The following is a 56410-nucleotide window of genomic DNA, read 5'->3' as shown; positions in this document are numbered from 1 at the left end:
CTCGGCGACTCCTCCTGCCTCACGGTGGCGACGTCGCCGAGGCGGACCGCCTTGCCCTTGCCGGGGGTGGCCGAGGGGATCCGCAGGTCCTCGATCTGCCGCAGGGAGGTGAAGCCGCCGCCGACCTGGATCGTGCGGCTCTTGCCGGCCTCGGAGAAGGAGCCGGCCGGCATGGTGGCGCCGCCGGAGCGGAGCGCCTCGGCGAGCTTCATCGAGTTCAGTCCGGCGGCGGCGAGCTTCCGCTCGTCCGGGACGACGGAGATCTGGAGGTCCTGGACGCCGCTGACGGAGACCTGGCCGACGCCCTCGATGCCTTCGAGGGCGGGCACGACGGTCCGCTCCAGGAGGTCGGCGAGCGCCTGCGGGTCCTTGTCGGACGCGGCCGCGAGGACGACGGTCGGCATGTCGTCCGTCGAGCCGGCCACGACCTGCGGGTCGACGGAGTCGGGCAGCTGGGCGCGGGCCCGGTTCACGGCCTGCTGGACGTCGGCGACGAGCTGCTTCGTCGACTCGTCGCCGTAGTCGAAGGAGGCCATGACGACGGCCATGCCCTCGGAGGCGGTGGAGGTGACGCCCTTCAGGCCGTCGACGGCCTTGAGGTTGTTCTCCAGCGGTTCGACGACCTGCTTCTCGACCACATCGGGAGAGGCGCCCTGGTACGGGGCGAGGATCGAGACCATGGGGAGCTCGATCGAGGGGAACAACTGCTGCTTCAGCTGCGGTATCGCGATCGCCCCGAACACGATCGCGACGATGGACATCAGCCCGATCAGGGCCCGTTGCGCGAGGCTGAATCTCGACAGCCAGGACATGGGGTCTCTCTTCTGTGGCGTACTCGTCGGCAGGCGGGAGCAGCCAAGACCCCGGCCTCGATCCGCCGGAGGTGCCCCCCGGCTACACGATCCGCCATCGGGGGCCGGAAATCCTCGCCCCTCGGGTGCACATCCTTATCCCGCGCATACCGCGCCTGGAGTACGCCGGAGCCTCCGGTCACTCCACCCTTGGACGTACCAGGCCCGATTCGTACGCGGTGACCACCAGCTGGGCCCGGTCGCGGGCGCCGAGCTTGGCCATGGTCCGGTTGACATGCGTCTTCACGGTGAGCGGGCTGACGTCGAGCCGCTCGGCGATCTCGTCGTTGGAGAGGCCGCCGCCGACGAGGACGAGGACCTCGCGCTCGCGGGCGGTGAGCGCGGCGAGCCGCTCGGAGTAGGGCCGGTCGCCGGCCGTGAGGGGTTCGAGCCCGCCGCCCTGGGCGAGGAAGGTGGCGATCAGGCCCTTGGTGGCCGCCGGGGAGAGCAGTGCCTCGCCGGCGTGGGCGATGCGGATCGCGCCGAGCAGCTCCTCCGGTTCGGCGCCCTTGCCGAGGAAGCCGGAGGCGCCGGCGCGCAGCGACTGCACGACGTACTCGTCGACCTCGAAGGTGGTGAGCATGACGATGCGTACGGCGGACAGCTCGGGGTCGGCGGTGATCGCGCGGGTCGCCGCGAGGCCGTCGGTGCCCGGCATCCGGATGTCCATGAGGACGACGTCCGGCCGCTCGGTGCGGGCCAGGGCGACGGCCTGGGCGCCGTCGGCGGCCTCGCCGACCACCTCCATGTCCGCCTCGGAGTCGACGAGGACCTTGAAGGCGCTGCGGAGCAGGGCCTGGTCGTCGGCGAGCAGTACCCGGATCGTCATGCGTCCTCCCCCGTGCGGGTCGTCACGGGCAGTATCGCCTGCACCCGGAAGCCGCCACCGTAGCGGGGCGCGGTGGTCAGGCTGCCGCCGAGCGCGCTGACCCGCTCGCGCATGCCGAGGAGGCCGTGGCCGCCGGAGTCGGCGGGGGCACCCGTCTGCGGGGCGCCATTGTCGAGGACGGTGATCTCGACCGTACGGCCGACCCTGACGACGCTCACCTCCGCCTCGGCGTCCGGTCCCGCGTGCTTGCGCACGTTGGTGAGGGCTTCCTGGACGATCCGGTACGCGGCCAGGTCGACGGTCGCCGGCAGGGGCAGGTCTCCGTCGGTGCGGGCCAGGGCGACGGGGAGGCCGGCCTTGCGGAAGCTGTCGAGGAGTCCGTCGAGGACGGCGAGGCCGGGTGCGGGCTCGGTGGGTGCCTCGGGGTCGCCGGACTGGCGCAGGAGCCCGACGGTGGCGCGGAGCTCGTCGAGTGCGGAGCGGCTGGCCTCGCGGACGTGCGCGAGGGCCTCCTTGGCCTGGTCGGGGCGCTTGTCCATGACGTGGGCCGCGACGCCGGCCTGGACGTTGACCAGGGCGATGTGGTGGGCGACGACGTCGTGGAGGTCGCGGGCGATCCGCAGCCGCTCCTCGGCGACCCGGCGCCCGGCCTCCTCCTCGCGGGTCCGCTCGGCCCGCTCGGCGCGCTCGCGGATGGCGTCGACGAAGGCCCGGCGGCTGCGGACGGCGTCCCCGGCGGCGGCCGCCATGCCGGTCCAGGCGAAGACGCCGAGGTTCTCCTGCGCGTACCAGTTGGTCGGGCCGAAGATCATCGCGGCGGCGGTGAGCATCGCCATCGTGGCGAGTCCGACGCGCCAGGTCGTGGGGCGGTCGGTGCGGGAGGCGACCGTGTAGAGCGCGACGACGGCGCTCATGGCGATCGGGGCGGGCCGGTTGTCGTTGACGAGCTCGACGAGGCAGATCGTGACCGTGAAGCAGAGCACCGCGAAGGGCCTGCGGCGGCGCAGCACGAGCGCGGCGGCCCCGAGGACCATGATCAGCACGCTCCACACGTCGGGCGTGCGGTCGCCGAAGGTCGGCCCGCTCGGGCTGCCGTGCGGGTCGGTGAACGACCCGGCGACCATGCAGACCAGCGTGCCGCACGCGATCGTCGCGTCGAACGCCAGCGGACGGGCGCGGAACCAGTCGCGGAGGCGGGCGTAGAGGGTGCCGGTGGCGGGGCCGGTGGGGGTCACGTCGCAGAACGGTACGGGGAAAGCGGCGCGAGGGGGAAAGCGCGGTGTCCCCGTCCCGCCTCGGCGGCGGGCGAGAGCGCTGGGTTCCGGGCCGGGCGGGGAGGCGGGAGTGCTGGGTCCCGGGTTGGGCGGAGAGGCGGGAGTGCTGGGTCCCGGGTTGGGCCGGGAGTCGGGAGCGCTGTGCCCCGACCCGGGCCGGGAGTCGGGAGGCGGGAGGCGGGAGCGCTGGGTTCCGACCCAGGCCGGGAGTCGGGAGCCCGGTGCCCCAACCCGGGCCTGGAGGCGAGAGCGCTGCGCCCCGCCCCGGCCCGGGAGGCGAGAGGACGGCCTCCCCCGACCCCGGCGCCGGGTGGAAAGCACCGTGTCCCCCGGCCCCGGCAGGGGGCGAGGGGACACGGGTGGTCCTGTGCGGGCCTCAGCCCGGGATCAGGCCGTCGTCCGAGAGCATCTCGCGGACTTCGTCCAGGCTCGCGTCCGGAGCCGGGAGGATCAGCTCCGAGGGCTCCAGGGCCTCGTCCGCGAGCGGCTCGCCGAGCCGGCGGACGGCTTCGAGCAAGGCGCCCAGCGTGCGGCGGAAGCCCTCGGTGTCCCCCGACTCCATCTCGTCGAGCAGCTCGTCGTCGAGTCTGTTCAGCTCGACGAAGTGGCTGTCGGCCAGCTCCCACTGGCCCTCCCCCATGATCCGTACGATCATGACGCGTCCTGTCTGTCCGCCGCTCGCGCGGCTACTTCTCGAACCGCGGGTGGGACTGCTGCTGCTGGGTACGGTCCTGCGGCGCGGCCTCGCCGCCGCCCTCGATCGCCTGCTGCTGCGCCGACGGGCCTCCGGCCAGCTCGGCCTTCATCCGCTGGAGCTCCAGCTCGACGTCCGTACCGCCCGAGAGCCGGTCCAGCTCCGCCTGGATGTCGTCCTTGGCGAGCCCGGACTGGTCGTCGAGGGCGCCCGAGGCGAGCAGCTCGTCGATCGCGCCGGCGCGGGCCTGGAGCTGGGCGGTCTTGTCCTCGGCCCGCTGGATCGCGAGACCGACGTCGCTCATCTCCTCCGAGATGCCGGAGAACGACTCGGCGATCCGGGTCTGGGCCTGGGCGGCCGTGTAGGTGGCCTTGATCGTCTCCTTCTTCGTGCGGAAGGCGTCGACCTTGGCCTGGAGGCGCTGCGCGGCGAGCGTCAGCTTCTCCTCCTCGCCCTGCAGCGTCTGGTGCTGCACCTCCAGGTCGCTGACCTGCTGCTGGAGCGCGGCGCGCCGGGACAGCGCCTCGCGCGCCAGGTCCTCGCGGCCGAGCGCCAGCGCCTTGCGGCCCTGGTCCTCCAGCTTGGCGGACTGGCCCTGCAACTGGTTCAGCTGGAGTTCGAGCCGCTTGCGGGAGGTGGCGACGTCGGCCACGCCGCGCCGCACCTTCTGCAGCAGCTCCAGCTGCTTCTGGTAGGAGTAATCGAGCGTCTCGCGCGGATCCTCGGCCCGGTCAAGGGCCTTGTTCGCCTTCGCGCGGAAGATCATCCCCATACGCTTCATGACACCGCTCATGGGCTTCGCGCGCCCCCTTCTGACGGACTTCGGCTCCAGCTCTCCAACAGGTCCACAGTACGGGCCCTGTCTCCATTACCGCACTGTTCGGAGCGCGATGCGCTCCTCCCCAAGGACGACTGCGCGCGGGCTTCCTCCCGCCCAGGGTGTAGATGGATCTAGGGGAAACCCCGCGCGTCCTCCGTACGTACCGCCGTAGACGCAGTCCGTTAGCGGATCGTTCCCGCCCGGGCTGGGGTCCATGCCCACCACCCCGTACCCTTGGGTTTTGTGTTCCGTAGCCGTTCGAAGGACGAGAAGGCCCCCACCGACAAGGTGACGGCGGACCCTTCCACCACTCAGCCCCGCGACCCCGAGGCCCCGAAGGGCCGCCCGACACCGAAGCGGAGCGAAGCGCAGACCCAGCGTCGGCGCGCCGCGACGGTGCCGACCGACCGCAAGGAGGCCGCCAAGCGTCAGCGCGAGGCGCGTCGCTCGGACCTGGCCCGGCAGCGCGAGGCGCTGGCGAGCGGCGACGAGCGCTATCTGCCGGCCCGCGACAAGGGCCCGGTGCGCAAGTTCGTGCGCGATTTCGTCGACTCGCGCTTCGCGATCGCCGAGTTCTTCCTGCCGATGGCCGTGGTGATCCTCGTGCTGTCGCTCTTCGGGAACGCCAACCGGTCGCTGCAGAACATCTCGCTGCTGCTCTGGCTCGGCGTGATCATCCTGATCGTGATCGACTCGATCGGCATCTGGCTCCGACTGAAGAAGCAGCTGAACGAGCGCTTCCCGAACGAGCCGAAGCGCGGCGCCGTGGCCTACGGCCTCATGCGTACGCTCCAGATGCGCCGACTGCGGCTCCCGAAGCCGCAGGTCAAGCGCGGAGAGCGGCCCTGAGCGCCGACAGCTCGGGCCTCGACGGGCACGCTCAGCCCGCTGATCGTGCCTTCGGCATGGACGCGTCGGCGACGGGCGGCGCCGTGCTGCCCGCCGTCGTGCACTGGCCCGCCGGGTACGGCGGGCTGCGCGACACCATCCGGCAGGAGGTCATCGCCCGCCAGCTCGACGAGCAGATATCCGGCCGCTACCCCGTGGGGCAGCGGCTGCGGATCCTCGACGCGGGCATGGGTCAGGGCACGCAGGCGCTGCGCCTGGCCCGTGCCGGACACACCGTGACCGGCCTGGAGGCCGACCCGGAGCTGCTGAAGTCGGCGCGCGAGTCGCTGGCGACGGAGCCCGCCGGAATCCGCGAGCGGGTCCGGATGATCGAGGGCGACGGCCGCGAGACCGGCGTCCACTTCCTGCCCGGCAGTTTCGACGTGGTCCTCTGCCACGGCGTGCTCATGTACGCGGACGAGCCGGACGCCCTGCTCGCGGGTCTGGCCCGGATGCTGGCGCCCGGTGGTCTGCTCTCCCTCGTCGTGCGGAACGGCGAGGCGCTCGCCATGCGCCCGGGGCTCGCGGGCGACTGGTCCGGGGCCCTCGCGGGCTTCGACAGCGATGTCTACACCGACGACAACGGCGTGAAGGTGCGGGCCGACCGGCTCGACGCGCTGACGGCGACGCTCGCGGGCATCGCGGCGCCGCTGCACGCCTGGTACGGGGTGCGGGTCTTCACCGACGGCATCCCGCCCGAGACGGGCCTGCCGGCCGCGGAGGAGCTGGACCGGCTACTCGCCGCCGAGGACCGAGCGGGCCGCACGGAGCCGTACCGGCGGATCGCGGCGCTGCTGCACCTGTGCGGCGTACGGGGCTGAGCCCCCGGGGGCGTGTCAGGCGAAGCACGGCCCGGCTCCCGGGTGAGCGCCCGTACCTGATCGGATGCGCTCACCGGGCCCGGCCGCGGGGGCGAGCCGATACTCCGGACATGGATGTCTCGCGTGCCCGACGCCTCCTCCCCCTGGCCGCCGGGGTCTGTGCCGTCGCGCTCGTCGGCGGCTGCTCGGCCGCGGGCGACGCGCCCGCGCCCGAGCGCTCCACCCAGGCGGCCGCTCCCCTGGCCGCCAACGAACTCGAGGACGACTACCGGGCCGTCATCAAGGACGTCCTGCCGTCGGTCGTCCAGATCGACGCGGCGAGCAGCCTCGGCTCCGGGGTCGTCTACGACGACAAGGGGCACATCGTCACCAACGCGCACGTGGTCGGCCAGGAGAAGACCTTCGAGGTCACGGCCGCCACGGGCGGGCGGCCGGTGACGGCCCGTCTCGTCTCCTCGTATCCGGAGCAGGACCTCGCGGTGATCAGGATGGACACCGTGCCGCAGGGGCTGAAGGCGGCGAGGTTCGGCGACTCGGCAGCCGTCGACATGGGGCGGATCGTCCTCGCGATGGGCTCCCCGCTGGGGCTGTCCGGCAGCGTCACCCAGGGCATCGTCTCGGCGACCGGTCGCACGGTCAGCGAGGGCCGGACCGGTGGCGGGACGGGCGCGACCATCGGGAACATGGTCCAGACGTCGGCCGCGATCAATCCCGGCAACAGCGGGGGCGCCCTGGTGAACCTGGACGGCGAGGTCATCGGCATCCCGACGCTCGCGGCGGCCGACCCGGAGCTGGGCGGCGGCGCGGCGGCCGGCATCGGCTTCGCGATCCCGGCGTCGATGGTGCGGATCGTCGCGGACCAGATCATCAAGGACGGCAAGGTCACGGACTCGGGCCGGGCGGCCCTCGACATCACCGGCCGTACGGTCCTGAGCGACGACTACGAGCCGGCGGGCGTGGCGGTGGTCGAGGCCCCGGCGGACGGGGCGGCCGGAAAAGCGGGGCTCAAGCCGGGCGACGTGATCACGCGGCTCGACGACACCGACATCACGACGATCACCTCGCTGTCGGAGGCGCTGGCCTCGCACCGGCCGGGTGACAAGGTGACGACGACCTACGTCCGGGGCACCGAGACGCGCAAGGCGGACGTCACGCTCGGCGAGCTGTAGGGCGGACGGGGAAGGGGTGCGGGGGCCTGGCCCCCGCACCCCTTCCCGTCGCCGCGCTTTAGCCCTCCGCGTCCAGGGGCATCGGGCCGTAGATCTTGGCGCCGTCCTCCGAGAGCGTCACCTGGTCCGCGCCGCCGCCCAGGAGGTCACGCCAGTGCTCTCCGATCCAGCTCTCGGCGTCGCCCTGGGTGGTGAACTCCTCGGGAGTCACCACCGGCTCGACCTCCGTGCCGTCGGACTTCTCGAACCGCCACGTCCATGCCATGTCCGCCTCCAGGCGCTCACCGGATGATCGGTTTCCTGCCCGCAGCGTAGCCGGGCGCGCACGCCTCGCGGTGGCGCGGGAGGATCTGAGGGTGGAACTGACTCTGCTCGGCACCGGCGCCCCCCTCGGGCTCCCCCGCCCCGACTGCCCCTGCGCCGTCTGCGCGCTCTCCCGCGGCACCCGCGCCCGGGCCGCGACCGCGCTGCTCGTGGACGGGGCCCTGCTGCTCGATCTCACCCCGGGGGCCGCGCTCGCGGCGGCCCGTTCGGGCCATTCGCTCGTGGGCGTGCGGCAGGTGCTGCTCACGCATCCGCACGACGGGCCGGCCGTGGAGGTGCCGGCCGGGCTGCCGACGGCCGGAAGGGTGCCGGACGGCCGGGAGTTGACGCTGATCAGCGGACACCGGGTGCGGGCGGTGCCGATGGACTCCCCCGGTACCGGTTACGAGGTGACCTCCGCGGAGGGCGAGCGGCTGCTCTACCTGCCGCCGGGCGGGGCTCCCGCGGGGCTTCCGGAGGACGGGGGCGTGCCGTACGACATGGTCGTCGCCGATGTGACGGGCCGCCCGGACGCGCTGGCGCGGCTGCGGGCGACCGGGGCGGTCGGTCCGGCCACCGAGGTGATCGCGGTCCATCTGGACCACGACATGCCGACGGGGGCCGCGCTGGACCGGCGGCTCGCGGCGGCGGGCGCGCGGGCGGTGCCGGACGGGACGACGCTGTACGTGGGCGAGTACCACGAGGTGCCGGACGTGCCCCGGCGGACGCTGGTGACCGGCGGGGCCCGGTCGGGGAAGTCCGTGGAGGCCGAGCGGCGTCTGGAGACCTTCCCCGAGGTCCTGTACGTGGCGACGAGCGGGACCCGGGAGGGCGACCCGGACTGGGCGGAGCGGGTGGGGCTGCACCGGGAGCGGCGGCCGGGTGCGTGGCGTACCGCCGAGACCTGTGACCTCGTACCGCTGCTCGCCGAGGACGGGCCGGCGCTCCTCATCGACTGTCTGTCGCTGTGGCTGACGGACGCCATGGACCGGGTGAGCGCCTGGGACGACGAGCGGTGGGCGGACGGTGGGCAGTCGGCGCTGCGGGAGCGGACGGCGGAGCTGGTCGCGGCGGTGCGGGCGACGCGCCGCACGGTCGTCGCGGTGACGAACGAGGTCGGCTCGGGCGTGGTGCCGGCGACGGCGGCGGGGCGCCGCTTCCGTGACGAGCTGGGCCGGCTGAACGCGGCCTTCGCCGACGAGTGCGAGGAGGTCCTCCTCGTGGTCGCCGGTCAGGCGCTGGTGCTGCGCGGGTAGGGTGCCAACACCGATGGCCCTCGCTGATTGTCACAAGGCGGAACGCGTGAACCTGGACGACTTCTCCGATCTGATCGAGCGCCCCGACGGGGGGATCCGGCGTGACGCCGAGGAGCGCCGTGAGCGGCTGACCGTGCCGCCGGGGGCGCTCGGGCGGCTCGACGAGCTCGGCGAGTGGCTGTCGGCCGCGCAGGCCACGGTCAAGGTGCGGGCGATCGACCAGCCGAAGGTGGTGCTCTTCGCCGGCGACCACGGGGTGGCCTCGCTCGACGTGTCGGGCCGCGCGCCGGGCACCGCGCACGAGCTGGTGCGCGCGGTCCTGGACGGGGCGAGCCCGATCGCGGTGCTCGCCCGCTCGATGAGCGTGCCGGTGCGGGTCGTGGACGCCGGTCTGGACTGCGAGCCTGAGCTGCTGCCGGCCGATGTGGTGCGGCACCGGGTGCGGCGCGGCAGCGGCCGGATCGACGTGGAGAACGCGCTGACGGTCGAGGAGACCGAGGCGGCGGTCCGGCTCGGCATCGCGATCGCCGACGAGGAGGCCGACTCGGGCACCGATCTGGTGGTGCTCGGGGATCTGAGCGTGGGCGGGACGACCCCGGCGTCGACGCTGATCGCGGCGCTGTGCGGGACGGACGCCTCCGTGGTGACGGGCCGGGGCGGTGCCGGGATCGACGACCTGGCGTGGATGCGCAAGTGCGCGGCGGTCCGGGACTCGCTGCGGCGGGCGCGGCCGGTGCTCGGCGACCAGTTGGAGCTGCTCGCGGCGGTCGGCGGCGCGGACCTCGCGGCGATGACGGGCTTCCTGCTCCAGGCCTCGGTGCGGCGGATGCCGGTGATCCTGGACGGGGTGGTCGGGGCGGCCTGCGCGCTGGTGGCGCAGCGGGCGGCGTTCCGCGCGCCGGACTGGTGGCTCGCGGGTCAGGTGAGCGGGGAGCCGGCGCAGGCGAAGGCGCTGGACCGGATGGCGCTCAACCCTCTCCTCGATCACGGCGTCCATGTGGGTGAGGGAACCGGGGCACTGCTCGCGCTTCCCCTCGTCCGGGCCGCGGCGGCGTTCGCCGCGGAGCTGCCCGAGCGACCGGATCCGACCACTCCGGACGCCGAGGTGGCTCCCGAGCTCTGACGGGGAGAAGCGGGAAGACGGGATCGTCGACTCCGGGGCGGTCACGCGCGACGCGCGCGTGACCGCCTCCGGCGTCTCCGCACGACAAGTGATGCCCCATATGATCGCTTTTCATGGGAGAAGTCCGCTTGTCTGCCGAAGCAACACCCCGAGGCTCCACCGTGCGTTCGCGGCGGAGCGCCGCGTTCGCCGTCTGGTACCTGCGCGCCGTCACGTTCATCAACTTCCTGAGCGCTGTCTGGGTCTCGTTCGGCCAGGACCTGCGCCGCCACAACGAGGACAACTACTTCACCCCGTACATGCTCACCGCGGGCTTCGCCTCGGGCGTCTTCACGCTCTTCCTGGCGATCACCATGCGGCGCCGCAAGCGGGCAGCGTGGATCCTCAACCTGGTGCTCGGCGGGCTGTTCCTGCTGCTCTTCGCGGTCGTCATGGTCTTCCCCGAGATCCGGCAGCACGCCCAGAACTGGATCTCGCTCGCCCTGACCGCCGCCTTCGTCCTGGCGCTGCTGCTCGGCCGCAGGGAGTTCTACGCGAAGGGCGACCGCTCCAACCCGTGGCTCGCCGCGGTCGTCGCGGTCGGCGGACTGCTCGTCACCTCGCTGCTCGCCGCGGTCCTGGTCACCGTCACCAACACCTCCACCGCCCACTCCACCTTCCTGGAGCGCTGGCGGTACGGCGTGATGCGGCTGATCACCCTGGCCTCGGACGACTCGCGGTTCGCCGGGATCACCACCCCGGGCTGGGTCGACGTCACCATCAACGTCCTCTCCACGCTGCTGCTCTTCGCGGTGCTCTTCGCCGCCTTCCGCTCCCGCCGGGCCACCGACCCGCTGACCGAGGAGGACGAGGAGCGGCTGCGGATCCTGCTCGACAAGCAGGGGGACCGCGACTCGCTCGGCTACTTCGCGCTGCGCCGCGAGAAGAGCGTCGTGTGGTCGCCGAGCGAGAAGGCCGCCATCGCCTACCGGGTGGTGGGCGGGGTCTCGCTCGCCTCCGGCGACCCGATCGGCGACCCCGAGGCCTGGCCCGGCGCGATCGAGCCCTGGCTGGCGGAGGCCCGCGAGCACGGCTGGATCCCGGCCGTGATGGGCGCGAGCGAGGAGGCCGGGGTCATCTACGCCCGGCACGGCCTGGACGCCCTGGAGCTGGGCGACGAGGCGATCGTGGAGACCGACGAGTTCACCCTGGACGGCCGGGCCATGCGGACGGTCCGGCAGGCCTTCAACCGCGTCAAGCGGGCCGGTTACGAGGTCCGTATCCGGCGCCACGAGGACATCCCCGCCGACGAGATGGACGAGCTGCTCCGCAAGGCCGACGACTGGCGGGACGGGGCGACCGAGCGGGGCTTCTCGATGGCGCTCGGGCGGCTCGGGGATCCGCGCGACGGGCGCTGCGTGATGCTGGAGTGCACGGACGGGCAGGGGGAGCTGCGGGCGGTGCTGTCCTTCGTGCCGTGGGGCCCGAAGGGGCTCTCGCTGGACCTGATGCGCCGTGACCGGGACTCCGAGAACGGCCTGATGGAGTTCATGGTGATCGAGCTCCTCCAGCGCGCCAAGGAGATCGGGATCACGCAGGTCTCGCTGAACTTCGCGATGTTCCGCTCCGTCTTCGAACGCGGCTCGAAGCTCGGGGCGGGACCCGTGCTGCGCATGTGGCGTTCGCTGCTCAGCTTCTTCTCCCGCTGGTGGCAGATCGAGTCGCTGTACCGCGCCAACGCCAAGTACCGACCGATCTGGGAGCCCCGATTCATGCTCTTCGAGAAGAGCGCCGACCTGCTCCGCATCGGCCTCGCCGCCGGCCGGGCCGAGGGGTTCCTCGAAGCCCCCGGGCTGCCGAAGTGGCTGCACCGCAAGCACTTGGAGAGCGGGCGTTGAGCGGCTCCGTCACGCGTTTCGCGCGCCGCGAGTGGGGGCCGCTGTTCGGCACCGTGCGGCAGGGCATCGTCGTACGGAGGTGGCGGGCGGTCCCGATGACGCTGGCCGCCGTCTGTCTGACCGCCCTCTTCCAGCTCGTGCAGAACCAGGACTGGGGCTATCAGCCCGTCCAGAACATCGGCTCCGTGCGCGCCGAGGACCCGCTGTGGCTGTCCCTGCTGCGGACCCCGCTGTCGCTGTTCGTCCCCGCGCTCGACCTGCCCGTCTGGGGCGCCCTCGCGCAGGTCCTGCTGGTGTTCGGGATCGCCGAGATCTGCGTCGGGCGGTGGCGGACGCTCGGCGTCGCCTATCTGGCCACGCTCTGCGGGACGCTGTACGCGCGCGTGGGCATCGCTCTCGGGCCGGGCACCCCGTTCGGCCTGCCCGCGTCCGACGCGCAGGTGGTCGACACCGGCCCGTCGGCGGCCGTGGTCGGCCTCGCCGTCTACGTCTGCTGGCGCTACCGGGCGTGGTGGACCGGGGGCGCGGTGGTCGTCGCCATGGTCGTCGAGGTGATCATCAAGCCGAACCTGGCGGGCAAGGAGCACCTGGCCGCCATCGCGGGCGTGCTCGTCCTGATCGGCGTCCAGGCCTGGCGTGAGCGGGGCCGGGGCCGGGGACCGGGCAGGGGTCCGGGTCAGGACGGCGGGGTGGAGCCCCTGCCAGGGACCCGCTCCTGGAAGCCGCCGATCACGTCCTGAGCACGGCGCCGCACCTTGGTCCAGCGCTTGTCGTGGCGGTACGTACGGATGCGGGCGCGGGCGCGGGCCTTGTGCCGGCGCCCGTAGAAGCGGCGGGACCACCAGGAGCCGGGGCGGGCCAGGCGGACCGCTCCGACGATCGCCACGAACGGGATCAGGGTCCCGAGCACGGCCATCCGGAACTTCCCCTTCACCAGGGCGATCAGGACGAAGAGGAAGTTCACCGCCAGGGTGAGCAGGAAGGTGGCCCGGTCCTGGCGTTCGTCGGCGGTCATGTCGTCGACGCCGAGCGGGGAGAAGCCGCTCAGGGTGAGCCCGACGAGGGCCGCGGTGAGCACGACCACCTCGACGCTCTTGCGGCCCTGGTCCGACCAGTACACGTCGTCGAGGTGGAGGATCAGCGCGAACTCGTCGAGGACGAGCCCCGTGCCGATCCCGAAGACGACGGCGAAGAGCGCCGCGCCGAGACCGTGCCGGCCACTGCCGACCGCGCCGAAGCCGCCGATGACGGTGAGGACGACGCCGGGCACGACGTGATGGATGTGGAGCCCTCCGGAGGAGACGTTCTTGAAGGGGCCCTTCCCCGCCCTGATGAGCCGGGTGACGGTGCGCGTGACCAGGAATGTCAGGACGAAGGAGGTCAGAGCGAGCAGCATGGGGAGCTTGCCCGGCTCGACGATGTTCCGGGTGAACCAGTGACCCATGCCACCCCGTTCCGATTTGAGCGTTATGCGCAATCTACCGTCCGGGGGCGACGATTACCCTGCCCGGATGGACGGCCTGCGTTTCGCCTTCGGCACCCTCACCGTGTTTCCCGCCCGCATCACCCGCTGGGACCGGGACGCGGCGCGCGCCGGCATGCTCTGCGCCCCGCTGGCCGGTCTCGTCGTCGGCCTCAGCTCCGCCGCGCTCGGCGGGACGTTCCTGCTGCTCGGCTCGGGGCCGCTCCTCGCGGCCGTCGTCGCCACCGCCGTCCCCGCGCTGCTCACCCGGGGCCTCCACCTCGACGGGCTCGCGGACACGGCGGACGGCCTCGGCAGCGCCAAGCCCGCCGATGACGCGCTGCGCATCATGAAGCAGTCGGACATCGGGCCGTTCGGCGTCATCACGATGCTCCTCGTCCTGCTGGCGCAGGTCGCCGCGCTCGCCCGGCTGTACGAGGAGGGCTGGGCGCACGGCGCGGTCGCCGCCGCCCTCGCCGCGACCGTCGCACGCCTCGCCCTCACCCACGCCTCCCGCCACGGCGTCCCCGCGGCCCGGCCCGAGGGCCTCGGCGCGATCGTCGCGGAGACGGTCCCGGTCCGCTCCGCGACCCTCGCGACCGCGCTCGTCCTGGTGGCCTGCGCGGGCGCGGGCCTCCTCTTCTCCCCGTACGACGCGGTCCGCAACGTCCTGGCGGCCGGCGCGGCCCTGTGCGCGGCGGCGCTGCTGCTGCGCCGGTGCGTGCGGCGCTTCGGCGGGGTGACGGGGGACGTGTTCGGCGCGGTCGAGGAGACGGCGGCGACGGTGGCGCTGGCGGCGCTCACCCTGGGGGGAACCTCCTAGCGGGCCCCGGCAGGCCTAGCAGGGCTTGCGCCACACCCCCAGCTCGTACCGCTTCTGCATCGAGCTGAGCCCCAGCTTCCTGGCCTGGGGGCAGAAGTCGCGGGCCTCCAGCTCGTACTCGACGTGGAAGACGGCCTTGCCGGCCGCCACGAACGGGGCCAGACGGCCGCACTCGTCGTACTCGGCGCACTGTTCGTTGACCGCGAAGTCGAAGTCCGGGAGCAGCTGCGGGATCTGGTCCAGGTCGTTCTTGAGGCCCACCGCGAGGCCCCGGTCGTGGGCGAGCCGGGCGATGAGGCGGTTGTAGCGGAGCTGGTCGGCGGCGGTGAGCGGGAAGCCGGTGCGGTTCCGGTAGCCGTCCATGTTGTCGGGCTCGACGGCGTCGAAGCCCTTGTCCCGGCACATGTCGAGCCGCTTCGCCATGAGGGGTTCGAGGACGTCGGTGCGGCGGATGTCGAGCCAGCGCTCGCCCTCCCACCCGTTGCCCTTGCCGAGGACGGACTTCGGGAAGCGGGCCGCGTCCGGGCGGAAGTCCTCCCAGGCGCCGGTGGAGAGGTAGCAGATGACCTTGCGGCCGCGGGCGTGCAGGTCCTGCACCGTGGACGCCGGGTGGTCGAAGCCGTCGATGTCGTAGACGGGGACGTCGACCGTCGGGTCGAGGCGGCCGCTGAGCTGCCACTGCCAGGCCAGGCCGGGCTTGGGTCGCCAGCGGTCCTCCGGTGAGGGTTTCGGATCCGGCTCCGGGCCCGTCGTACAGGCCGTGGCCAGCAGCAACAGGCCGGCGAGCAGGGGCAGCAGACGTCTCATCGGGCGGGCTCCAGGAGGTGCGGCAGGGTGCCCCAGGGGTGCGCGCCCGTGCCGGGGACCGCGCAGTGCACCGGGGTGGCCGGGCGGACCCCGGGCGGGGCTGCGTAGACGAGGTGGCAGTAGTGCGGGGCGACCGGGAGGTCGAGCGTCCGGTACGTGTCCCAGGGGCCCTCGAAGGTGACGAGGAGGTCGGCGAACTCCTCGTACCCCGGGTCCGGGTGGGCCCCGTGGTTGAGGACGAGGGTCGCGGCCCCTGCGGCCCGGGCCGCGACCGCGATCCGCCGGTAGTGGGCGAGGCCGCCGGGCGCGGTCGTCACCTGGTCGAGGAAGGCGCCGTCGGCGCCGTACCAGTCCCGGTGCCGGAGCAGTTCGGCGACGACCTCGGCGTGCGGGCGGCGGCCGTAGGCGGTGTCGACGTACCCGAGGACGCGGACGCCGGCCTCCCGCAGCCGCGCGGACGCCTCGGCGAACGCGGGGTCGGGCGCCTCGCCCGCGCCGCTCGCCGGATTGAGGACGACGCCGTGGAGCGAGGGCGCGGCGGCGACGAGGGCCGACCAGGCCTCGGGGCGGTCGGCGGGGTGCTCGTAGTACGGCACCAGGAGGGAAGGCGTCACGGTCCCCCCTTACGCGCGGTGGGCGGTCGGTCGTACCAGCAGAACACAGGTGAGGACGGCGAGCAGCGCCGCCGCTCCCCCGGTCGCCGCCGGGCCCGCCGCGGGGATCGCGGTCTGCGCCGCCGCGGCGATCAGGCACACGGCCGCCGCGCTCCCCACCGCACCGAAGGCCTGGAGCAGCAGCCCCAGCCAGAGCACGGTCCCGATCAGGAGCAGCGAGACGAGGCGCGGGAGCGTCGGCCAGGGCGCGCCCGGCCAGGCCAGGGTCGCGGCGAGGGTGAGGCCGACGAGGACGGTGAGGTAGCCGCCCAGGCAGAGGACGAGGGTGCCGGTGACCGCCCTGCGGAAGGCGCGGGCCGTGGTGAGGGTCCGCAGCCGGGCCAGGCTCTCGCCCCGGAAGCGGTGCAGCAGCCACTCGGCCGGCCCCATGGAGAGCGTGAGCGCGACGACCGCCCCGGCGCCGCTCACGAGGCTGTCGCCGATGCCCGCGTGGAGGACGAGCAGTCCGCTGCCGAGGCCGAAGAGTCCGTACGGGAGGGAGGCCGCACGCGGCGGCCCGTTCCGGCCGGCGGCCCCGCGCCGCACGCCCGGCCGGAGTACGAGCGCCGCGAAGACGACGGCGGCGGTGAGCGAGGCGAGGAGGAGCCCGGCCCGCAGGAGGTCGGGCAGGTCCCAGCGGAAGGCGGGGACGGCTCCGGCGAGCGGCAGCAGGGCGCAGAGCAGGGCCCGTTCGCGGCCGAGGACCAGCAGGACGGTCGCGGCGGCGAGGTAGAGCGACTGGCCGGCGGCGAAGAGGGCCGCCGGGATCTCGCCGGGTCCCGCGGCCGCGAGCGCGACGGCCGATCCGGCGAGGGCGCCCGCCGGGGCGCCGGTGAGCAGGGCCCGGGCGGCGGCGGGGCGGTCGCCGAGGCCGAGCCAGGTGTACGCGCGGTGGGACAGGGCCTGGTTCCACACCCAGCCGGTGACGGCCCCGGCGAGCAGGGGAACCGTTCCGCCGGGGAGCCCGAACCGGCCGTGCTCCCCGGCGAGGAGCGGCGCGGCGAGGACGTAGGCGAGGCCGGGCAGCGCGAAGACGAGGCCGCGCAGGAGGCAGCCGGCGAGCTCGCCGTGCCAGGGTCCGGTGTCCGGCGCCTCCGGTGCGGGGTGGCGCCGCTCCCCGCGCGCGTAGAGGTCCTCGGCGAGGGCGAAGGAGTCGGCGCGGCCGTAGGTGAGGCGGATGTGGTCGTCGGTCATGCCGTCGGATTCGAGGAGCGCGGCGATCTCGTCCGGGTGCACGGCGACGGCGACGAAGGGGTCGAGCCGCTCGGCGAGGACGTCGAGGGGGTCGACGGCGAGGCCGGGGGCGGCGGGAACGGGGACGGCGGGAACGGGGACGGCGAGGCCGTCGGTGACGGAACCGGGGGCGGCGAGGTCGTCGGCGGCGGGGCCGGGGGGCGTGGGCGTCGGGTCCTCCCGCCGGGGGCGGGGGATCGCCGGGAGCGGGGTCTGCGCGGTCGGGGGTTTCAGCCAGAGGGAGCCGCTCATGCCGGGGTGCCTCCTGCGACGAGTGCGGTGGGCGTGCGGCGGGGGGCGGGGATGCGGATCGTCCACGCCTTCGGGGCGGGGCGGGGGCTCGGGGCGGGGCGTTCGCCGGCCAGCTCGCGGTAGATCCGGCGGAAGCCGTCCACGGAGCGGTTGAGGGTGAACCGGTCGATGACCCGCTGCCGTGCCAGGCGGCCGAGTTCGGCGCGCCGGGCTCCGTCCCTGAGGAGTTCGGTGACGGCGGCGGCCATGACGGCCGGTTCGCGGGGCGGGACCACGATCCCGGTGTCGCCGACGGCCTCCCGTACGCCTCCGACGTCCGTCGAGACGGTGGCCCGGCCGCAGGACATGGCCTCGATGAGGGAGAAGGGGAAGCCCTCGCTGATGGAGGAGAGCATGACGACGCTGCCCGCCGCGTAGGCGCGCGGCACCTCGGAGACGCGGCCCTCGAAGGTGATCCCGTCGGCGACGCCCAGTTCGGCGGCGAGCTTCTCCAGGCGGGTGCGGTAGTCCTCGTTGCCGGCGGGGACGGGGCCGAACAACCGCAGCCGCAGCTCGGGGAGTTCGGCGCGGCTGATCGCGTAGGCCCGGATCAGGGTCTCCAGGTCCTTGATGGGGTCGACCCGCCCGCACCAGCTGAGGGTGGGGGTCTCGGGTTCCGGTCCGGCCTCGGGGAAGAGGGCCGGGTCGACGCCGTTGTAGACGGTGCGGATGCGGTCGGCGGGGGCGCCGCCGCGCTCCTCCCAGCGCCGGTTGTACTGGTTGCAGGGGGTGATGAGGTCGGCCTTGCGGTAGCCGAGGGTGTTGAGCTCGCGGTAGAAGCCGAGCATGAGGGCCTTGACGGGCCAGCGCTGGGCGTCGGTGCGGTAGCCGAGGTAGCGCTCGCGGAGGTAGATGCCGTGTTCGGTGAGCAGGAAGGGCACCCCTTCGAAGTGCTGCGCGGCGAGGGCCGGCAGCGTGGCGAGGCCGCTGGAGACGGCGTGGGCCACGCTGCCGGTGGCTATCCGGGCGGCGAGCGGGCGCAGGGCGTGTTCCAGCAGGTCGGTGGCGGTGAGCGCGTCGTGGACGGTGGGCCGGGCCGCAAGCGTCGGCAGGTGCGGCATGGTCCAGATCCACATGAGGGAGCGCAGCGCCGGTTCGGAGCGCAGGGCGGTGGTCAGCCGTCCCTGGCGGGCCAGTTCGGCCAGCTCGTACAGGCTCGTGCCGAAGTCGCAGCCCGCGCCCGGGTCGAGGAGGGCGAGGAGCAGGCGTTCGTACGTGTCGAGGAAGCGGCGGCGTTCGCGCCCCCGCAGGGCCCGGCGCACTGCCGGACCCTGCTGGGGTCCCCAGAGGGGGAACGCGGTGTGCCGGGTGATGTTGGGCGGCAGCTCCCAGGTGACGGGCTCGCGGCCGCTGCCGGTGAGGGCGAGGATCTCGAAGTCCACCTCCGGCATGCCGCGGACGAGCTGGTCGCACCAGGTGCTGACGCCGCCGTGGACGTGCGGATAGGTGCCTTCGGTGAGCATGGTGACGTGACGGCCACTGCTCGGCATGTGCGTTTCCCCCCAGGACGTGCTTGGTCAGACGGTGCTGGTCAGGCGGTCGGGAGCGTGAGTGTGACGGCGGTCTGGAGCAGTTCGGGCGTGGTCCAGGCCGAGCGGCTGCCCGCGTAGGCGGTGCCGAAGACGGTCGAGCCGAGCAGGGCCTGCTTGCGGGTGCCCTCGGGTGCGGTGACGGGCACGGTGAGGCCGGCCGGGGCCTTGACGGTGACCGTGGTGCCGACGCGGTAGGCGGTGACCTTTCCGGCGGCGATGGCCTGGTCCCAGGCGGCGCGGCGGTTCAGCTCGGTGCCGACGTCCTTCTGACGCGGGTTCACCAGGGGCGCGCCGGCCGCGAACAGGGCCCGGTAGTCGGCCAGTACGCGGTCGAGGACGGGGTAGAGGAGCCGCTCCTCGGCCAGGTTGGACTGGTGGACGTAGTGCGGCCGGGGGTCGTTGCCCAGGACGTGGGAGAGGGCCGTGCGGGCCTCCTGCGGGACGATCCGCTCGGCGTATCCGGTGGTGGTGGGGAGCGGGGCGGGCAGGCAGGTGGAGAGGGGGTTGTCCTCGCAGATGCCGCTGCCGCCGTCGGCGCGGGAGGTGTAGATCCAGTTGTACTCGTCGGTCATCTCGGCGGCGGTGCCGACGTTGTAGTACACGTTCATGGGGTGGCGGGGCACGGTCTTCGCGGCGGCGGAGCCCGTACCGACGGAACGCTGCTGCGGCTCGCGGGAGTTGTCGCTCGCCGTCCATTTCACGCCGTTGTCGGCGAGGGCGCCGGCGAGGTTCGGGTTGTCGACGGGCTGCTGGGGCAGGGTCTTCAGACCGGAGTGCTCGCCGGTGACGAGTTCGGAGCGGTCGACGGAGATGCCCTTGCCGACGGCCCAGTTGTGGTTGTTGCGGATCTGGCCGGAGAGCTCGGAGCGGCTGACCCAGAGGGTGTTGCCGGAGGTGTCCTTGGCGCACTGCCAGGGGACGGTGGTGTTGTCCTGGACGCAGCCGAGGAAGGGGTGGGTGTAGGTGTGGTTGATCCACCGGTACTGGGCGCGGTCCGCGACGAGCTGCGCGGTGAGCGGGTCGGCGCCGCCGTGCTCGGTCTTCCACTGCTCGCCCTGGCCGCCGTTGTAGACCATGTCGAGGGTGAAGCCGGAGGCCTTCTGCCAGGCGGCGGCGTACTGGGCGTCGGCGGCGGTCATCCGGATGGGGTTGACGCCCTCGCCGTCGTCCTCGACGCAGTCGAAGTCGCCGGGGGTGCAGTTGAGCGCGGAGTCCCAGCGGGCGTCGGGGGCGAAGACGTCGTCGACGTGGACGGAGAGGTAGTTGCGGCTCTGGCCGAGGTGGACGCCCTGGGTGAGCCATTCGACGATGCCGCGCGCGAGGGCCCGGAACTGCCGCTGGTACTGGTTGTAGGCGAAGGTCACGACGAGCTCGCGGCGCCCGTCGGCGGTGTACTCGCCGATGAGGCTGGCCCGGCCGCCGCCCTCGACGGGGATGTCGACGTAGCTGGTGAAGCCGGCGCGGGGGCGGCCCGCGTAGCCGTAACTCTCGGCGATGGACGGGTCGTTGTCCTCGAAGGTGAGCGCCCCCGCGAGGTACCGGAAGGGGCCGGTCTTCCCCGCTGCGGTGACGCCGGCCGTGGTCCCGTCGAGGACGCCGGACCAGCCGCCCTCGTTGGTGTAGTCGAGGCCGACGCCGGGGTGCGACCAGGTGTAGGCGTCGACCTGCGGGATCCCGAAGGTCCGCTCGTACGCCTGGAGCGCGGTGTGCTCGGCGGAGTCGGGGCCGAAGGCGCTCTCGTGGGGCAGGACGACGCCCTGGTACTTGGCGCGGGGGCGCCCGTCGAGCGTGTCGCTGAGGAAGGCCGTGTCGAGGACCGGCCGGTTCGGGTCGTTGAGGTCGATCCTGCGGTACGGGACGCCGGTGCCCTTCAGCTCGGCGGTGATGGCCTCGACGGCGCTGCCGCCGTCGTCGACGACGAGGACCGTCAGGTCGACGCGGGGCGTCGGGGCGGCGACGGCCTGCGCGGACGGCAGGACGGTGGCGAGCAGCGCGGCGGCGGCGAGGGCCGCGGTCCTGGCGGTGCGGGGAGTGTTTCTGGGCGTGCGGATTCGGCCGGAGTCCATCGGTGGTGTCCCCCCTCGGCAGGCCCGTCCGGGCCGGGGCCGGACCGGCGGGACCTGTGGAGATGATGCAGATGAGGCAAAGGCATGTACGTCGCCCTTGCGGGATTGAGGCGAGTGTGGACGAGCTCCCCGAGCCTGAACGGTAAACATGAAAGAGACACCACGGATGAGTGAATCACTGCCGCCGTGAGCGAACGCGGTGAGCGAGCGTAGGCTCGTTCTCGGCGCTCTCCGGGCCGAAATACGATGCGGCGGGCACGGTCGGCCCATCCCTCGACCGCCACAGAACTCAATGGAAGCGAGAATTCACCACCGTGACTGCTCTCACTCTCAGCACTGCCGGTGCGGCGACGCTGCGCGCCGACGCCCTCGTGGTCGGCGTCGCGAAGTCCGGGAAGACGCTCGTCGTCGCCCCGGGCGCCGAGGCCGTCGACAAGGCCTTCGACGGGCGGCTCGCCGCCGTCCTGGAGACCCTGGGCGCCTCGGGTTCCGAGGGTGAGGCGACGAAGCTGCCCGCGCCCGCCGGCCTCAAGGCCCCCGTCGTCCTGGCCGTCGGCCTGGGCACCGCCCCTGAGGACGGCGAGTCCTTCGGCGCGGAGGTCCTGCGCCGTGCCGCCGGCACCGCGGCCCGCACCCTGACCGGCTCGAAGAAGGCCGCCTTCGCGCTGCCGATCTCCTCCGCCGATGACGCCGCCGCCGTCGCGGAAGGCGCCCTGCTCGGCGCGTACGCCTACACGGCGTACCAGGAGATCGCCAAGGACGCGAAGAAGCCGCTGGCCGAGGTCGCCCTGCTCGGCGCCAAGCCGCGCGACAAGGCGTACAAGGCCGCCGCCGAGCGCGCCCAGGCCGTGGCCGAGGAGATGAACCGCGCCCGCGACCTCATCAACATGCCGCCGAACGACCTCTACCCCGAGTCGTTCGCCGCCATCGTCGCGGCCGCCGGCAAGGAGCACGGCCTCAAGGTGCAGGTGCTCGACGAGAAGGCGCTCGACAAGGGCGGCTACGGCGGCATCCTCGGCGTCGGCAAGGGCGCCGTCCGCGGCCCGCGCCTGGTCCGCGTCGCCTACACCCACCCGAAGGCGGAGAAGACCCTCGCCCTGGTCGGCAAGGGCATCACCTACGACTCCGGCGGCATCTCCCTGAAGCCGGCCGGCCACAACGAGACGATGAAGTGCGACATGAGCGGCGCCGCCGCCGTGTTCGCCGCCGTCGTCGCGGCGTCCCGCATCGGTCTCGCCGTCAACGTCACCGGCTGGCTCGCCCTCGCCGAGAACATGCCGTCCGGCAGCGCCACCCGCCCGGGTGACGTGCTCCGCATGTACAGCGGCAAGACCGTCGAGGTCCTCAACACCGACGCCGAGGGCCGGCTCGTCCTCGCCGACGCGCTCACCAAGGCCTCGGAGGAGCACCCGGACGCGATCATCGACGTGGCGACGCTGACCGGCGCCATGGTCCTGGCCCTGGGCGACCGCACCTTCGGCATCATGGCCAACGACGACGACTACCGCACCGCGATCCACGAGGCCGCGGAGGAGGTCGGCGAGCAGTCCTGGCCGATGCCGCTCCCGGCGGACCTGCGCAAGTCCATGGACTCCCCCACCGCCGACATGGCCAACATGGGCGTCCGGATGGGCGGCGGCCTGGTCGCCGGTCTCTTCCTCCAGGAGTTCGTGGGCGAGGGCATCACCTGGGCCCACCTCGACATCGCGGGCCCGGCCTTCCACGAGGGCGCCCCGTACGGGTACACCCCGAAGGGCGGCACCGGCTCCTCGGTGCGCACCCTGGTGAGGCTGGCCGAGCTCACCGCCGACGGCGAGCTCTGAGCACACCCGTGACAGGGGGCGGCCCCGGGTCTCGCACCCGGGGCCGCCCCCTGTTCGCTCGCGACGAAATCCGTAGGTTCGTACGCTGCGGCGATCCCCCCGTACGGACGATCGGCCGTCTCAGAGCACGGCCCCGCGTCCCGCCATCCGTCAACAAGTGCGAAGATGGGTTCTCGGCAGGACAGGGCCCCCACCACAGGGCCGAAATAAAGCGGCCGAACACCAGCCGCCGCCCGGTCACTGAAGACCGGCGACGAGCGCACATGCATGGAGGACGTGACGTGGCGAACGACGCCAGCACCGTTTTCGACCTAGTGATCCTCGGCGGCGGTAGCGGCGGTTACGCCGCGGCGCTGCGCGGAGCGCAGCTGGGCCTGGACGTCGCACTGATCGAGAAGAACAAGCTCGGCGGCACCTGCCTGCACAACGGCTGCATCCCGACGAAGGCCCTGCTCCACGCCGGCGAGGTCGCCGACCAGGCGCGCGAGGCGGAGCAGTTCGGTGTCAAGGCCTCCTTCGAGGGCATCGACATCAAGGGCGTGCACAAGTACAAGGACGACGTGATCTCGGGCCTGTACAAGGGTCTGCAGGGTCTCGTCGCCTCCCGCAAGGTGACCTACATCGAGGGCACCGGTCACCTCTCCTCCCCGACCTCCGTCGACGTCGACGGCCGTCGCGTCGAGGGCCGTCACGTCCTCCTCGCCACGGGCTCCGTGCCGAAGTCGCTCCCCGGCCTGGAGATCGACGGCAACCGGATCATCACCTCGGACCACGCGCTGACCCTGGACCGGGTCCCGGAGTCCGCGATCATCCTGGGCGGCGGCGTCATCGGCGTCGAGTTCGCCTCGGCGTGGAAGTCCTTCGGCACCGACGTGACGGTCATCGAGGGCATGAAGCACCTCGTCCCGGTCGAGGACGAGAACAGCTCGAAGCTTCTTGAGCGCGCGTTCCGCAAGCGCGGCATCAAGTTCAACCTCGGCACCTTCTTCCAGTCCGCCGAGTACACCGACAGCGGCGTCAAGGTCACGCTGGCCGACGGCAAGACCTTCGAGGCCGAGGTGCTGCTCGTCGCGATCGGCCGCGGCCCGGTCTCCGCCGGTCTCGGCTACGAGGAGCAGGGCGTCGCGATGGACCGCGGCTACGTCCTGGTCGACGAGTACATGCGTACCAACGTGCCGACGATCTCGGCCGTGGGCGACCTCGTCCCGACCCTCCAGCTGGCGCACGTCGGCTTCGCCGAGGGCATCCTCGTCGCCGAGCGCCTCGCCGGTCTGAAGGCCGTGCCGATCGACTACGACGGCGTGCCGCGGGTGACGTACTGCCACCCCGAGGTCGCCTCCGTCGGCATCACCGAGGCCAAGGCCAAGGAGATCTACGGCGCGGACAAGGTCGTCGCCCTCAAGTACAACCTCGCGGGCAACGGCAAGAGCAAGATCCTCAAGACCGCGGGCGAGATCAAGCTCGTCCAGGTCAAGGACGGTGCCGTGGTCGGCGTCCACATGGTCGGTGACCGCATGGGCGAGCAGGTCGGCGAAGCGCAGCTGATCTACAACTGGGAGGCGCTGCCGGCCGAGGTCGCGCAGCTCATCCACGCCCACCCGACGCAGAACGAGGCGCTCGGCGAGGCCCACCTGGCCCTGGCCGGCAAGCCGCTTCACTCCCACGACTGACGCTGACGTCATCACAGGGCGCGACGACCACTTTCCGCAATTCGTTAGGAGCAACTGAAACCATGTCGGTTTCCGTAACCCTGCCGGCGCTCGGCGAGAGCGTCACCGAGGGCACCGTCACCCGCTGGCTCAAGGCCGAGGGTGAGCGTGTCGAGGCCGACGAGCCGCTGCTCGAGGTCTCGACCGACAAGGTCGACACCGAGATCCCCGCCCCCGCCTCGGGCATCCTGGCCTCCATCAAGGTCGCCGAGGACGAGACGGTCGAGGTCGGCGCCGAGCTGGCCATCATCGACGACGGCACCGGCGCCCCGGCCGCGGCTCCGGCCCCGGCCGCCGAGCCCGTCGCCGCCCCGGCCCCCGTGGCCGAGGCCCCCGCCGCTCCGGCCGCTCCGGCGCCGGTCGCCGAGGCCCCCGCCGCGGCTCCGGCCGGCGGCGCCGCCGGTACGGACGTCGTGCTGCCCGCCCTGGGCGAGTCCGTCACCGAGGGCACCGTGACCCGCTGGCTGAAGTCGGTCGGCGAGACCGTCGAGGCCGACGAGCCGCTGCTCGAGGTCTCCACGGACAAGGTCGACACCGAGATCCCGGCCCCGGTCTCGGGTGTCCTCCTGGAGATCGTCGTCGCCGAGGACGAGTCCGCCGAGGTCGGCGCCAAGCTGGCCGTCATCGGTGCCGCGGGTGCCGCTCCGGCCGCCCCCGCCGCCCCGGCTCCGGCCGCCCCGGCCGCCGCTCCGGCTCCGGCCGCTCCGGCTCCCGTCGCGGCTCCGGCCCCGGTGGCTCCGGCCGCTCCGGCCGCCGCCCCGGCGCCGGTGGCTCCGGCCGCCCCCGTGGCCGCTCCGGCCCCGGTCGCGCCGGCCGCCCCGTCCATCTCTCCGGCGCTGGTCACCCCGGTCGCCCCGGCCGAGGACGGCGCGTACGTGACCCCGCTGGTCCGCAAGCTCGCCACCGAGAACGGTGTCGACCTGGCGGCCGTCAAGGGTTCCGGCGTCGGCGGTCGCATCCGCAAGCAGGACGTCCTCGCGGCCGCCGAGGCCAAGAAGGCCGCCGCTGCCGCTCCCGTCGCCGCTCCGGCCGCTCCGGCCGCCGCTGCGAAGGCTCCGGCCCTGGCGGTCTCCCCGCTGCGCGGTCAGACCGTCAAGATGACCCGCATGCGCAAGGTCATCGGCGACAACATGATGAAGGCGCTGCACGGCCAGGCCCAGCTGACCTCGGTCGTCGAGGTCGACATCACCAAGCTGATGAAGCTGCGCGCCCGCGCCAAGGACGCGTTCGCGGCTCGTGAGGGCGTCAAGCTCTCCCCGATGCCGTTCTTCGTCAAGGCGGCGGCCCAGGCGCTGAAGGCCTTCCCGGTCATCAACGCCCGGATCAACGAGGACGAGGGCACGATCACCTACTTCGACACCGAGAACATCGGTATCGCGGTGGACTCCGAGAAGGGTCTGATGACCCCGGTCATCAAGGGTGCGGGCGACCTCAACATCGCCGGCATCTCGAAGAAGACCGCGGAGCTGGCCGGCGCCGTGCGCGCCAGCAAGATCACCCCGGACGACCTCGCCGGTGCGACCTTCACCATCTCCAACACCGGTTCGCGCGGCGCGCTGTTCGACACGATCATCGTGCCCCCGAACCAGGTCGCCATCCTGGGCATCGGCGCCACGGTGCGCCGCCCGGTCGTCATCAACCACCCGGACCTGGGTGAGACGATCGCGGTCCGCGACATGACGTACGTCGCCCTGTCCTACGACCACCGTCTGGTGGACGGCGCCGACGCCGCCCGCTACCTGACGGCCGTCAAGGCGATCCTGGAGGCCGGCGAGTTCGAGGTCGACCTCGGCCTGTAAGGCTCTCCGCGAGGCCGTACGAGGGCCGACCGGCGGTCGGCAACGTAACGAGCCTCACCTGCGGCGCCCCCGCCCGGAAGTGTTTCCGGACGGGGGCGCCGCCGTATTGTCTAAGGGTCAACACTCCCCGAGGAGCCTTCATGACCGTCCCCGTCGTCCACTCGCTGCGCGAACAGATCCGCGAGCACATCGTGGAGGGGATCGTCAGCGGCCGCTGGAAGCCGGGCGAGCGCATCGTGGAGCGCCGGATCGCGACGGAGCTCGAGGTCAGCCAGACCCCGGTCCGCGAGGCCCTGCGCGAGCTGGAGTCGCTGCGCCTGATCGAGTCGGCGCCCAACAAGGGCGTCCGGGTCCGCAATCTCACCGCGGCCGACCTGGAGGAGAGCTACCCCGTACGGGCCGGTCTGGAGCAGATCGCGGCCGAGCTGGCGGCCGGGCGGCTCGCGACGGACTGCTCGGCCCTTGAGCCGCACGTGGCCGCCCTGTACGAGGCGGACGCGACCGCCGACGGCACGGCGCAGGTGCGGCACACGGTGGCCTTCCACCGGGAGCTGGTGAAGGCCGCCGGGAACGGCGTGCTGCTGCACACCTGGGAGACGCTCGGCATCGAGGTCTTCACGGCCCTGTCGATCCGCTGGCTGGGCACGGTCCAGAAGTCGTACGCGGAGGAGCACCAGGAGCTCGTGGAGGCCTTCCGGCGGGGCGACCCGAACATCGGGGCGCTCGTGAAGGCCCACGTCCTGGGCTGCGCCCCGCGAGCCTGACCCATAGATGTACGCACAGTGAGCGGGTCCACCCATCGGTGGGCCCGCTCATTCGTGCGGGCACTCCCTCAGACAACGGCTCCCACCTGCGAGAACAAGGGGAAAACAAGGCGAAATCGAGGCACCGGGTGCCCTGATGCCTGGCACCCTGTGCCGACTTTCTCGATCTGAAGAGGTTTTCCCCTTCAACCCTTTGATCGATCATCGATCGTCGGTTTACAGTCTTCGGCGGGCCGCTACCCGGCCCTTCGCCCTGTCCTGCCAGACAAGGCACCCCATCTCCACCCCCACCTGTCCGGAAGGCGGCGATCATGACCGATCCCGTAGGCAAGATTCCGAGCGAGCTCGACCAGCTCCCGGACCGTGACACCGAGGAGACCGCCGAATGGGCGGCCTCCCTGGACGCCGTCACCAAGGCCGCCGGCCCCCACCGGGCCGCCTACCTGATGCGCCGCACGCTCCAGCACGCCGAGGGCGCGGGCCTCGCCCTGCCCAAGCTGCTGGAGACGGACTACGTCAACACCATCCCCACCTCCGCTGAGCCGTCGATCGGCGAGTTCGGCGGCGACGAGGAGATGGAGCGGAAGATCACCGCCTGGAACCGCTGGAACGCGGCCGCGATGGTCACCCGCGGCTCCAAGTACGGCGTCGGCGGCCACATCGCCACCTTCGCCTCGGCGGCCTGGCTCTACGAGACCGGCTTCAACCACTTCTTCCAGGGCAAGGAAGCCGACGGTTCCGGCGACCAGCTCTACATCCAGGGCCACGCCTCCCCCGGCATCTACGCCCGCGCCTTCCTCGACGGGCGCCTCGGCGAGGCCCAGCTCGACAACTTCCGGCAGGAGTCCGGCGGCAACGGCCTGCCCTCCTACCCGCACCCGCGCCGACTGCCCTGGCTGTGGGAGTTCCCCACCGTCTCCATGGGTCTCGGCCCGCTCTCCGCGATCTACCAGGCGCGCTTCAACCGCTACCTGACGAACCGTTCCATCAAGGACGTCTCCGCCTCCCACGTGTGGGCCTTCCTCGGTGACGGCGAGATGGACGAGCCCGAGTCGACGGCAGCCCTCGCGCTCGCCGCCCGCGAGGGTCTCGACAACCTGACCTTCGTCATCAACTGCAACCTGCAGCGCCTCGACGGCCCGGTCCGCGCCAACTTCAAGATCGTGCAGGAGCTGGAGGCCCAGTTCCGCGGCGCCGGCTGGAACGTCGTGAAGTCGCTGTGGGGCAACGCCTGGGACGAGCTGTTCGCGCTCGACACCACCGGCGCCCTCGTCCGCCGCCTCCGCGAGGTCCCGGACGCGCAGGTCCAGACGTACCAGACCCGCGACGCCGCCTACATCCGCCAGGACTTCTTCGGCAAGGACCCGGCGCTCGTCGCGATGGCGCAGCTGCTGAGCGACGACAAGATCCTCGAGTGTTTCCACCTCTCCCGCGGTGGCCACGAGCCGCGCAAGGTGTTCGCCGCGTACAAGGCCGCCCTGGAGTTCAAGGGCGCGCCGACGGTCATCCTCGCGCAGACCGTCAAGGGCTTCACCCTCGGTGAGGGCTTCGCGTCGAAGAACGCGAACCACCAGATGAAGAAGCTGACGACCGACGAGTTCAAGAACATGCGTGACCTTCTTGAGCTGCCCATCTCGGACGCGCAGTTCGTCGACGGCCAGGTGCCCTACGGCCACCCCGGCGCCGACGCCCCCGAGGTCCGCTACCTCCAGGAGCGCCGCGCGGCCCTCGGCGGCCCGGCCCCGGCCCGCCGCACCCACGCGCTCGCCCCGCTGCCGGCCCCGGCCGACAAGGCGTTCGCGGCCTTCGACAAGGGCTCCGGCTCGCAGTCGATGGCGACGACGATGGCCTTCGTGCGCCTCATCAAGGACCTGATCCGCGACAAGGAGACCGGCAAGCGCTGGGTCCCGATCGTCCCGGACGAGGCCCGTACCTTCGGTATGGAGTCGCTGTTCCCGTCGCTCGGCATCTACTCGCCGAAGGGCCAGACGTACGAGCCGGTCGACCGCGACCAGCTGATGTACTACAAGGAGGCCGTCAACGGCCAGATCCTCAACGAGGGGATCACCGAGGCCGGTTCGATGGCCGACTTCATCGCCGCGTCCACCGCGTACTCCACGCACGGCGAAGCGATGATCCCGTTCTACATCTTCTACTCGATGTTCGGCTGGCAGCGGACCGCCGACCAGATGTGGCAGCTCGGCGACCAGCTCGGCCGCGGCTTCCTCGTCGGCGCGACCGCGGGCCGCACCACCCTGACCGGTGAGGGCCTCCAGCACGCCGACGGCCACTCGCCGGTGATCGCGGCCACCAACCCGGCGGCGCTGTCCTACGACCCGGCGTTCGCCTACGAGGTCGCGACCATCGTCAAGGAGGGTCTGCGCCGGATGTACGGCGAGGCCGCCGAGGGCGAGGACCAGGACGTCTTCTACTACCTGACGGTCTACAACGAGCCGATGCCGCAGCCCGCCAAGCCGGCCGGCATCGACGAAGGCATCGTCAAGGGCCTCTACCGCTTCAACACGGCGGAGTCGGCCGGTCTCGACCTGCCCGCGAACGCCGCGCGCATCCAGCTCCTCTCCTCCGGCACGGCCATCCACTGGGCCCTGGAGGCCCAGAAGACGCTGGCCGCCGAGTGGGGCGTGGCCGCCGACGTGTGGTCCGCGACCTCCTGGACGGAGCTGCGGCGCGACGCCCTGGAGTCCGACGCGGCGCTGCTGCGCGGCGAGGAGCAGGTGCCGTACATCCGCAAGGCCCTGGAGGGCATCACCTCCCCGGTCCTCGCGGTCTCCGACTACATGCGCCAGGTCCCGGACCAGATCGCGCAGTGGGTCGAGCAGGACTGGTCCTCGCTGGGCGCCGACGGCTTCGGCCTGTCGGACACCCGCGAGGCGGCCCGCCGCCACTTCGGCGTCGACGCCCAGTCGATCGTCGTCGCGTCGCTCGCCCAGCTGGCGCGCCGCGGCGAGGTCCGGGCGACGGCCGTGAAGGAGGCGCGCGAGCGCTACGGCCTGTAGTCCGGCCACCTGACCGCCCGAGGGGCCGCGCCCGTACGTCCCCGTACGGCGCGGCCCCTCGGCGTGTCCACCCCTCGGGACCCGTTCGGTCGCGTCCACGCCGAGGACCCGGCGAGCGAGCCGAAGGGGCGCGCCGGGGGAACAGCCCCGAGCGCGCGGAGCCCCCGAGGAACGAGGGGGCGAGCACGGTCGGGCGCTGTTCCCCCGGCTTTGGCGCCCCGGAGGTGAGCCGAGCCCTGAAGATGGGACTCATGCGTGCCGCCCGCCTCATCAAGTTGGTCCTGCTGCTCCAGTCCCGTCCGTCGATGACGGCGGCCGAACTGGCCGCGGAGCTGGAGGTGTCGGAGCGGACGATCACCCGGGACGCGCTCGCCCTCTCCGAGGCGGGCGTGCCGGTCTACGCGGACCGGGGGCGGACGGGCGGCTACCGGCTGGTCGGCGGCTACCGGACGCGGCTCACGGGGCTCGCGCGCGGCGAGGCGGAGGCGCTGTTCCTCTCCGGGCTGCCGGGCGCGCTGCGCGACCTGGGGCTCGCGGACGCGGCCTCGGCGGCCCGGCTGAAGGTGTCGGCCGCGCTGCTGCCCTCCTTGCGGGACGCCCCCGACGCGGTGGGCCGGCGCTTCCATCTGGACGCGCCCGGCTGGTACCAGGAGCCGGAGACCCCGGAGCTGCTCGCCCCGGTCGCGGAGGCGGTCTGGGACGACCGCCGGCTCTCCGCGCGCTATCTGCGCGGGGACGGCGAGGAGGTGGAGCGGGAGCTGGAGCCGTACGGCCTCGTCCTGAAGGCCGGGGTCTGGTACGTGTGCGCGCGGGCGGACTCCTCCTTCCGCACGTACCGCGTGGACCGGTTCACGGCGGTCGCGGTCGGCGAGGAGCGCTTCGTCCGGGACGAGGACTTCGACCTGCCGTCCTTCTGGGAGGAGCGGGCCGCGGAGTTCGCCCGCTCCCTACTGCGGGCCGAGGTCGTCCTGCGTCTCTCGGAGGCGGGCGCGCGGCGGCTGCCGCACGTCACGGACCGCGCGGCAGCCGAGGAGGCCCTGGCGGCCGGCTCGCGCGACGGAGAGACCGGCCGGACGACCGTGACGCTCCGGGTCGAGAGCGAGGAGGTCGCCTTCTCCCAGCTGCTCGGCCTGGGCCCGGAGGCCGAGGTGCTCGCCCCGGACTCCCTCCGCGCCCGCTTCCTGGAGGCGGCCCGCGGGCTCGCCGGGCTCTACCTGTAGTCGTTCACGTCCGGGTCGCCCTTCTCGTCCGCGAACATGAAGCCCCAGGCGTCCGGCCGAGAGCCGTCGGTGTCGGTGAAGCCGTACTCCTTGGCCAGTCCGCCGCTGGAGAGCGACTGCCCGTTCCAGCGGTGGACGTCGGGGTCGGCGGCGAGGGCCGCGACGGCCCTGCCGACGTAGGCCGGGGACTCGGCGACGGCGAAGCCGGGGATCTTCTCGACGGCGTCGCGCCAGTTCTCCTCGGTGACGCCGAAGGCGGCGAGCATCTGCTCGGACCTGAGCCAGCCGGGGGTGAGGGCGACCGCCGTGGCGCCGTACTCCTCCACCTCCTTGCCGAGGCCGAAGGCCATCCGGAGGGGCGCGTTCTTGGCGAGGTCGTAGAAGAGGTTCTCGCGGAACCGGGTGCCGTTGTACTCGGTGGTGCCGTCGGTGAGCTCGACGACGAGCCCGCCGGGGTTCCGGATGAGCAGCGGCAGCGCCGTGTGCGAGGTGATGACGTGCGTCCGGATGCCGAGTTCGAGCATCCTGAGGCCGCCGTCGAGGTCGTTCTCCCAGGTCTTCTTGCCGAAGACGAGGAGGTGCTCGCCGCCCCACGTGTCGTTGACGAGGACGTCGAGGCGGCCCCGCTCACGGTCGATGCGGTCGATGAGGGCCCGGACCTGGTCCTGCTCCAGATGGTCGGTCGGCACGGCGATGCCCTCGCCGCCGGCGGCCGTCACCAGTTCGGCGGTCTCCTCGATGGTCTCGGTGGCGCGCCCGACCTCGCTGACCTTCTCCCGGGTGGTGCGCCCGGTGACGTACACCGTGGCTCCGGCGGCCCCCAGCTGGACGGCGATGCCCCGTCCGGCGCCCCGGGTGGCTCCGGCGACCAGGCAGACGCGTCCGTGCAGCGGCTTCTTCTCGTTCGTCTCCGTCGTCATGGACACCAGACTGGCAGGGAAGTACGACATCTTCTGTCTGGATTCATTTCCGGAGTTCTTCGGGCATTCCGGGTGCGTCGCGCTCGCCGAGACAGGATGCTGGTCCCGTGATGGACGAGACGGAGTTCTGGGAGATCATCGACGCCACCCGCGAGGCCGCCGAGGGCGACCCCGAGGAACACGCCGACCTGCTCGTGGAGCGGCTGACCCGGCTGGATCCCGACTCCGTGCTCGACTACGCCCGCCATTTCGAGGCCCGCTACAACCGCGCGTTCCTCTGGGACCTGTGGGGCGCGGCGGCCGTGCTGTTCGACGGGGCGGGCGACGAGACCTTCGACTCCTTCCGCTGCTGGCTCATCGGCCAGGGCCGGGAGGTCTACGAGGGCGCGGTGCACGATCCGGACGCGCTGGCGGAGCTGCTCGACGACTTCGACGTGGAGATCGACGGGGACGGCGAGGAGATCGGCTTCGCGGCGGACGAGGCGTACGAGCAGCTGACCGGCGCCGAGACCCCGGACCTGGGCATTCCGATGCCGGGCGGGGAGCCGCTGGGCGCGCCCTTCGACCTGGAGGACGACGACGTCCTCGCGGCCCGCTTCCCGCGGCTGTGGGAGCGCTTCGGGGCTTCGTAGAGGCCCCTAGGAGGTACGGACCGGGGACGGCGGAGGTACGACCCCGGGGCCCGTCCTCCCCCGAGGACTTCGCCCAGGGGGGACCCCCACCCGGGTCCGTACCGGCTGGGGCCCCACCCGGGTCCGTACCTGCTCTTCGGCCCGTCAGCCCTGCTGGAGCCGCGGGTTCTCCTGGCCGAGGATCATGTCCGTGCGCGGCTGGAGCGCCGGGAAGAGCTGCTCCGGCTGCGGGATCGCCCAGTACTTCCCCTCGGCGACCATCTCGAAGACCCGCTCGGCGTGCTCCTCGGGGGTCAGCCCGTGCTCGTCGGCGAGGGTCTGCAGGTGGTCGTTGAAGGCCGCGATCTCGGGCGGGGTGCCCTCGCCGGGCCTGGCCGCCTTGAAGATCTCGCTCTTGACCGATCCGGGGGTCACGACGGACACCTGGATCGGCGCGCCCTTCATCTGCATCTCGTAGTGGAGCGACTCGGTGAGCGCGAGCGTGCCGAACTTGGTGACGCTGTACGGGGCCATCAGCGGGCTCGGCAGCAGGCCGCCGATCGACGACACGTTCACCACCCAGGCCTTCTCGCCGCGCTCCAGCATGCGCGGGACGAAGGCCCGGATGCCGTTGACGTAGCCGCCGATGTTGATCCGCAGCATGGCGTCCCAGCGCTCGGCCGGGATCTCCCAGGAGTAGCCCATGGCCATGATCCCGGCGTTGTTGACCAGGAGGTCGACCGCGCCGAAGCGGGTGTACGCGTGGTCGGCGAGCGCCTCGACGGAGGCGGGTTCGGCGACGTCGGTCACCACGGCCTCCACCTCGGCCCCGGTGGCCCGCAGCTCCTCGGCGAAGGCGGCGAGCCGGTCGGCGGCGATGTCGGCGAGGACCAGCTTCATGCCGAGTCCGGCGGCGTGCCGGGCGAGGCCGGCGCCGATGCCGGACGAGGCGCCGGTGATGACGGCCGTGCGGCCGCCGAACACGTCCCGGGCGCTCATCAGAAGTGCGTTCCGCCGTCGATGCGGACCTCGGTGCCGGTGATGAAGCGGCCGTCCTCGCTCGCGAGCATCGCGACGACGCCGGCGACGGTCTCGGGGCCGGCGAAGCCCTGGCCGAGGGCGGGGGCGAGCTTCATGAAGAGGGAGAAGTCGGCGTCCTCGGGGAGGCCGGGGCCGACGCTCTGGCGGCTGGCGCCGGTGCCGTCGGTCATGCCGGAGGAGATGGAGCCGGGCTGGACGGCGGTGAAGCGGATGCCCTGCTTGGCGTACTCGGCGGCGAGCGCGTGGGTCATGGACTGGATGCCGCCCTTGCTGGCCGCGTAGGCCGCCATGTAGGGGTGGGCGAACATCGCGGAGGTGGAGGAGAAGTTCACGACGGCGGAGCCGTTGCCCTCCAGGAGGGCGGGTATCGACTCGCGGATCACGAGGAAGGTGCCGGTGAGGTTGATCCGGATCACCTGCTCGAAGGAGTCGAGGCTCGTCTCGTGGGTGTGCGAGGAGCGCAGGATGCCCGCGGCGTTGACCAGGACGTCCAGGCCGCCGAGCGCCTCGACGGCGGCGGCGACGCCGGCCCGTACGGAGGCCTCGTCGGCGACGTTCACGACGACGGTGGTGAGGCGGTCGGCGGCGTCCCCGGCCTTGGCGACGGTGTCCTTGAGGCCGTCCTCGCTGATGTCGGCGGCGACGACCCGGCCGCCCTCCGCGAGCACGCGGAGCACGGTGGCCTGGCCGATGCCGGAGCCACCGCCGGTGATGAGGGCACGGCGTCCTTCGTAACGGGTCAGCTGGTTCATGGTGGCAACCTCTCGATGTCAAGCTTTCCGTGAAACGCTGCCACCGTACGCCCGAGTGGCACGTTTTGCCAGAGTTGCACGTCACGCACTTCGGGCGTTCGCGGGCGTACGCTTCGTACGGTGAGCACCAAGCCCCCCTCCCTGACGGAGCGCCGCAAGGCCGCGACCCAGCTGGACATCGCCCGTGCCGCCGCCGAGCTCTTCACCGAGCGCGGACCCGACGGCACCACGGCCGAGGACATCGCCCAGCGGGCCGGGGTCGCCCTGCGCACCTTCTACCGGTACTTCCGCTCCAAGCAGGACGCCGTGGCCCCGCTCCTGGCGGGCGGCGCCGACCGCTGGCGCGAGCAGCTCGCGGCGGCCGGTCCGGGGGCCGGTCTCCCCGACGCCCTTGAGCGCTCGATCGCCGCGTCGCTGGCGGCGGAGGACGAGGAGGCGGCCGAGGGGGTGCTCTGGACGCGCGGGCTCCTGCGGGCCGCCGCCGAGGACCCCGCCCTGCGGGCCGTCTGGTACCGGGTCAACCAGGAGTCCGAGGAGAAGCTCCGCGAGGTCCTGGCCGGGCTCGCGGGCCCGGAGGCCGACCCGCTGGAGATCCGGCTCGCGGCGGCCGCGGCCACGGACGCCATCCGGATCGCACTGGAGACCTGGGCGGAGTCGGACGCGCCGGTACGCGGCGAGGGCTCGCCGGCCGCCCTCGCGGTCCGCTGCCTGCGCGAGCTGATGGGCGGGATGCGGCTGCTCGGGGACGCGGCGACCGGCGGGGGCGACGGCTCGGGAGGCGACTCGGGAGACGGCTCGGGCGACGGCTCGCCTGGCGGTTCAGTCGAGCAGTGAGCGGCCCATGAGGATGTCGTCCACGTACTCCCCCTCGATCAGCAGCTCGCCCGGCAGGACGCCCTCGACCGCGAAGCCCTCGGCGGCGTAGAGCGCGCGGGCCGGCGCGTTGTGGCCGAGGACCCGCAGGGTGATCCGCCGGGCGCCCTCCGCTCGCGCCCGCTCCATGGCCGCCCGCAGCAGGGCCCGCGCCACGCCCCGGCCCCGGGCGGACTCGGCGACCGCGAGGCCCTGGATCTGGCGCACATGGGCCGTGGCGGCGAGCGGGGTCGGCGGGACGAGGCGGATGTAGCCGGCCACGGCGCCGTCCACCACCGCGACGAGGTAGTCCGCGGGCCGGTGGCGGTCGTCGAAGAAGGGCTCGTACGGCTCCGTGGGCGCGGGCAGCACCGCGTGCAGGGGCGACCAGGTGGCCCGGTCGAGCGCGGCGAGGGCGTCCTCGTCCCCGGGTTCGGCGATACGTATCTGCGTCTCCGGCACGATCATGACGGTCACTGTGCCACGCACGGGACCGGGGAGGGCAGGATGGGCTCATGCAGCGTTCCGCCACTCGCAAGCGCGTCGCCGTCACCGGCGCATCCGGACTCATCGGCAAGGCCCTGGTGCGCTCCCTGCGCGCCGACGGCCACGACGTCCTCCGCCTCGTCAGGCGGCCCGCCGCGACCGCCGACGAGGTCGAGTGGGACCCGAAGCGGCTGTACGTGGACGCCGCGGGGCTCGTCGGGGTGGACGCGGTCGTGCACCTGGCGGGCGCCGGCGTCGGCGAACGCCGCTGGACCGAGGCGTACAAGCGGGAGATCCGCGACAGCCGCGTCCTCGGCACGACGGCGATCGCCCAGGCGCTCGCCTCGCTCGCCGAGCCGCCGGAGGTCCTCGTGTGCGGCACGGCGCTCGGCTGGTACGGGGACACCGGCAGCCGCGCGGTCGACGAGAGCGCGCCCGCCGGGACGGGCTTCCTGCCCTCGGTGTGCGTGGAGTGGGAGGCCGCCGCGGCCCCCGCCGAGGAGGCCGGCATCCGGGTCGCCCACGCCCGCACCGGCCTCGTGGTGGCCGCCCAGGGCGGGGCGTGGGGGCGGCTCTTCCCGGTCTTCCGCGCCGGGATCGGCGGGCGGCTGGGCGACGGCCGCCAGTACTGGTCCCACATCTCCCTCCACGACGAGGTGGCCGCCCTGCGCCATCTGGTCGACACCCCGTCCCTCGCGGGCCCGGTGAACCTGACGGCCCCCGAGCCGGTCACCAACCGCGAGGTGACGGCCGCGATGGGCCGGGTCCTGCGGCGGCCGACGCTGTGCGCGGTGCCCGCGCCCGTCCTCAGGGTGGTGCTCGGGGACTTCGCCCAGGACGTGCTGGGCAGTCAGCGGGTGCTGCCGGGGCGGCTGCTCGAGTCCGGTTTCGACTTCGCCTTCCCCACGATCGACGACGCGATCCGCGCCGCCGCCGGCTGAACTCCCCGCCGCGCGCCCCTCCCCCTCCGCCGCCCCGCCGCCCGGCCCTCCCGTCCCCCCGGCCTCCCCCTGCGCTCCCCCGTGCTGCGCGCGCACCGGTGCGCGCGGGCCGACTTCCGTGGGAGCGCTGCCTAGGATCGTGGCGAACTCGGGCATTCCGGGGGCCTGTTGGGGGCATAGGCCTCCCACTGTGGGGGGCATGAGCCTCCCTAGCCGCGCCGATCCTGGGGAGGGGCACGTGCTCAGCAGCTCAAGTACCGCACAGCGAACGGACGTCACGGAGGTCGTCGACGTCGTCATCGTGGGGGCCGGGATCGCGGGTCTCGCCGCCGCCCACCGGCTGACCGGGGCCGGGCTCTCCGTCGCCGTCCTCGAAGCGGAGCCGCGGGTAGGCGGCCGGATGGCCACCGACGCCGTCGACGGCTTCCTGCTCGACCGGGTGGGCCCCCTGCTCACCCTGTCGCCCGAGGAGCTGCGGGCCGTGCCGGGGCTCGACGGCCTCGTCCTGCGCTCCTTCGCCCCCGGGGTCCTCGTCCACAGCGACGGCCGGTGCGCGCGGTGGGGCGCCCCGCACCCGCGCCGGGCGGCCGGCGCGCACCGCGGCGGCGGTCACCGGAGCGTGGGGGGAGCGTTCAGCATGGCGCGCGCCCTCGCGAGCGCCCCCCGGCGTCCGGCGGCCTCGCTCGACCAAGCACGGCTCGGCGCGTCCCTGGTCCGGCTCGCCGCGACCCCGTCCGCGCGGCTGCTCGCCCGCCCCGAGCGGACCGCGCGCGAGGCCCTGACCGCCCGGCTGCCCGCCCGGACCGTGCAGGGCGTGCTGCGGCCGCTGCTCGCGGCGCTCCTGGGCGACCCGGACCTCGGCACGTCGAGCCGCCGGGCGGACCTGGCGCTGCGCGCCTTCGCCCGGGGCCGGCTCGCCGTGCCGGAGGGCGGTGCGGCGGCCCTTCCTGAGCGGCTCGCGGCCGCGCTGCCGGCCGGCACGGTCCGTACCGGCGTCCGGGTCACGGAGGCGTCCGTCTCCCGGGTCACGACCGCCGAGCACGGGGTCCTCGGCTGCCGCTCGGTGCTGCTCGCGACGGGGGCGCGGACCGCGGCCGAGCTGCTGCCGGGCCTGCGGACGCCCGCCTTCCACGCGGTGACGGTCCTCCACCACACGGCGCCCTCGGCGCCCACCGGGGACCCGGCGCTGCTCCTGGAGTCCGACCCGGGCGGTCCGGTGGCCCACACGGCCGTGATGAGCGCGGTCGACCCGGTCCGCGCCCCGGAGGGCCGGGCCCTGATCACCTCGACGGTGCTCGGGGTGCCGCCGGACGACACGGAGCGCCGGGTCCGCAAGCACCTCGCGACGCTGTACGGCACGTCGACCGACGAGTGGGAGCTGCTCGCCCTGCACCACACCCCGGAGGCGGTGCCGGCGCTGCCGCCGCCGTACGACGCCCGCCGCCCGGTCCGGCTGCTCGCGGGGCTGTACGTGTGCGGTGACCACCGGGACGCGGGCACGCCGCACGGCGCCCTCGCCTCGGGGGCGCGCGCGGCCCGCGCGCTCCTCTGCGACCTCGGTGTCCGGCTCCCGAAGGAGGAGGACGAGGAGGCGGAGGAGGCGGCGTGACTCAGCCGATGGCGGCGACGCGGTCGCGGTAGGTGCGGGCGGCCGCGGCGTCGCGGTACGGCTCCAGGCGGCGCTCGAAGTCGCGGACGTACTCGACGGCGCGCGCCGACCGCATCTCGGAGGCCTGCTGGGCTGCCTCCGCGCCCAGCGCGCAGGCCTGGTCGAGCTCACCGAGGGCGAGGCGCGAGGTGGCGAGGACGACCCGGCAGAAGAGCCGGCTCCGGGCGAAGCCGGGCGCGCGCAGCTGGAGGGCGCGCTCGGCGTGCTGGGCGGCTGGCCGGTACTGCTGGAGGTCCCGGTGGCAGTGACCGAGCTCGTCCGCGAGCTGGGCCTCGTCGAACATCCGGGCCCAGTAGGGCACCTCGTCGCCCGGCCGGGCCGCTTCGAGGGCCCGCTCGGCCCGTACGAGGGCGGCGCTGCACGCGCGGGCCTCGCCGAGGACCGCGTGCCCGCGGCCCTCGATCGCGTGCAGCATCGCCTGGACGACGGGCGGCGCGGCGGGCCCGACGCCCTGCTGGGCGACACGGGCGAGCTGCACGGCCTCCCGCCCGTGGCCGAGGTAGACGGCCTGGCAGCTCATGGTGAGGAGCACGTACGAGCCGTAGGCCCGGTCCCCGGCGGCCTGGGCGAGGCGCAGCGCCTGCACGAAGTAGCGCTGGGCGAGGCCGTGGGCGGCGATGTCGTACGAGGTCCAGCCGGCGAGCCGGGTGAGGTCGGCCGCGGCGGCGAAGAGGCGGCGGCCGACGGACTCGCCGTAGGTGCCGCGCAGCATCGGCTCGGTCTCGTGCTCCAGGTAGCGGACGAGGGCCTGGCGCGCGTGGCCGCCGCCGTAGGCGTGGTCGAGGGTGCGGAAGAGCTCGCCGACGGAGCGGAGGGCGGCGATGTCGCCGCTGGAGACCCGCTGGCCGGGCCCCCGGTCCGTGCCGCGCTGCCGGGGCACGGAGAAGCGGCCCTGCGGGGGGACGCGCGGGTCGTGCTGCACGCGGGGGTCGTTCGGGACCCGCGGTTCGTGCGGGGAGCGGAGGTCGTGCGCGGTACGGGGGTCGCCGGCCGCTCCGCCGGGGGCCCGGGAGCCGGGCGGGCCGGGGGCGAGCTCGCCGCGGGCCACCCGGTCGTCCGCGCGGCCGATGAGCCAGTCGCGGCTGGGGACGACGAGTCCCGCCGGGGTGAAGGCGATCTTGCGGAGTTCGGCGTGGCTGCCGGAGTCCTTGCGCCAGAGCCCGCTGACGATGTCGACGGCCTCCTCGGGGGTCGCCGCGAACTCCAGGCCCGCGTAAACCGGCGCGCAGGCGTCGAGACCGAGGTCCTGCGCGGAGAGCCGGCGGCCGAGGCGCCGGGTGAAGACCTCGGCGATGAGGGCGGGGGTGGTGCCGCGCGGCTGCTGGCCCCGGAGCCAGCGGGTCACGGAGGTCTTGTCGTACCGCAGGTCGAGGCCGTGCTCCAGACCGAGCTGGTCCACTCGTCTGGCGAGGCCCGCATTGGAGAACCCGGCTTCGGCGATGAGCGCGGCGAGCTGGCGGTTCGGGATGCGCTGCGGTGGTCGTTCCGTCATCAGCTGTGCGGTCTCCTGCCTTCCGGGCCCAGGTGCAGCCCGTTCGGACCCTCATGGAACGGCGCGAATTTAGCGGTCCTCACGGCCCGTACCGCCACCTTCGCCCCACATTCATCCGATCGTGTGAGGATTGACGGCGTCGCTGACGTAGCCGCCACGGTCCATCTGACGGAGGGCGCGACCCGGCACCGCCCGTAGGGCGGCTCCCCGGGGACGTCCGCGCACTCGCCCCCGGCACCCCCGTACAGGTGTGCGTGGCGTCGCCGTACAGTGGCATGGGCGCGAATGACGCATGGTGCCTCGCCGGCCCGGGATGATCCCCGGAACCCGGCCGCGGCACCCAGGAGGAGGCATGGCCGTGAGTGAGCTGCGATTCGTCCGCCTTGGATTCGGCGCTGATGCCGTCGACTACCAGGTGGCCTGGGACAAGCAGCGCGAAGTGCACGCCGCACGGTTCGCCGACGAGACCGCCGACACCTGTCTGCTGCTCGAACACCCGCCGGTCTACACCGCCGGCCGGCGCACGGCGGAGAGCGAGCGACCGCTGGACGGCACGCCCGTCGTGGACGTGGACCGCGGCGGCAAGATCACCTGGCACGGCCCCGGCCAGCTCGTCGGGTACCCGATCATGAAGCTGCCCCGGCCGGTGGACGTCGTCGCACACGTCCGCCGCCTGGAGGAGGCCCTGATCCGTACGGCCGCGGAGTTCGGCGTGGAGACGAGCCGGGTCGAGGGGCGCAGCGGCGTCTGGGTCCTGGGCGACCCGGTGGAGCAGCGACCGTCGCTCGGCGGGCTCTCCCTCGACTTCGACCCCCGGCTCACCGACGAGGAGTTCGACCCCCGGCTGAACGGCCCCGAGTACGCCCCGTCCAACGCCGGCCAGCGCCGCGAGGACCGCAAGCTCGCCGCCATCGGCATCCGGGTCGCCAAGGGCGTCACCATGCACGGCTTCGCCCTCAACGTGAACCCGGACAACGCGTGGTTCGACCGGATCATCCCCTGTGGCATCCGCGACGCGGGTGTGACCTCGCTCGCCAACGAACTGGGCCGGGACCTCACGATCGAGGAGGTGCTCCCGGTCGTGGAGCGCCATCTGCGGGAGGTCCTGGAGCAGGCGGATCCCAAGCCGCGCGTGATCGAGCGCCCGGTGGAGCCGGAGCCGGCCTCCGCCTGAGGGGCGGCTTGAGGAATGCGGGGCTCTGGCCACAGGTTGGCCAGAGGTAAGGCATGGGAAGCAACGGGCGTACCCTGGTGTGCGCCGAAGAATCGAAGCTACAGGAGCCGATGTGTCCGCAGTCGCACCCGACGGACGCAAGATGCTGCGCCTGGAGGTCCGGAACGCCCAGACCCCCATCGAGCGCAAGCCCGAGTGGATCAAGACCCGCGCGAAGATGGGTCCGGAGTACACGAAGATGCAGAGCCTCGTGAAGAGCGAGGGCCTGCACACGGTCTGCCAGGAGGCGGGCTGCCCCAACATCTTCGAGTGCTGGGAGGACCGCGAGGCGACCTTCCTCATCGGCGGCGACCAGTGCACCCGGCGCTGCGACTTCTGCCAGATCGACACGGGCAAGCCCGAGGCGCTGGACCGTGACGAGCCGCGCCGCGTGGGCGAGTCGGTCGTCACGATGGATCTGAACTACGCCACGATCACGGGCGTCGCGCGCGACGACCTGGAGGACGGCGGCGCCTGGCTGTACGCGGAGACCGTGCGCCAGATCCACCAGCAGACGGCGGAGCGCGCGGACGGCCGTACGAAGGTCGAGCTGCTCGCCCCCGACTTCAACGCGGTGCCGGAGCTCCTGGAGGAGGTCTTCGCCTCCCGTCCCGAGGTCTTCGCGCACAACGTCGAGACGGTGCCGCGGATCTTCAAGCGGATCCGTCCCGGCTTCCGCTACGAGCGCTCGCTCGACGTCATCACGCGGGCGCGAGACTACGGTCTGGTCACGAAGTCCAACCTGATCCTCGGCATGGGCGAGACCCGCGAGGAGATCAGCGAGGCGCTCCAGCAGCTGCACGACGCGGGCTGCGAGCTCATCACGATCACGCAGTACCTGCGCCCCTCGGTCCGGCACCACCCCGTCGAGCGCTGGGTGAAGCCGCAGGAGTTCGTGGAGCTCAAGGAGGAGGCCGACGAGATCGGTTTCTCCGGTGTGATGTCGGGCCCGCTGGTCCGTTCGTCGTACCGGGCGGGGCGCCTCTTCCAGCAGGCGATCGAAAGGCGCGGCGCGGTGGACAACGCCACTCAGGCCGTGTGAATCGGAGCACAAGTGGTTACCGGCCGGTAATGGCCGGATTCGACGCGGCCCGTACGGCCCCGCAGCTCAGCGGGGACGTACGGGCCGCGTCGGTGTGTCCACCGCCCCACACCTGGCCGCATCAACGTTTCATCAGTGTTTGACCACCGGGTCACGCCCTGGTAACACCAATCTGTGAGCCTGGTTTCACTCACCGCACTCACCACTCGCATCCCCCCACCTCGTCTCATCCGCAATCGAGAGAGGACCCCGACATGCCGGCCGCATCGACGCACGTCCGCGTCACCGCGATCCCGTCCGTCACCGACGCCCTGAAGGCCATGGAGGCCCTGCTGCTCGGCGCCGGGCAGCGCACCGCCCGGCGTAACGCCTGGACCTCCGTCCTGGAGGACCGCCGCCACGCCAAGGACCGGGTCGAGGCCCAGCATGTGATGGAGGCCGCGTCCGGCCGCGCTTCGCGGGCCACGTAAACTTCAGGACATGGCGAGGAAGGCAAACACTGGCAGCGCTGACGCTGCGAACCCCGGGCGACTGAAGCAGATCGCCCTCACGTACCAGATGACCCGGAAGGCCGACCCGAAGGTCGGTCTGGTCGTCGCGGGCGTGGGCATCGGCGTACTCGGTGTCCTCCTCGCGATCGGCTTCCTCATCGGTCATCCGGTCTACCTGGGCATCCTGGGCTTCGTCCTGGCGCTCCTGGCGGCGGCCATCGTGTTCGGACGGCGCGCCGAGCGCGCGGCCTTCGGACAGATGGAGGGCCAGCCCGGCGCGGCGGCGGCGGTGCTCCAGAACGTCGGACGCGGCTGGACGACGACCCCTGCGGTCGCGATGAACCGCAGCCAGGACGTCGTGCACCGCGCGGTCGGCAAGGCGGGCATCGTGCTGGTGGCGGAGGGCAACCCGAACCGGGTGAAGACTCTGCTGGCGGCCGAGAAGAAGCGCATGAACCGCGTCGTGGTGGACGTGCCGGTGCACGACATCATCGTCGGCGACGGCGAGGGCCAGGTGCCCCTGAAGAAGGTCCGTACGACCATGCTCAAGCTGCCCCGCGTGCTCACCGGCCCGCAGGTCACCGCGGCCAACGACCGGCTGCGCGCGATGGGCGACCTGATGAGCAACATGCCGCTGCCGAAGGGTCCGATGCCGAAGGGCATGCGGATGCCGCGCGGCGGAAAGATGCGCTGACGCGCCCCGACCCCGTACGAGAGAAGGGCCCCGGACCACACGGTCCGGGGCCCTTCTCGTGTCCCTGAGGGCTCAGATGCGGACCTGGACGGCGCCGGAGAGGCGGTCGTGGAGGCCGCGGCCGTCGCGGTCCCAGATGAGGGCCGGGATGGCGAGGCAGACGAGCACGGAGCGGATCGCCACGCGCGGGAGGCTCAGCCGTCCCCCGTTCGCCGAGACGACCCGCAGGCCGAAGAGGCGCTTGCCGGGCGTGGAGCCGATCGTGCCGACGGTCAGCACGCTCACGACGAGCAGCAGGACCAGGGCCCAGTTGCCGGTGGCCTGGTTGTAGCCGTCGGTGATCAGGCCGTATGCGATCAGGAGGCAGAGGGCCCAGTCGACGGCGAGGGCGCCGAGCCGGCGGCCCGGGCGGGCGATCGAGCCGGGCCCCTCCTCGGGCAGTCCCAGCTGCTGACCCCGGTAGCCGAAGTCCACGCCTGCTTGCTCCGCCGCGGCACGGGGGCCGGAGAGCCACGATCCGAGTGCTTGCCTGTTGTCCACCCGACCACGGTACTGCGCCCGTTTTCGATCACTTCCGGCCGGGTCGGCCCCGGCACGCCTCGGCACGCCGCACACCCGCTCCGGTTAACTTCGACGAAACAAATGGGTCATGCTTGAGAAATCCCGTCTGCCTATGGTCGGGTCCAGCGTGTGCCACCGCACTGGCCGCACGACCGAGCTGCAACCCCGCCCCTCCCCGGGCCGGGAGTAGGAGGAGTTGGATGTCCGAGAAGCACGGGTTCCAGAACGCCGACGAGGTCAACAAGTTCATCAAGGACAACGACGTCAAGATGGTCGACGTCCGGTTCTGCGACCTTCCGGGCGTGATGCAGCACTTCACGATCCCGGCGACGGCCTTCGACCCGGCGGAGGAGCTCGCCTTCGACGGCTCGTCGATCCGCGGCTTCCAGGCGATCCACGAGTCCGACATGGCGCTCCGCGCCGACCTGTCGACGGCCCGCGTGGACCCCTTCCGCCGCGACAAGACGCTGAACATCAACTTCTTCATCCACGACCCGATCACGGGCGAGCAGTACAGCCGTGACCCGCGGAACATCGCGAAGAAGGCCGAGGCGTACCTCGCCTCCACCGGCATCGCCGACACCGCCTACTTCGGCCCCGAGGCGGAGTTCTACGTCTTCGACTCGGTGCGCTTCGAGACCTCGGCGAACCAGGGCTTCTACCACATCGACTCCGAGGCCGGCGCCTGGAACACCGGTTCGGAGGAGAACAACCGCGGCTACAAGGTCCGCTACAAGGGCGGCTACTTCCCCGCCCCGCCGGTCGACCACTTCGCCGACCTGCGCTCCGAGATCTCCCTGGAGCTGGAGAACGTCGGCCTCCAGGTCGAGCGCCAGCACCACGAGGTCGGCACCGCCGGCCAGGCCGAGATCAACTACAAGTTCAACACGCTGCTCGCCGCGGCCGACGACCTGATGCTCTTCAAGTACATCGTGAAGAACGTCGCCTGGCGCAACGGCAAGACCGCGACCTTCATGCCGAAGCCGATCTTCGGCGACAACGGCTCGGGCATGCACGTCCACCAGTCGCTGTGGGCGAACGGCGACCCGCTGTTCTACGACGAGACGGGCTACGCGGGCCTCTCGGACACCGCCCGCTACTACATCGGCGGCATCCTCAAGCACGCCCCGTCGCTGCTCGCCTTCACCAACCCGACGGTGAACTCGTACCACCGCCTGGTCCCGGGCTTCGAGGCGCCGGTGAACATGGTGTACTCGCAGCGCAACCGCTCCGCCGCCATGCGCATCCCGATCACGGGCTCGAACCCGAAGGCCAAGCGCGTCGAGTTCCGCGCGCCGGACCCGTCCTCGAACCCGTACCTCGCCTTCTCGGCGCTGCTCCTCGCGGGCCTCGACGGCGTCAAGAACAAGATCGAGCCGGCGGAGCCGATCGACAAGGACCTGTACGAGCTCGCTCCCGAGGAGCACGCCAACGTCCAGCAGGTCCCGACCAACCTGGAGGCCGTGCTCCACGCCCTCGAGGACGACAACGAGTACCTCCAGGCCGGTGGCGTCTTCACCTCCGACCTGATCGAGACCTGGATCGACTACAAGCGCACGCACGAGATCGCCCCGATCCAGCTGCGCCCGCACCCGCACGAGTTCGAGCTCTACTTCGACCTCTAAGCCGGACGCGCCTCACGAACGAAGGCCGCCGCACCCGGAATCCCGGGTGCGGCGGCCTTCGCCGTTCCCCGACGCTCCCTACGGGGTCAGCGGCCGTAGCGGATGAGGGCGCGGACCATGCGGCAGGTGGTGTCGGAGGGCGGGTGGATGCCGATGTCGGCCGCCGTCGTGCGTATCGTCGCGTTCGTGGCCTTCGACGGGACGTAGACGCCGGCGTCGAGGAGGGCGATCGCGAGACGCATGGCCTTCAGGCGGCGGTTGTGCGTCACGTACCACTCGCGGGGGCGGCCCGCCGGGAGCGGCTTCCTCTGGAGGGGCTTCCAGGGTTCGAGGGACGGTGTCCGGATCACGGCCAGAGCCATGGGCTACCTCCTGGCGAACGATGGGGTGCGGGCCCTCCCCGGGACCCTCACCTTCACCCCTTATTTTAGTGGCCCCCACTGACAATCGCCCCTGGCCAGACAGGGTTTGGGGGGTGGTGGAGGGAGGTCTGGGGGGTACCGTGGGGGGCATGGAGATCTGGATCAATCCCGCCTGTTCCAAGTGCCGCAGCGCCCTCACCCTCCTCGACGCGGAGGGCGCCGAGTACACCGTGCGGCGCTACCTGGAGGACGTGCCCTCGCCCGAGGAGATCCGGCAGGTGCTCGACCGGCTCGGGCTCGAACCGTGGGACATCACGCGGACGCAGGAGGCCGTCGCCAAGGAGCTCGGGGTCAAGGAGTGGCCCCGGGACGCGGCGAACCGGGACCGGTGGATCGAGGCGCTCGCCGGGCACCCCAAGCTGATCCAGCGGCCGATCATCACGGCGGAGGACGGCACGGCCGTCGTGGCCCGGTCGGAGGAGGCCGTGCGGGACGCCCTGTCCCGTTGAGCCGTCGGTGAGGTGAGCGGGAAACGGGCACAGGGGGGAGTGCGGTGAGCGGGACGGTGGACGGAGGGCCCGGCGGGCTCGGGGTCGATCTGCATCTGGAGCTCGGTGAGGGCGGCAGTCGGCGGGCCCTGCTCATCGGGGCGCTGCGCGAGGCCGTACGGGGCGGCCGCCTCGCGCCCGGGACGCTGCTGCCGCCGTACCGGTCGCTCGCCGCCGACCTCGGGATCGCCCGGAACACCGTCGCCGACGCCTACGCCGAGCTGGTCGCCGAGGGCTGGCTGACCTCCCGCCAGGGTTCCGGGACGCGGGTGGCCGAGCGGGTCCTCGCGCCCGCCCCGGGACCGCCGCGGCCCGCCGCGCCGGCGGCCCTCCCGTACGACCTCGTCCAGGGCAAGCCGGACCCCGGCGCCTTCCCGCGCGCGGCCTGGCTGGCGGCCGCCCGGAAGGCGCTGACCGCGGCGCCCCACGAGGCCTTCGGCGTCGGGGACCCGCGCGGCCGGGTCGAACTGCGCGTCGCGCTCGCCGCGTACCTCGCACGGGTCCGGGGCGTACGGACCACCCCGGACCGGATCGTGGTCTGCTCCGGCACCGCGCACGCCCTGCGGCTCCTCGCGCGCGTGCCCCTGGCGACCCACGCCCGCGAGAAACCCGCCCGGCAGACGGCCGGCCACAAGGCTCCTCCCCGGCCCTGGGCCGTCGAGGCCTACGGACTCCCCTACCACCAGGGGCTGCTGGGCGAGGAGGGCATCCACACGCTGCCGCTGGCCGTCGACGAGGACGGTGCCCGCATCGAGGAGATCCCCCCGGAGGCGGGCACCATCCTGCTCACCCCCGCCCACCAGTTCCCCACCGGCGGGCCGCTCCACCCCGAACGCCGGGCCGGCGTCATGGAGTGGGCGCGGCGCTCCGGCGGGCTCGTCGTGGAGGACGACTACGACGGCGAGTTCCGCTACGACCGGCGGCCGGTGGGCGCCGTCCAGGGCCTCGACCCCGACCGGACCGTCCTCCTCGGCTCCGTCAGCAAGAGCCTCTCCCCCGCGCTGCGGATCGGCTGGATGTGCCTGCCGGAAGCCCTCGTCGACGGTGTCGTCGAGGCGAAGGGGCAGCGCGAACCGCACACGTCGGCGACGGAGCAGCTCACGCTCGCGGAGTTCGTCGAGTCCGGCGCGTACGACCGGCACGTCCGGCGGATGCGGCAGCGCCACCGCGTGCGCCGCGACCGGCTGACGTCGGCGCTCGCGGAGCGCGTGCCGGGGGTACGGGTGACGGGGCTCGCCGCCGGCCTGCACGCCGTCGTGGAGCTGCCTCCGGGGACGGAGCGGTCGGCCGTCGACACGGCGGCCCGGCACGGGGTCGCCGTGGAGGGCCTGTCGGCGTACCGGCACCCGGCTGCGCGGGGACGGATCCTCCCCGACGGTCTCGTCGTCGGCTACGCCACGCCGCCGGAGCGGCTGTACGGCCCGGCCCTCGACGCCCTGTGTCAGGCCTTGTCCGCCGCGCTCTGAGCGGCGAGCCGCTCCGCCTCGGTCAGGATCTCGGTCAGGCGCAGGCCGAAGCGGGCGTCGCACGGGTGCGGCTCCCCGGTGCGGGCCGCAGTGATCAGGGCGTCCACGGCCGTGCCGAAGGCCTCCACCGCGCCGTCCCAGCGGGGCAGTTCGGCCCGGCCCCCGGTGCCGTACAGGGCGAGCGACACTTCCGCCGCCTCCAGTGGGGCGCTGAGCGTCAGCGTGGCCGTGCTGCCGGCGCCCGAGCTGTGGCGCAGGACCAGGTGGTGGGTGTCCGCCGGGCCGGGCACGGCCGTGATCGCGGTGACGTCGCCGAGGACCGGCAGGTAGACGGAGAGGACGTGCGGGCCGACGTCCCACAGTCCGCCCTTCTCCCGCCGCCAGGGCGAGGCCGCGTACGCGCTGCTGGAACCGGGGCCGTAGAGCGAGCCCAGCCAGTGCGCCTCGCCCAGGAACCAGCCGCCCGCCGCCGTCCGCTCCTCGATCCAGCGGGCCGTCGTCTCCGCGAACCGCAGCGTGCAGAAGACCACGGAGGCGACTCCGGCCTTCTCGACCGCCTCGGCGACCTCGCGGGCTCCCGCGACCGTCGTGGCGACCGGCTTGTCGAGCAGGACGTGGCAGCCGGCCTCCGCCGCCCGCACCGCCAACGGGGCCTGGACGTCCGGCGGGAGCGCGAGGGCGACGGCGTCGCTCGCCGCGAAGAGGGCGTCCACGTCGTCGTACGCGCGCGTGCCGGACGCGGCGGCGAGCGCCTCCGCCGCCTCCGGGCGTCTGCCCCACACCCCGCTGAACTCGACGCCCTGATGCCCGGCGAGCGCGGGCGCGTGCGTGCGGGCGGCCCAGGGGCCGGTGCCGAGGAGTCCGATGCGGGGCTTCGCGCCCGGGAGCTTCGCCATGCCCCCAGTCTGCCCGGTGCCTCTGACATGGGGGGCTCCCGGGCGGGGATCCCCGGGGCTCCGTAATCCGCTGGCGGGCCTCCCCCTCCCCGGTGTTAGCGTTTCTCCGCCGGCCGCGGGACTTCGGTGCGACTTCCGAAACCTGCCTGTCAACTTGACCCGCCCCTAGCGGGCCGGGCTTGGAGATAGCGCCCAACCGGCTGCTGGGTTGGCTCCTCCGTCCAGACACCCCTATGGGATGGCAGGGGCGCGTGACTCACGCCCCGCGGTCCACGCGGTCTCGCCTTTGCGGCGGATGTTGTGGGACGCGTTGTCGTCCGCGTGCGTCAGGGCCCCGCAGGACCGGCACGCGAACGTCGCTTGATCGACCCGGTTCTTCCGGTCGATGTAGCCGCATTCGGAGCACTGCTGGCTGGTGTAGGCCGGATCGACGTACACCAGCGGCACCCCGGCCCGCCTGGCCTTGTACTCGACGAAGGCGGCGAGCTGGTGGAAGCCCCACGAATGCAGAGAGGTCCGCTGGTCCTTGCGGAGCCGTACCCGGCTGCGGATGCCCGTGAGGTCTTCCAGGGCGATACCGGAGCCGGTGCGTTCAGCGGTGGTGACGATGGTCTTCGAGACGACGTGGTTGACGTCGGCGGTGTGTCGGGCTTCCTTGCGGGAGCGCTTCTTAAGGAGGCGCTTCGCCGACTTGGTGCCCTTGGCCTGGAGCTTCTTCCGCAGGGCGAGCTGCCGTTTCCGGTAGCGGTTCAGGCCGCGCCCGGCAACCCGGTAGCCGGTGGACGTGGTGGCGATGTTGACGATGCCGAGATCGACGCCGATGAACCCGCTGGGCTCGTACTGGTCGGCCTCGGGGATGTCGCAGACGGCGGCTAGGTAGAACACGCCGTCGCGTTCGACCAGGTCGGACTCGCCCTTTCGGTGCTCGCGGAGCATCTTCAGCGCGTCCGGGGAGCAGACGAAGCGGACGCTCCTGAGCCGCCCGGCCGTCGTCCAGATCGACACCGTCCCGGCGTCGTACTGCCAGGACAGGCACCGGTCGTCGTACGGCTGCGCGGCCTCGGGCCGGAAGGTGATCGGCTTCGACTCCGCCTTGACCCTGCGCTTCGAACCGGGCCTGCCCAGGTTCCCGGCGCGGATGTTCGCTTTCAGCGCCGTGTAGGCGTCCCGGGTCTTCTTGATGACGTGCTGGGCGACCTGCGCACCCAGCCCGCGCGCCTTCAACTCGGTGTAGGTGTGCCTGCGCAGCTCGTGCTCACGCGGGACACCGCGCTCGAACGCCACTCCGGACACCCAGCAGGCGGCCTCGTTGACCGTACGCAGGGTGGAGCACAGCGCGGCGGCCTGGTCGGCCTCCGGCAGCAGCTTCACCCGCACCACGATCTTCACACGAGTGACTGTATCACTACCCTGCGTCACCATGAGGTAAGTCGCACCCCTATCCGCCGGGGCTCGCGGGCGAGGTGCTGCGGGTGTGGCGCTCGCGGCTCGATCCGGAGCGCCGGACGAGCGTCGTCCATCTCAACCCCGTATACGACGCCGAGGGCTTCGACGTGCGCCGGCTGGCGCCGAGCGTGCCGACGGCGGGGATCCGGGACGCGGAGGATCTGGCGGCCCTGGTGGAGATCGCGCAGTTCGCGGAGGGGCGGACGGGCTTCGCGGAGCTGCGGGCCTATCTGGACCGGCGCGTGGAGCTGTTCCTGAAGGGGGCCGGGGGATGACGCGGATCGATCTGACCGGGCTCGACGTCCGGCCGGCTCAGGTGTGGGGCGGGGTGCGGATCGTGCCGCTGGTGCGGGCCGAGCCGGTGCCCGGGCTGCGGCTGCGCCGGGAGGTGTACGAGGGCTCGGGGCTCGGCGCGGTGGACCTCGGCGACCGGACGACCTATACGTCGTACGTCCCGCACGGCTTCGTCGCCGACTGGTCGGCGCCCGGGGCGGAGGCGGGTGCCGGGGCGGAGTCCGCCGTGTACGGGACGCTGCTCGGCGGCGAGGGCGCGCCGGACTCCTGCGTGCCCGTGCGCCGCCTGCACCGGCTGGCCAAGCGGCGGCCGGCCGAGCGGCGGCTGCGCTTCCTGCCGCTCCACCTCGCGCTTGAGGGGTATCTCGCGCTGCACTTCGGCGGGCCGTCCGTGGTCTGGGACGACTGGTCCCGCAAGGCCCTCGCGCACGGCCTCTCGCCGCGCGCGGAGGCGGCGTACGCGGGCTGGTCGGTGCCGGGGCTGGCGGAGGCGCTGCGGATCTTCGAGCTCCATCCGGGCCAGTGCGGGATGCTGCTGTACGTGGCCGACGCCCTGGCCGCGGCCTTCGTGGTCCCGCACCAGGACGACTAGCGCGTGCTGCACCCGACGCTCGTGGAGGACCTGTACGGCGAGCTGGTCCACCAGTACGCGTACTTCGGCGGGCCGGTGCCGGAGTTCACGGCGCGGATCCGGGACGGCGCCGGCGGCATCCGGAACCTCGCGGACCTGCGGGCCGCGGCCCACGGGCAGGAGCGGGCCTGGGTCGAGGCGCACGACGGGCTGATGGCGCGGGACCTCCTGGAGACCTCGTACGCCTTCGAGCGGGTCTACCGGATGGGGGACTTCGACCTGCACCGTTTCCTGCCGCCGTTCCAGCGGGACGGCCGGGAGCAGCACATCGGCGAACTGATCACCGACCACAAGGGGCGGGCGGCCTATCTGAAGACCTTCCGGCTCTCCGACAAGCAGATCCGGAAGGGGCACCTGCTGCGGACGCTCGCGGGCCGCGACTGGCACCTGGAGCGGACGGCGGAGGCCCTGGGCACCTCGTACGCGGAGGTGGTGCGGCGGATCGAGGCGGCGGGGCTCGGCGGGCTGCTCGACTCGCACGTCGTCGCACGGCGGACGAGGGAAAAAGAGGAAGGCTGAGTAACACGGGGTTCACAAACGGGCAACCGACGGGAAATCCCGTGTTGCGAAGCTGCGACCGGACACAGACACCGCAGCTTCTCGCAGCGCCGCGAGCCGCCGCGCACCCGCAGCAGCACGCCCAAAGGATGAGGCCCGTGACCTTCAAGGCTGAGTACATCTGGATCGACGGCACCGAGCCGACCGCGAAGCTTCGTTCCAAGACGAAGATAATCGTGAGCGGGGGCGCCGCGCTCGACGAGCTGCCGATCTGGGGCTTCGACGGTTCCAGCACGAACCAGGCCAAGGGCCACGCCTCGGACCGCGTCCTCAAGCCGGTCTTCGTCTGCCCGGACCCGATCCGCGGCGGCGACGACATCCTGGTGCTGTGCGAGGTCCTCAACACGGACATGACGCCGCACGAGTCCAACACGCGTGCCGCGCTCGCCGAGGTCGCCGCCAAGTACGCCGCCCAGGAGCCGATCTTCGGCATCGAGCAGGAGTACACCTTCTTCGACGGCGAGCGTCCGCTCGGCTTCCCGGTCGGCGGCTTCCCGGCCCCGCAGGGCGGCTACTACTGCGGTGTCGGCGCCGACGAGATCTTCGGCCGTGACATCGTCGAGGCGCACCTGGAGAACTGCCTCGCCGCGGGTCTGGGCATCTCCGGCATCAACGCCGAGGTCATGCCGGGCCAGTGGGAGTTCCAGGTCGGTCCGCTCGCCCCCCTCGTGGTCTCGGACCAGCTGTGGGTGGCCCGCTGGCTGCTGTACCGCACGGCCGAGGACTTCAAGGTCTCCGCGACCCTGGACCCGAAGCCGGTGAAGGGCGACTGGAACGGCGCGGGCGCGCACACCAACTTCTCCACCAAGGCGATGCGCGAGGGCTACGACGCGATCATCACCGCCGCCGAGTCCCTCGGCGAGGGCTCGAAGCCGCTCGACCACGTCAAGAACTACGGCGCCGGCATCGACGACCGCCTGACGGGTCTGCACGAGACCGCCCCGTGGGACAAGTACTCCTACGGCGTCTCGGACCGCGGCGCCTCGGTCCGCATCCCGTGGCAGGTCGAGCAGGACCAGAAGGGCTACATCGAGGACCGCCGTCCGAACGCGAACGTGGACCCGTACGTGGTGACCCGCCTGCTGGTGGACACCTGCTGCGAGGCCCTGGAGAAGGTCGGCCAGGTCTGATCCGTCCGGTCCCCGTCCCGGGCCGCACGCGCTGTTCCGGAGAGGCGCCCACCGTTTCGTACGGTGGGCGCCTCTTCCGTCATGTGGGATGGATGACACGGGGTTTGGCCGGGGAATGACTCGTCGGAGGCATTCCCTTCTGGTCTAATAGGGATATGGCCACGATGAGGAACGACGCAGCGACAGGTCGCCACGACCTCGAGCCGTTCTGGCCGTCCCGGCAGCACGACGACTTCGACCGAGTCTGTTGCCGCGCGAGGAACGCGTCGGCCCTCTAAAGCCCCGATCGGTACGGTCCGATCCCGGCCTTCGGCCGACGCGCACGACGAATGACGCACGACGCCTGTCCGTTCGTTTCTCCGCGCGAAAGAGCTGACCCGCCATGGCCCACATCCAGAGTGCTCCTCTCACCGCCGTCCGTCCCGGGCGGCACCGGCTCCGCGCCGTCGACCCCAACGAGGTCGTCGGTCTCCCCCCGGTCGCGCCGCTCTCGGCGCTCTCCCAGCTCTCCCAGGTCGCGGACCTGCTGCCGCCCGGCGCCACGCTGCTGCCCGCGCCGCAGCACGCGCTGCCGGCGCTGCCGGGCCGCCCGCCGATGGTCGGGTACCTCGTGCTCGTACCGGCCGACCAGCAGCCGCAGGTGCCCGTGGCCGCCCCCGCCCCCGCGCCGCCCGTGGCGGCGGAGGAGCAGGGTCCGGTGGCCATCGACGGGGTCCGGCGGATCGCCGTCGTGGACGGGGAGGAGCTCGACCTGACATATCTGGAGTTCGAGCTCCTCGCCCATCTGGTGGCGCACCCCCACCGGGTCCACACCCGCGACCAGTTGGTCACGACGGTGTGGGGGTACGGGCACGTCGGCGACGGTCGTACGGTCGACGTGCACGTGGCCCGGCTGCGCCGGAAGCTGGGCGCCGAGCACCGCCACACGATCCAGACCGTGCGGCGGGTCGGCTACAAGTACACGCCCTGATCCCCGGGTTGATCAGGTGGTCCGGGTGGACCTCGCCTTCAGCTTCGCCACGAGGGCGAGGGTGAGGTCCACCGCCAGGAACAGCAGCAGGCTGAGGCCGAGCATCGGGACGAACCAGCCGACCACGGCCGTGACCGCCGCGAGCGGCAGCAGCATCGTGACCGGGACCTTGCGCCAGGCCCCGCGCGCCACCGGACGGCCCGGGCGGCGCTGCCACCACATGCGGTAGCCCCAGAGGATCAGCAGGATCAGGGAGAGCGCGAGGGCCGCGAGCGCCAGCTGGTTGAACAGGCCGAGGAACACGCCGGTGTGCGCGTCGATGCCGATCCGGGTCAGCTTGGCGAGGAGCGGGTAGTCGGCGAACGCGAGGCGGTCGATGACCGTGCCGTCCGCCGGGTTCACGGCCGCCGAGTCCAGCTCCAGCGGGAACTGCGTGTCGGTCTCCTTGACCACGTACCCCTTGCCCTCGGCGGGCAGGACGACCGAGATCCGCGGGCTGTCGATGCCGGCCGCGCGGGCCGCCTCGACCGCCTTGTCGAGACCGATGTCCGGGCCCTGGGCGGTGGTGCCGCCCTGCTGGTGACCGCCGCCGTGGCCCTCGTGCTCCGAGCCGGCGCCGGCGCCGCCGTCGAGCGTCGCGGTGAGCGTGGGGGTCGCGCCGCCGAGACCGTCCTGCACGGTGCCGATGTTCTCGCCCGCGTACCGCGACCAGGTCAGACCCGTCGCGGAGAGCAGGACGAGTCCGGTCACGGCCCACAGACCGACCGAGCCGTGCCAGGAGAGCGTGCGGCGGCGGGACTTCGGGCCGCCCTCGGGGACGAAGAGCGCGCGGCGGTTCTTCCTGCGGCGGCCGAGCCAGAGCAGCAGCCCGCCGAGCGCGATCACCCACAGCCAGCTCGCGGCCAGCTCGCTGTAGTTGCGGCCGAGCTCGCCGAGGTGCAGGTCGGCGTGGAGACCGTCGATCCAGGTGCGCAGCGGGAGGGCGCCGGAGCTGCCGAAGCTGGGCAGCTGTCCGCGGACGTCCCCGGTGTACGGGTCGACGAAGACGGCGAGCGAGGTGCCCTCGGGGACGTCCGGGTCGGCCATCAGGACGCGGGTGGTGGCGTCCGGTTCGGCGCCGGGCCAGACGGCGGTGACGGTGCCGTTCGGGTTGACCTTGCGGGCGATGTTCACCTGCTGCGAGAGCGGCAGGGTGGTGTCGCCGACGGGGACCTCCAGCTCGTGCGCGTAGATCACCTTCTCGGCCTGGAAGGAGAGCGCGTAGAGCAGGCCGCTGGCGGCGGCGACGAGGAGGAACGGGGCGATGAGGACGCCCGCGTAGAAGTGGAGGCGCAGGACGAGGGGGCGCAGGGCGCTCCAGGTGCCGGTTCTGCGCGGAGCGGTGGTTTCGGATATCTCCGACGGCGGTGCCTCGGTGGTTTCCGGGCGCGCGGGATCGTCGATGGTCATGGCTGACCGTCCTTGGAGTCGGTGTGGACAACGGGAGGAGACCCCCGGTGTCAGACGTGTGCTCCGAGGGCCGTGGCGCGGGGTACGGACGGCCGGGGCGGCCCGCGCCGGGAGACGGTGTGCGCGAGGACGACGGTGTGGGGACGGTGGGCGTGCCCGCGGGGCCTGCGGACGGGGCCGCGGGGGGCGTCGGGGACGCGGACGCGCGCGAAGAGCAGGCGCAGTGGCGTGAACGCGTAGGCCAGGGCTGCCTCGGCGAGCGTGAAGAACGCGGCTTCGCCGTGGGCCAGCCAGAGGCCGCAGAGGAGGGCGGCGAGGAGGTGGACGGCGAGCATGCCCGGGTCGGAGTCCATGGCCGCACCCGCGCTCATGCCGGCGTCGTGTGCGCCCGTCATGCCCGTCATGCCCGCCATGGGGTGCGCGTGCGCCATGTCCGTCATGGCCGTCGCGTCGCCGGCGGCCTGTGCCGACGGGTGCGAACCGGCCATCGAGAAGAGCAGGTGCAGCGCGCCCTGGAGGACGAGCATCGCGCCCGCGATCGTCGGTGTTCCCCGGCGGCGTCCCGCGGCGGCCCAGGCGGCGATCGCCGTCGCGGCGAAGGCGGCGAGCAGGCCGGACGCCGGAAGCTGGTGCGCAGACATGGACGAATGCCCCACGGCGGCCAAGGTCACGCACACCACCGCGAAAAGTGCGGCTCGCAGGGCGCGCAGAGGCGACCGGGCATCCGTCATCGCCCGCCATGGTGCCATCCCGCCATCCGGCCGGAAAGGCCACCTCCCCCACCGGCGCGTTCCTCCCCCGGCGGAATCCTCCGGGAGCGGAATTCCCTGGCCGCGCCCGCTGTCCCCAGGCACTCTTCGATCATGAAATTGCTGATTCTCGGTGGTACGGAGTTCGTGGGTCGCGCGGTCGTCGAGGCGGCGCTCGACCGGGGCTGGGAGGTGACGGTCTTCCACCGGGGCCGCCACGCGCCTCCGGCCGGAGTCCACTCCCTGCACGGCGACCGCACCACCGGCCCGGAGGGGCTCGCCGCCCTCGCCACCGGCTCCTGGGACGCCGTCGTGGACACCTGGTCGGGCGCGCCGTCGGCGGTCCGGGACGCGGCCCGGCTGCTCGCCGACCGGGTCGGGCGGTACGCGTACGTGTCGAGCCGCTCCGTCTACTCC

General features: G+C 72.8%; 51 protein-coding genes and 2 pseudogenes (2 of these 53 only partly in view). 30 read left to right on the top strand and 23 right to left on the bottom strand.

All coding sequences use genetic code 11. The annotated features are described in order from the left end of the window. The 5 genes from ASC82_RS11630 to ASC82_RS11610 form a co-directional block, all read right to left on the bottom strand. A protein-coding gene (locus ASC82_RS11630) for an efflux RND transporter permease subunit (RefSeq protein ID WP_056645447.1) crosses the window boundary here: on the bottom strand, positions 1-812 show its beginning. Its footprint begins 2356 nt before the window's first position; 812 of the gene's 3168 nt are visible here — the first part of the coding sequence; the start codon lies at positions 810-812; its stop codon lies beyond the left edge, outside the window. A 178-nt stretch (positions 813-990) separates the two neighbouring features. After that, positions 991-1680, bottom strand: coding sequence for a response regulator transcription factor (locus ASC82_RS11625; RefSeq protein WP_056645444.1), 690 nt, complete (start codon positions 1678-1680; stop codon positions 991-993). After that, positions 1677-2915, bottom strand: a complete 1239-nt coding sequence (locus tag ASC82_RS11620) for a sensor histidine kinase (RefSeq protein ID WP_056645441.1) — start codon at positions 2913-2915, stop codon at positions 1677-1679. Before ASC82_RS11620 ends, ASC82_RS11625 begins: the two co-directional genes overlap by 4 nt. Before the next feature lie 415 nt (positions 2916-3330). Further along, entirely contained in the window at positions 3331-3609 is a 279-nt protein-coding gene (locus ASC82_RS11615) for a hypothetical protein (protein ID WP_056645438.1), read from the bottom strand. A gap of 31 nt (positions 3610-3640) precedes the next feature. Next, positions 3641-4441 carry a PspA/IM30 family protein gene (locus ASC82_RS11610; protein WP_024758383.1) on the bottom strand — a complete coding sequence of 267 codons (801 nt, stop codon included), beginning with the start codon at positions 4439-4441 and terminating at the stop codon, positions 3641-3643. A gap of 270 nt (positions 4442-4711) precedes the next feature. Between ASC82_RS11610 and ASC82_RS11605 the strand changes: the two genes are divergently transcribed. From ASC82_RS11605 to ASC82_RS11595, 3 genes are all read left to right on the top strand, one after another. Then, the gene (locus tag ASC82_RS11605; protein ID WP_056645436.1) at positions 4712-5317 is read left to right on the top strand and encodes a DUF3043 domain-containing protein; all 606 of its coding nucleotides are present in this window, start codon (positions 4712-4714) and stop codon (positions 5315-5317) included. Positions 5318-5442: 125 nt separating this feature from the next. Further along, the gene (locus tag ASC82_RS11600) at positions 5443-6177 is read left to right on the top strand and encodes a methyltransferase domain-containing protein (protein ID WP_347336076.1); all 735 of its coding nucleotides are present in this window, start codon (positions 5443-5445) and stop codon (positions 6175-6177) included. A gap of 110 nt (positions 6178-6287) precedes the next feature. Continuing rightward, entirely contained in the window at positions 6288-7346 is a 1059-nt protein-coding gene (locus tag ASC82_RS11595) for a trypsin-like peptidase domain-containing protein (RefSeq protein WP_056645433.1), read from the top strand. Positions 7347-7404: 58 nt separating this feature from the next. Here ASC82_RS11595 and ASC82_RS11590 read toward each other — a convergent pair whose 3' ends face one another. Then, a complete protein-coding gene (locus tag ASC82_RS11590; RefSeq protein WP_024758380.1) occupies positions 7405-7611 on the bottom strand; it encodes a hypothetical protein in 207 nt (68 codons plus the stop codon). A gap of 91 nt (positions 7612-7702) precedes the next feature. On the opposite strand from ASC82_RS11590, the gene ASC82_RS11585 reads away from it, so the two are divergent. The 4 genes from ASC82_RS11585 to ASC82_RS30360 all read left to right on the top strand — a co-directional run bounded on the left by ASC82_RS11585 (position 7703) and on the right by ASC82_RS30360 (position 12645). Beyond that, positions 7703-8905 carry a bifunctional adenosylcobinamide kinase/adenosylcobinamide-phosphate guanylyltransferase gene (locus ASC82_RS11585; protein WP_056645430.1) on the top strand — a complete coding sequence of 401 codons (1203 nt, stop codon included), beginning with the start codon at positions 7703-7705 and terminating at the stop codon, positions 8903-8905. 46 nt (positions 8906-8951) lie between these two features. Next, the gene (gene cobT, locus ASC82_RS11580) at positions 8952-10028 is read left to right on the top strand and encodes a nicotinate-nucleotide--dimethylbenzimidazole phosphoribosyltransferase (protein WP_056645427.1); all 1077 of its coding nucleotides are present in this window, start codon (positions 8952-8954) and stop codon (positions 10026-10028) included. A 113-nt stretch (positions 10029-10141) separates the two neighbouring features. Continuing rightward, positions 10142-11905 (top strand): phosphatidylglycerol lysyltransferase domain-containing protein, encoded by a 1764-nt coding sequence (locus ASC82_RS11575; RefSeq protein ID WP_056645424.1) that lies wholly within the window; start codon positions 10142-10144, stop codon positions 11903-11905. Further along, the gene (locus tag ASC82_RS30360; RefSeq protein WP_056645421.1) at positions 11902-12645 is read left to right on the top strand and encodes a hypothetical protein; all 744 of its coding nucleotides are present in this window, start codon (positions 11902-11904) and stop codon (positions 12643-12645) included. The genes ASC82_RS11575 and ASC82_RS30360 overlap by 4 nt, the downstream gene beginning before the upstream one ends. Here ASC82_RS30360 and ASC82_RS11565 read toward each other — a convergent pair. Further along, on the bottom strand, positions 12582-13349 hold the full coding sequence (locus ASC82_RS11565; RefSeq protein WP_056645418.1) for a hypothetical protein: 768 nt from the start codon (positions 13347-13349) through the stop codon (positions 12582-12584). The genes ASC82_RS30360 and ASC82_RS11565 overlap by 64 nt on opposite strands. A gap of 25 nt (positions 13350-13374) precedes the next feature. Here ASC82_RS11565 and cobS point away from each other — a divergent pair, with 25 nt between their 5' ends. Beyond that, the gene (gene cobS, locus ASC82_RS11560; protein WP_079039209.1) at positions 13375-14190 is read left to right on the top strand and encodes an adenosylcobinamide-GDP ribazoletransferase; all 816 of its coding nucleotides are present in this window, start codon (positions 13375-13377) and stop codon (positions 14188-14190) included. 15 nt (positions 14191-14205) lie between these two features. On the opposite strand, the gene ASC82_RS11555 is transcribed toward cobS, so the two are convergent. The 5 genes from ASC82_RS11555 to ASC82_RS11535 are packed head-to-tail and all read right to left on the bottom strand — an operon-like array spanning position 14206 to position 20772. Next, entirely contained in the window at positions 14206-14997 is a 792-nt protein-coding gene (locus ASC82_RS11555; RefSeq protein WP_056645411.1) for an endo alpha-1,4 polygalactosaminidase, read from the bottom strand. After that, entirely contained in the window at positions 14994-15611 is a 618-nt protein-coding gene (locus tag ASC82_RS11550) for a spherulation-specific family 4 protein (protein ID WP_056645408.1), read from the bottom strand. The genes ASC82_RS11555 and ASC82_RS11550 overlap by 4 nt, the downstream gene beginning before the upstream one ends. A gap of 9 nt (positions 15612-15620) precedes the next feature. Continuing rightward, on the bottom strand, positions 15621-17135 hold the full coding sequence (locus tag ASC82_RS11545) for a hypothetical protein (RefSeq protein WP_056645405.1): 1515 nt from the start codon (positions 17133-17135) through the stop codon (positions 15621-15623). Further along, positions 17132-18664, bottom strand: coding sequence for a GT4 family glycosyltransferase PelF (gene pelF, locus ASC82_RS11540; protein ID WP_056645399.1), 1533 nt, complete (start codon positions 18662-18664; stop codon positions 17132-17134). Before pelF ends, ASC82_RS11545 begins: the two co-directional genes overlap by 4 nt. A 41-nt stretch (positions 18665-18705) precedes the next feature. Then, entirely contained in the window at positions 18706-20772 is a 2067-nt protein-coding gene (locus tag ASC82_RS11535) for a hypothetical protein (RefSeq protein WP_056645396.1), read from the bottom strand. Between the two features lie 314 nt (positions 20773-21086). Here ASC82_RS11535 and ASC82_RS11530 point away from each other — a divergent pair, with 314 nt between their 5' ends. The 6 genes from ASC82_RS11530 to ASC82_RS11505 all read left to right on the top strand — a co-directional run bounded on the left by ASC82_RS11530 (position 21087) and on the right by ASC82_RS11505 (position 31104). Continuing rightward, positions 21087-22595 (top strand): leucyl aminopeptidase, encoded by a 1509-nt coding sequence (locus tag ASC82_RS11530; protein ID WP_056645395.1) that lies wholly within the window; start codon positions 21087-21089, stop codon positions 22593-22595. Between the two features lie 281 nt (positions 22596-22876). Beyond that, complete coding sequence (gene lpdA / locus ASC82_RS11525) at positions 22877-24265, top strand: dihydrolipoyl dehydrogenase (RefSeq protein WP_056645392.1); 1389 nt, start codon at positions 22877-22879, stop codon at positions 24263-24265. 62 nt (positions 24266-24327) lie between these two features. Next, positions 24328-26103 carry a 2-oxoglutarate dehydrogenase, E2 component, dihydrolipoamide succinyltransferase gene (gene sucB, locus ASC82_RS11520; RefSeq protein ID WP_056645390.1) on the top strand — a complete coding sequence of 592 codons (1776 nt, stop codon included), beginning with the start codon at positions 24328-24330 and terminating at the stop codon, positions 26101-26103. A gap of 140 nt (positions 26104-26243) precedes the next feature. Then, positions 26244-26867, top strand: a complete 624-nt coding sequence (locus tag ASC82_RS11515) for a GntR family transcriptional regulator (protein WP_056645386.1) — start codon at positions 26244-26246, stop codon at positions 26865-26867. A 311-nt stretch (positions 26868-27178) separates the two neighbouring features. After that, positions 27179-29884 (top strand): pyruvate dehydrogenase (acetyl-transferring), homodimeric type, encoded by a 2706-nt coding sequence (aceE, locus tag ASC82_RS11510; protein WP_056645382.1) that lies wholly within the window; start codon positions 27179-27181, stop codon positions 29882-29884. A 251-nt stretch (positions 29885-30135) separates the two neighbouring features. Then, entirely contained in the window at positions 30136-31104 is a 969-nt protein-coding gene (locus tag ASC82_RS11505; protein WP_056646338.1) for a YafY family protein, read from the top strand. Here the strand turns inward: ASC82_RS11505 and ASC82_RS11500 are convergent. Further along, entirely contained in the window at positions 31095-32024 is a 930-nt protein-coding gene (locus tag ASC82_RS11500; protein ID WP_056646335.1) for an SDR family oxidoreductase, read from the bottom strand. The genes ASC82_RS11505 and ASC82_RS11500 overlap by 10 nt on opposite strands. A gap of 110 nt (positions 32025-32134) precedes the next feature. On the opposite strand from ASC82_RS11500, the gene ASC82_RS11495 reads away from it, so the two are divergent. Next, the gene (locus ASC82_RS11495; protein WP_056645379.1) at positions 32135-32656 is read left to right on the top strand and encodes a DUF4240 domain-containing protein; all 522 of its coding nucleotides are present in this window, start codon (positions 32135-32137) and stop codon (positions 32654-32656) included. 144 nt (positions 32657-32800) lie between these two features. Here ASC82_RS11495 and ASC82_RS11490 read toward each other — a convergent pair whose 3' ends face one another. Together ASC82_RS11490 and ASC82_RS11485 are read right to left on the bottom strand one after the other, a co-directional pair. Continuing rightward, positions 32801-33634, bottom strand: a complete 834-nt coding sequence (locus tag ASC82_RS11490; RefSeq protein ID WP_056645377.1) for an SDR family NAD(P)-dependent oxidoreductase — start codon at positions 33632-33634, stop codon at positions 32801-32803. Further along, complete coding sequence (locus ASC82_RS11485) at positions 33634-34428, bottom strand: SDR family oxidoreductase (protein WP_107105881.1); 795 nt, start codon at positions 34426-34428, stop codon at positions 33634-33636. Before ASC82_RS11485 ends, ASC82_RS11490 begins: the two co-directional genes overlap by 1 nt. Before the next feature lie 120 nt (positions 34429-34548). Between ASC82_RS11485 and ASC82_RS11480 the strand changes: the two genes are divergently transcribed. Beyond that, positions 34549-35262: a TetR/AcrR family transcriptional regulator gene (locus tag ASC82_RS11480; RefSeq protein ID WP_079039208.1), complete on the top strand. Its 714-nt coding sequence runs from the start codon at positions 34549-34551 to the stop codon at positions 35260-35262. Here ASC82_RS11480 and ASC82_RS11475 read toward each other — a convergent pair. Next, positions 35248-35748, bottom strand: a complete 501-nt coding sequence (locus ASC82_RS11475; protein ID WP_056645374.1) for a GNAT family N-acetyltransferase — start codon at positions 35746-35748, stop codon at positions 35248-35250. The genes ASC82_RS11480 and ASC82_RS11475 overlap by 15 nt on opposite strands. Positions 35749-35795: 47 nt before the next feature. On the opposite strand from ASC82_RS11475, the gene ASC82_RS11470 reads away from it, so the two are divergent. Both ASC82_RS11470 and ASC82_RS11465 read left to right on the top strand, forming a co-directional pair. Continuing rightward, positions 35796-36707: a TIGR01777 family oxidoreductase gene (locus ASC82_RS11470; RefSeq protein ID WP_056645373.1), complete on the top strand. Its 912-nt coding sequence runs from the start codon at positions 35796-35798 to the stop codon at positions 36705-36707. A 238-nt stretch (positions 36708-36945) separates the two neighbouring features. After that, positions 36946-38316, top strand: coding sequence for an NAD(P)/FAD-dependent oxidoreductase (locus ASC82_RS11465; protein WP_056645368.1), 1371 nt, complete (start codon positions 36946-36948; stop codon positions 38314-38316). Position 38317: 1 nt separating this feature from the next. Here the strand turns inward: ASC82_RS11465 and ASC82_RS11460 are convergent, their stop codons facing one another. Continuing rightward, entirely contained in the window at positions 38318-39868 is a 1551-nt protein-coding gene (locus ASC82_RS11460; RefSeq protein WP_056645365.1) for a hypothetical protein, read from the bottom strand. A 358-nt stretch (positions 39869-40226) separates the two neighbouring features. Between ASC82_RS11460 and lipB the strand changes: the two genes are divergently transcribed. The 4 genes from lipB to ASC82_RS11440 all read left to right on the top strand — a co-directional run bounded on the left by lipB (position 40227) and on the right by ASC82_RS11440 (position 43308). Further along, positions 40227-41042: a lipoyl(octanoyl) transferase LipB gene (gene lipB / locus ASC82_RS11455; RefSeq protein WP_056646329.1), complete on the top strand. Its 816-nt coding sequence runs from the start codon at positions 40227-40229 to the stop codon at positions 41040-41042. A gap of 112 nt (positions 41043-41154) precedes the next feature. Further along, entirely contained in the window at positions 41155-42123 is a 969-nt protein-coding gene (gene lipA, locus ASC82_RS11450; protein ID WP_056645361.1) for a lipoyl synthase, read from the top strand. 254 nt (positions 42124-42377) lie between these two features. Continuing rightward, positions 42378-42593, top strand: a complete 216-nt coding sequence (locus ASC82_RS11445; protein ID WP_024758492.1) for a hypothetical protein — start codon at positions 42378-42380, stop codon at positions 42591-42593. Positions 42594-42603: 10 nt separating this feature from the next. Continuing rightward, a complete protein-coding gene (locus ASC82_RS11440) occupies positions 42604-43308 on the top strand; it encodes a DUF4191 domain-containing protein (protein ID WP_024758493.1) in 705 nt (234 codons plus the stop codon). 72 nt (positions 43309-43380) lie between these two features. Here the strand turns inward: ASC82_RS11440 and ASC82_RS11435 are convergent, their stop codons facing one another. Next, positions 43381-43848 carry an RDD family protein gene (locus tag ASC82_RS11435; RefSeq protein ID WP_024758494.1) on the bottom strand — a complete coding sequence of 156 codons (468 nt, stop codon included), beginning with the start codon at positions 43846-43848 and terminating at the stop codon, positions 43381-43383. A gap of 221 nt (positions 43849-44069) precedes the next feature. Between ASC82_RS11435 and glnA the strand changes: the two genes are divergently transcribed. Then, a complete protein-coding gene (gene glnA, locus ASC82_RS11430) occupies positions 44070-45494 on the top strand; it encodes a type I glutamate--ammonia ligase (RefSeq protein WP_056645358.1) in 1425 nt (474 codons plus the stop codon). An 86-nt stretch (positions 45495-45580) separates the two neighbouring features. On the opposite strand, the gene ASC82_RS11425 is transcribed toward glnA, so the two are convergent. Further along, the gene (locus ASC82_RS11425; protein WP_024758496.1) at positions 45581-45856 is read right to left on the bottom strand and encodes a hypothetical protein; all 276 of its coding nucleotides are present in this window, start codon (positions 45854-45856) and stop codon (positions 45581-45583) included. A gap of 149 nt (positions 45857-46005) precedes the next feature. Between ASC82_RS11425 and ASC82_RS11420 the strand changes: the two genes are divergently transcribed. Continuing rightward, positions 46006-46365 (top strand): arsenate reductase family protein, encoded by a 360-nt coding sequence (locus ASC82_RS11420; protein ID WP_056645356.1) that lies wholly within the window; start codon positions 46006-46008, stop codon positions 46363-46365. A gap of 44 nt (positions 46366-46409) precedes the next feature. Next, positions 46410-47870, top strand: a complete 1461-nt coding sequence (locus ASC82_RS11415) for a PLP-dependent aminotransferase family protein (protein ID WP_056645355.1) — start codon at positions 46410-46412, stop codon at positions 47868-47870. On the opposite strand, the gene ASC82_RS11410 is transcribed toward ASC82_RS11415, so the two are convergent. Continuing rightward, positions 47846-48766 carry a Gfo/Idh/MocA family oxidoreductase gene (locus ASC82_RS11410; protein WP_056645351.1) on the bottom strand — a complete coding sequence of 307 codons (921 nt, stop codon included), beginning with the start codon at positions 48764-48766 and terminating at the stop codon, positions 47846-47848. The two genes, ASC82_RS11415 and ASC82_RS11410, sit on opposite strands and share 25 nt — an antisense overlap. A gap of 231 nt (positions 48767-48997) precedes the next feature. After that, complete coding sequence (locus ASC82_RS11405; protein ID WP_056645348.1) at positions 48998-50188, bottom strand: RNA-guided endonuclease TnpB family protein; 1191 nt, start codon at positions 50186-50188, stop codon at positions 48998-49000. Between the two features lie 20 nt (positions 50189-50208). Between ASC82_RS11405 and ASC82_RS11400 the strand changes: the two are divergent. From ASC82_RS11400 to ASC82_RS11385, 4 genes and pseudogenes are all read left to right on the top strand, one after another. Continuing rightward, positions 50209-50487, top strand: a pseudogene (locus ASC82_RS11400) (hypothetical protein); the annotation flags it as partial. Next, positions 50484-51656 (top strand): annotated as a pseudogene (locus tag ASC82_RS11395) (hypothetical protein). The pseudogenes ASC82_RS11400 and ASC82_RS11395, both read left to right, overlap by 4 nt. 137 nt (positions 51657-51793) lie before the next feature. Next, on the top strand, positions 51794-52825 hold the full coding sequence (gene glnII, locus ASC82_RS11390) for a glutamine synthetase (RefSeq protein WP_056645341.1): 1032 nt from the start codon (positions 51794-51796) through the stop codon (positions 52823-52825). A gap of 382 nt (positions 52826-53207) precedes the next feature. After that, positions 53208-53795: a winged helix-turn-helix domain-containing protein gene (locus ASC82_RS11385; RefSeq protein WP_056645338.1), complete on the top strand. Its 588-nt coding sequence runs from the start codon at positions 53208-53210 to the stop codon at positions 53793-53795. Positions 53796-53807: 12 nt separating this feature from the next. On the opposite strand, the gene ASC82_RS11380 is transcribed toward ASC82_RS11385, so the two are convergent. Further along, positions 53808-55244 carry a PepSY domain-containing protein gene (locus ASC82_RS11380; RefSeq protein WP_056645335.1) on the bottom strand — a complete coding sequence of 479 codons (1437 nt, stop codon included), beginning with the start codon at positions 55242-55244 and terminating at the stop codon, positions 53808-53810. Positions 55245-55294: 50 nt separating this feature from the next. Beyond that, positions 55295-55885, bottom strand: a complete 591-nt coding sequence (locus tag ASC82_RS11375) for a hypothetical protein (protein ID WP_242427637.1) — start codon at positions 55883-55885, stop codon at positions 55295-55297. A 222-nt stretch (positions 55886-56107) separates the two neighbouring features. On the opposite strand from ASC82_RS11375, the gene ASC82_RS11370 reads away from it, so the two are divergent. Next, on the top strand, positions 56108-56410 hold the start of the coding sequence (locus tag ASC82_RS11370) for an NAD-dependent epimerase/dehydratase family protein (RefSeq protein WP_056645330.1). It continues 711 nt past the right edge of the window; 303 of the gene's 1014 nt are visible here — the first part of the coding sequence; it begins with the start codon at positions 56108-56110; the stop codon falls past the right edge of the window.

Source organism: Streptomyces sp. Root431 (assembly GCF_001426585.1).
GTDB lineage: Bacteria > Actinomycetota > Actinomycetes > Streptomycetales > Streptomycetaceae > Streptomyces > Streptomyces stackebrandtii.
This window is presented reverse-complemented; position numbering and strand designations above follow the sequence as displayed.

Excerpts from the sequence above, each read along its gene's own strand:
- ASC82_RS11625 (WP_056645444.1), bottom strand. The coding sequence starts at position 1,680 with ATGACGATCCGGGTACTGCTCGCCGACGACCAGGCCCTGCTCCGCAGC.
- ASC82_RS11615 (WP_056645438.1), bottom strand. The coding sequence starts at position 3,609 with ATGATCGTACGGATCATGGGGGAGGGCCAGTGGGAGCTGGCCGACAGC.
- ASC82_RS11610 (WP_024758383.1), bottom strand. The coding sequence starts at position 4,441 with ATGAGCGGTGTCATGAAGCGTATGGGGATGATCTTCCGCGCGAAGGCG.
- ASC82_RS11595 (WP_056645433.1), top strand. The coding sequence starts at position 6,288 with ATGGATGTCTCGCGTGCCCGACGCCTCCTCCCCCTGGCCGCCGGGGTC.
- ASC82_RS11590 (WP_024758380.1), bottom strand. The coding sequence starts at position 7,611 with ATGGCATGGACGTGGCGGTTCGAGAAGTCCGACGGCACGGAGGTCGAG.
- ASC82_RS11575 (WP_056645424.1), top strand. The coding sequence starts at position 10,142 with ATGGGAGAAGTCCGCTTGTCTGCCGAAGCAACACCCCGAGGCTCCACC.
- ASC82_RS11565 (WP_056645418.1), bottom strand. The coding sequence starts at position 13,349 with ATGGGTCACTGGTTCACCCGGAACATCGTCGAGCCGGGCAAGCTCCCC.
- cobS (WP_079039209.1), top strand. The coding sequence starts at position 13,375 with ATGCGCAATCTACCGTCCGGGGGCGACGATTACCCTGCCCGGATGGAC.
- ASC82_RS11555 (WP_056645411.1), bottom strand. The coding sequence starts at position 14,997 with ATGAGACGTCTGCTGCCCCTGCTCGCCGGCCTGTTGCTGCTGGCCACG.
- ASC82_RS11545 (WP_056645405.1), bottom strand. The coding sequence starts at position 17,135 with ATGAGCGGCTCCCTCTGGCTGAAACCCCCGACCGCGCAGACCCCGCTC.
- pelF (WP_056645399.1), bottom strand. The coding sequence starts at position 18,664 with ATGCCGAGCAGTGGCCGTCACGTCACCATGCTCACCGAAGGCACCTAT.
- ASC82_RS11535 (WP_056645396.1), bottom strand. The coding sequence starts at position 20,772 with ATGGACTCCGGCCGAATCCGCACGCCCAGAAACACTCCCCGCACCGCC.
- sucB (WP_056645390.1), top strand. The coding sequence starts at position 24,328 with ATGTCGGTTTCCGTAACCCTGCCGGCGCTCGGCGAGAGCGTCACCGAG.
- ASC82_RS11515 (WP_056645386.1), top strand. The coding sequence starts at position 26,244 with ATGACCGTCCCCGTCGTCCACTCGCTGCGCGAACAGATCCGCGAGCAC.
- aceE (WP_056645382.1), top strand. The coding sequence starts at position 27,179 with ATGACCGATCCCGTAGGCAAGATTCCGAGCGAGCTCGACCAGCTCCCG.
- ASC82_RS11505 (WP_056646338.1), top strand. The coding sequence starts at position 30,136 with ATGCGTGCCGCCCGCCTCATCAAGTTGGTCCTGCTGCTCCAGTCCCGT.
- ASC82_RS11500 (WP_056646335.1), bottom strand. The coding sequence starts at position 32,024 with ATGACGACGGAGACGAACGAGAAGAAGCCGCTGCACGGACGCGTCTGC.
- ASC82_RS11495 (WP_056645379.1), top strand. The coding sequence starts at position 32,135 with ATGGACGAGACGGAGTTCTGGGAGATCATCGACGCCACCCGCGAGGCC.
- ASC82_RS11490 (WP_056645377.1), bottom strand. The coding sequence starts at position 33,634 with ATGAGCGCCCGGGACGTGTTCGGCGGCCGCACGGCCGTCATCACCGGC.
- ASC82_RS11485 (WP_107105881.1), bottom strand. The coding sequence starts at position 34,428 with ATGAACCAGCTGACCCGTTACGAAGGACGCCGTGCCCTCATCACCGGC.
- ASC82_RS11475 (WP_056645374.1), bottom strand. The coding sequence starts at position 35,748 with ATGATCGTGCCGGAGACGCAGATACGTATCGCCGAACCCGGGGACGAG.
- ASC82_RS11470 (WP_056645373.1), top strand. The coding sequence starts at position 35,796 with ATGCAGCGTTCCGCCACTCGCAAGCGCGTCGCCGTCACCGGCGCATCC.
- ASC82_RS11460 (WP_056645365.1), bottom strand. The coding sequence starts at position 39,868 with ATGACGGAACGACCACCGCAGCGCATCCCGAACCGCCAGCTCGCCGCG.
- ASC82_RS11445 (WP_024758492.1), top strand. The coding sequence starts at position 42,378 with ATGCCGGCCGCATCGACGCACGTCCGCGTCACCGCGATCCCGTCCGTC.
- ASC82_RS11440 (WP_024758493.1), top strand. The coding sequence starts at position 42,604 with ATGGCGAGGAAGGCAAACACTGGCAGCGCTGACGCTGCGAACCCCGGG.
- glnA (WP_056645358.1), top strand. The coding sequence starts at position 44,070 with ATGTCCGAGAAGCACGGGTTCCAGAACGCCGACGAGGTCAACAAGTTC.
- ASC82_RS11425 (WP_024758496.1), bottom strand. The coding sequence starts at position 45,856 with ATGGCTCTGGCCGTGATCCGGACACCGTCCCTCGAACCCTGGAAGCCC.
- ASC82_RS11420 (WP_056645356.1), top strand. The coding sequence starts at position 46,006 with ATGGAGATCTGGATCAATCCCGCCTGTTCCAAGTGCCGCAGCGCCCTC.
- ASC82_RS11410 (WP_056645351.1), bottom strand. The coding sequence starts at position 48,766 with ATGGCGAAGCTCCCGGGCGCGAAGCCCCGCATCGGACTCCTCGGCACC.
- ASC82_RS11405 (WP_056645348.1), bottom strand. The coding sequence starts at position 50,188 with ATGGTGACGCAGGGTAGTGATACAGTCACTCGTGTGAAGATCGTGGTG.
- ASC82_RS11385 (WP_056645338.1), top strand. The coding sequence starts at position 53,208 with ATGGCCCACATCCAGAGTGCTCCTCTCACCGCCGTCCGTCCCGGGCGG.
- ASC82_RS11380 (WP_056645335.1), bottom strand. The coding sequence starts at position 55,244 with ATGACCATCGACGATCCCGCGCGCCCGGAAACCACCGAGGCACCGCCG.
- ASC82_RS11375 (WP_242427637.1), bottom strand. The coding sequence starts at position 55,885 with ATGTCTGCGCACCAGCTTCCGGCGTCCGGCCTGCTCGCCGCCTTCGCC.